Annotated in this window: 51 protein-coding genes, 1 pseudogene and 3 riboswitches (2 of these 55 only partly in view); of the genes and pseudogenes, 27 read left to right on the top strand and 25 right to left on the bottom strand. The window is 75.1% G+C overall.

Annotation, left to right across the window (positions count from 1 at the left end; all coding sequences use genetic code 11):
* The 6 genes from AC07BS_RS07580 to AC07BS_RS07555 all read right to left on the bottom strand — a co-directional run.
* On the bottom strand, positions 1 to 1,239 hold the 5' portion of the coding sequence (locus tag AC07BS_RS07580) for an MFS transporter (RefSeq protein WP_478644156.1). It extends 324 nt beyond the left edge of the window; the window shows 1,239 of its 1,563 coding nt (coding positions 1–1,239); it begins with the start codon at positions 1,237 to 1,239; the stop codon falls past the left edge of the window.
* Between the two features lie 103 nt (positions 1,240 to 1,342).
* Positions 1,343 to 3,523: an FUSC family protein gene (locus AC07BS_RS07575; RefSeq protein ID WP_478930836.1), complete on the bottom strand. Its 2,181-nt coding sequence runs from the start codon at positions 3,521 to 3,523 to the stop codon at positions 1,343 to 1,345.
* Between the two features lie 81 nt (positions 3,524 to 3,604).
* The gene (locus AC07BS_RS07570) at positions 3,605 to 4,099 is read right to left on the bottom strand and encodes a MarR family winged helix-turn-helix transcriptional regulator (protein ID WP_478644159.1); all 495 of its coding nucleotides are present in this window, start codon (positions 4,097 to 4,099) and stop codon (positions 3,605 to 3,607) included.
* A gap of 62 nt (positions 4,100 to 4,161) precedes the next feature.
* Entirely contained in the window at positions 4,162 to 6,726 is a 2,565-nt protein-coding gene (locus AC07BS_RS07565) for a phosphatidylglycerol lysyltransferase domain-containing protein (protein ID WP_478930834.1), read from the bottom strand.
* Complete coding sequence (locus tag AC07BS_RS07560) at positions 6,723 to 8,039, bottom strand: alpha/beta hydrolase (protein ID WP_478930832.1); 1,317 nt, start codon at positions 8,037 to 8,039, stop codon at positions 6,723 to 6,725. The genes AC07BS_RS07565 and AC07BS_RS07560 overlap by 4 nt, the downstream gene beginning before the upstream one ends.
* Before the next feature lie 67 nt (positions 8,040 to 8,106).
* Positions 8,107 to 8,688: a hypothetical protein gene (locus AC07BS_RS07555; RefSeq protein ID WP_478930830.1), complete on the bottom strand. Its 582-nt coding sequence runs from the start codon at positions 8,686 to 8,688 to the stop codon at positions 8,107 to 8,109.
* A gap of 265 nt (positions 8,689 to 8,953) precedes the next feature.
* Between AC07BS_RS07555 and AC07BS_RS07550 the strand changes: the two genes are divergently transcribed.
* Positions 8,954 to 9,370 carry a YchJ family protein gene (locus tag AC07BS_RS07550; RefSeq protein WP_478647334.1) on the top strand — a complete coding sequence of 139 codons (417 nt, stop codon included), beginning with the start codon at positions 8,954 to 8,956 and terminating at the stop codon, positions 9,368 to 9,370.
* A 45-nt stretch (positions 9,371 to 9,415) separates the two neighbouring features.
* On the opposite strand, the gene AC07BS_RS07545 is transcribed toward AC07BS_RS07550, so the two are convergent.
* Positions 9,416 to 10,612 (bottom strand): ABC transporter substrate-binding protein, encoded by a 1,197-nt coding sequence (locus AC07BS_RS07545; RefSeq protein WP_478647336.1) that lies wholly within the window; start codon positions 10,610 to 10,612, stop codon positions 9,416 to 9,418.
* A gap of 635 nt (positions 10,613 to 11,247) precedes the next feature.
* On the opposite strand from AC07BS_RS07545, the gene AC07BS_RS07540 reads away from it, so the two are divergent.
* The 9 genes from AC07BS_RS07540 (at position 11,248) to AC07BS_RS07500 (ending at position 21,678) form a co-directional block, all read left to right on the top strand.
* Positions 11,248 to 13,407 (top strand): hypothetical protein, encoded by a 2,160-nt coding sequence (locus tag AC07BS_RS07540; protein WP_478930827.1) that lies wholly within the window; start codon positions 11,248 to 11,250, stop codon positions 13,405 to 13,407.
* Positions 13,408 to 13,473: 66 nt separating this feature from the next.
* Positions 13,474 to 14,991, top strand: a complete 1,518-nt coding sequence (pelF, locus tag AC07BS_RS07535; protein WP_478930825.1) for a GT4 family glycosyltransferase PelF — start codon at positions 13,474 to 13,476, stop codon at positions 14,989 to 14,991.
* Complete coding sequence (locus AC07BS_RS07530) at positions 14,988 to 16,433, top strand: hypothetical protein (protein WP_478930823.1); 1,446 nt, start codon at positions 14,988 to 14,990, stop codon at positions 16,431 to 16,433. The genes pelF and AC07BS_RS07530 overlap by 4 nt, the downstream gene beginning before the upstream one ends.
* Positions 16,434 to 16,511: 78 nt before the next feature.
* Positions 16,512 to 17,513 (top strand): GDP-mannose 4,6-dehydratase, encoded by a 1,002-nt coding sequence (locus AC07BS_RS07525; protein WP_478647342.1) that lies wholly within the window; start codon positions 16,512 to 16,514, stop codon positions 17,511 to 17,513.
* Between the two features lie 42 nt (positions 17,514 to 17,555).
* Positions 17,556 to 18,269, top strand: coding sequence for a nucleotidyltransferase family protein (locus AC07BS_RS07520; RefSeq protein WP_478930821.1), 714 nt, complete (start codon positions 17,556 to 17,558; stop codon positions 18,267 to 18,269).
* Positions 18,270 to 18,278: 9 nt separating this feature from the next.
* Positions 18,279 to 19,196, top strand: coding sequence for an NAD-dependent epimerase/dehydratase family protein (locus tag AC07BS_RS07515; RefSeq protein ID WP_478930819.1), 918 nt, complete (start codon positions 18,279 to 18,281; stop codon positions 19,194 to 19,196).
* Entirely contained in the window at positions 19,193 to 19,900 is a 708-nt protein-coding gene (locus AC07BS_RS07510) for a spherulation-specific family 4 protein (protein ID WP_478647345.1), read from the top strand. The genes AC07BS_RS07515 and AC07BS_RS07510 overlap by 4 nt, the downstream gene beginning before the upstream one ends.
* A gap of 152 nt (positions 19,901 to 20,052) precedes the next feature.
* Entirely contained in the window at positions 20,053 to 20,802 is a 750-nt protein-coding gene (locus tag AC07BS_RS07505; RefSeq protein ID WP_478930987.1) for an endo alpha-1,4 polygalactosaminidase, read from the top strand.
* Between the two features lie 246 nt (positions 20,803 to 21,048).
* Positions 21,049 to 21,201: riboswitch (cyclic di-AMP (ydaO/yuaA leader) on the top strand.
* 3 nt (positions 21,202 to 21,204) lie between these two features.
* Complete coding sequence (locus AC07BS_RS07500; protein ID WP_478647346.1) at positions 21,205 to 21,678, top strand: C40 family peptidase; 474 nt, start codon at positions 21,205 to 21,207, stop codon at positions 21,676 to 21,678.
* 96 nt (positions 21,679 to 21,774) lie between these two features.
* Here AC07BS_RS07500 and AC07BS_RS07495 read toward each other — a convergent pair whose 3' ends face one another.
* The 3 genes from AC07BS_RS07495 to AC07BS_RS07485 all read right to left on the bottom strand — a co-directional run bounded on the left by AC07BS_RS07495 (position 21,775) and on the right by AC07BS_RS07485 (position 24,158).
* Positions 21,775 to 22,707: an NADP-dependent oxidoreductase gene (locus AC07BS_RS07495; RefSeq protein ID WP_478930816.1), complete on the bottom strand. Its 933-nt coding sequence runs from the start codon at positions 22,705 to 22,707 to the stop codon at positions 21,775 to 21,777.
* Between the two features lie 100 nt (positions 22,708 to 22,807).
* Positions 22,808 to 23,338, bottom strand: coding sequence for an SRPBCC family protein (locus tag AC07BS_RS07490; RefSeq protein WP_478647348.1), 531 nt, complete (start codon positions 23,336 to 23,338; stop codon positions 22,808 to 22,810).
* 28 nt (positions 23,339 to 23,366) lie between these two features.
* A complete protein-coding gene (locus AC07BS_RS07485) occupies positions 23,367 to 24,158 on the bottom strand; it encodes a 2OG-Fe dioxygenase family protein (protein ID WP_478647350.1) in 792 nt (263 codons plus the stop codon).
* Between the two features lie 115 nt (positions 24,159 to 24,273).
* On the opposite strand from AC07BS_RS07485, the gene AC07BS_RS07480 reads away from it, so the two are divergent.
* Complete coding sequence (locus AC07BS_RS07480) at positions 24,274 to 25,029, top strand: DUF2334 domain-containing protein (protein ID WP_478647351.1); 756 nt, start codon at positions 24,274 to 24,276, stop codon at positions 25,027 to 25,029.
* Positions 25,026 to 26,240: a glycosyltransferase gene (locus AC07BS_RS07475; protein ID WP_478930813.1), complete on the top strand. Its 1,215-nt coding sequence runs from the start codon at positions 25,026 to 25,028 to the stop codon at positions 26,238 to 26,240. Before AC07BS_RS07480 ends, AC07BS_RS07475 begins: the two co-directional genes overlap by 4 nt.
* Here AC07BS_RS07475 and AC07BS_RS07470 read toward each other — a convergent pair.
* Both AC07BS_RS07470 and AC07BS_RS07465 read right to left on the bottom strand, forming a co-directional pair.
* Positions 26,182 to 26,943: a CbtA family protein gene (locus AC07BS_RS07470; protein ID WP_478930811.1), complete on the bottom strand. Its 762-nt coding sequence runs from the start codon at positions 26,941 to 26,943 to the stop codon at positions 26,182 to 26,184. The two genes, AC07BS_RS07475 and AC07BS_RS07470, sit on opposite strands and share 59 nt — an antisense overlap.
* Positions 26,944 to 26,962: 19 nt before the next feature.
* Complete coding sequence (locus AC07BS_RS07465; RefSeq protein ID WP_478647355.1) at positions 26,963 to 27,187, bottom strand: CbtB domain-containing protein; 225 nt, start codon at positions 27,185 to 27,187, stop codon at positions 26,963 to 26,965.
* Between the two features lie 35 nt (positions 27,188 to 27,222).
* A riboswitch (cobalamin riboswitch) is annotated at positions 27,223 to 27,357 on the bottom strand.
* 119 nt (positions 27,358 to 27,476) lie between these two features.
* Between AC07BS_RS07465 and AC07BS_RS07460 the strand changes: the two genes are divergently transcribed.
* Positions 27,477 to 28,055, top strand: coding sequence for a histidine phosphatase family protein (locus tag AC07BS_RS07460; RefSeq protein WP_478930809.1), 579 nt, complete (start codon positions 27,477 to 27,479; stop codon positions 28,053 to 28,055).
* A 109-nt stretch (positions 28,056 to 28,164) separates the two neighbouring features.
* On the opposite strand, the gene metE is transcribed toward AC07BS_RS07460, so the two are convergent.
* Entirely contained in the window at positions 28,165 to 30,513 is a 2,349-nt protein-coding gene (gene metE, locus AC07BS_RS07455) for a 5-methyltetrahydropteroyltriglutamate--homocysteine S-methyltransferase (protein WP_478930807.1), read from the bottom strand.
* Between the two features lie 143 nt (positions 30,514 to 30,656).
* A riboswitch (cobalamin riboswitch) is annotated at positions 30,657 to 30,881 on the bottom strand.
* Positions 30,882 to 31,000: 119 nt separating this feature from the next.
* Between metE and AC07BS_RS07450 the strand changes: the two genes are divergently transcribed.
* The 3 genes from AC07BS_RS07450 to AC07BS_RS07440 all read left to right on the top strand — a co-directional run bounded on the left by AC07BS_RS07450 (position 31,001) and on the right by AC07BS_RS07440 (position 35,229).
* The gene (locus tag AC07BS_RS07450) at positions 31,001 to 32,119 is read left to right on the top strand and encodes an alpha/beta hydrolase (protein WP_478647360.1); all 1,119 of its coding nucleotides are present in this window, start codon (positions 31,001 to 31,003) and stop codon (positions 32,117 to 32,119) included.
* A 121-nt stretch (positions 32,120 to 32,240) separates the two neighbouring features.
* Positions 32,241 to 33,815, top strand: coding sequence for a serine/threonine-protein kinase (locus AC07BS_RS07445; protein WP_478930805.1), 1,575 nt, complete (start codon positions 32,241 to 32,243; stop codon positions 33,813 to 33,815).
* Between the two features lie 25 nt (positions 33,816 to 33,840).
* Positions 33,841 to 35,229: a DUF6777 domain-containing protein gene (locus AC07BS_RS07440; RefSeq protein WP_478930803.1), complete on the top strand. Its 1,389-nt coding sequence runs from the start codon at positions 33,841 to 33,843 to the stop codon at positions 35,227 to 35,229.
* A gap of 35 nt (positions 35,230 to 35,264) precedes the next feature.
* Here AC07BS_RS07440 and AC07BS_RS07435 read toward each other — a convergent pair whose 3' ends face one another.
* Complete coding sequence (locus AC07BS_RS07435) at positions 35,265 to 35,789, bottom strand: hypothetical protein (RefSeq protein WP_478930801.1); 525 nt, start codon at positions 35,787 to 35,789, stop codon at positions 35,265 to 35,267.
* 42 nt (positions 35,790 to 35,831) lie between these two features.
* Between AC07BS_RS07435 and AC07BS_RS07430 the strand changes: the two genes are divergently transcribed.
* The 4 genes from AC07BS_RS07430 to AC07BS_RS07415 all read left to right on the top strand — a co-directional run bounded on the left by AC07BS_RS07430 (position 35,832) and on the right by AC07BS_RS07415 (position 40,552).
* Positions 35,832 to 36,542: a response regulator transcription factor gene (locus AC07BS_RS07430; RefSeq protein ID WP_478647365.1), complete on the top strand. Its 711-nt coding sequence runs from the start codon at positions 35,832 to 35,834 to the stop codon at positions 36,540 to 36,542.
* The gene (locus AC07BS_RS07425) at positions 36,539 to 37,918 is read left to right on the top strand and encodes a sensor histidine kinase (RefSeq protein ID WP_478930799.1); all 1,380 of its coding nucleotides are present in this window, start codon (positions 36,539 to 36,541) and stop codon (positions 37,916 to 37,918) included. Before AC07BS_RS07430 ends, AC07BS_RS07425 begins: the two co-directional genes overlap by 4 nt.
* Before the next feature lie 131 nt (positions 37,919 to 38,049).
* The gene (locus AC07BS_RS07420; RefSeq protein ID WP_478930797.1) at positions 38,050 to 39,465 is read left to right on the top strand and encodes a cellulose binding domain-containing protein; all 1,416 of its coding nucleotides are present in this window, start codon (positions 38,050 to 38,052) and stop codon (positions 39,463 to 39,465) included.
* A 73-nt stretch (positions 39,466 to 39,538) separates the two neighbouring features.
* Entirely contained in the window at positions 39,539 to 40,552 is a 1,014-nt protein-coding gene (locus AC07BS_RS07415; protein ID WP_478930796.1) for a lytic polysaccharide monooxygenase auxiliary activity family 9 protein, read from the top strand.
* 13 nt (positions 40,553 to 40,565) lie between these two features.
* On the opposite strand, the gene AC07BS_RS07410 is transcribed toward AC07BS_RS07415, so the two are convergent.
* The 5 genes from AC07BS_RS07410 to AC07BS_RS07390 form a co-directional block, all read right to left on the bottom strand.
* Positions 40,566 to 41,687: a ferritin-like domain-containing protein gene (locus tag AC07BS_RS07410; protein WP_478930795.1), complete on the bottom strand. Its 1,122-nt coding sequence runs from the start codon at positions 41,685 to 41,687 to the stop codon at positions 40,566 to 40,568.
* Positions 41,684 to 43,585, bottom strand: a complete 1,902-nt coding sequence (locus tag AC07BS_RS07405) for a GMC family oxidoreductase (RefSeq protein WP_478930793.1) — start codon at positions 43,583 to 43,585, stop codon at positions 41,684 to 41,686. Before AC07BS_RS07405 ends, AC07BS_RS07410 begins: the two co-directional genes overlap by 4 nt.
* A complete protein-coding gene (locus tag AC07BS_RS07400; protein ID WP_478647374.1) occupies positions 43,582 to 44,103 on the bottom strand; it encodes a hypothetical protein in 522 nt (173 codons plus the stop codon). Before AC07BS_RS07400 ends, AC07BS_RS07405 begins: the two co-directional genes overlap by 4 nt.
* Before the next feature lie 144 nt (positions 44,104 to 44,247).
* Positions 44,248 to 45,192 carry a serine/threonine dehydratase gene (locus AC07BS_RS07395; RefSeq protein ID WP_478647376.1) on the bottom strand — a complete coding sequence of 315 codons (945 nt, stop codon included), beginning with the start codon at positions 45,190 to 45,192 and terminating at the stop codon, positions 44,248 to 44,250.
* Between the two features lie 97 nt (positions 45,193 to 45,289).
* The gene (locus AC07BS_RS07390; protein WP_478647377.1) at positions 45,290 to 45,943 is read right to left on the bottom strand and encodes a TetR/AcrR family transcriptional regulator; all 654 of its coding nucleotides are present in this window, start codon (positions 45,941 to 45,943) and stop codon (positions 45,290 to 45,292) included.
* A gap of 110 nt (positions 45,944 to 46,053) precedes the next feature.
* Between AC07BS_RS07390 and AC07BS_RS07385 the strand changes: the two genes are divergently transcribed.
* Positions 46,054 to 46,497, top strand: a complete 444-nt coding sequence (locus AC07BS_RS07385; RefSeq protein ID WP_478930791.1) for a nuclear transport factor 2 family protein — start codon at positions 46,054 to 46,056, stop codon at positions 46,495 to 46,497.
* Here the strand turns inward: AC07BS_RS07385 and AC07BS_RS07380 are convergent.
* Both AC07BS_RS07380 and AC07BS_RS07375 read right to left on the bottom strand, forming a co-directional pair.
* On the bottom strand, positions 46,442 to 47,005 hold the full coding sequence (locus AC07BS_RS07380; RefSeq protein WP_478647380.1) for a cupin domain-containing protein: 564 nt from the start codon (positions 47,003 to 47,005) through the stop codon (positions 46,442 to 46,444). The two genes, AC07BS_RS07385 and AC07BS_RS07380, sit on opposite strands and share 56 nt — an antisense overlap.
* A gap of 63 nt (positions 47,006 to 47,068) precedes the next feature.
* The gene (locus AC07BS_RS07375) at positions 47,069 to 48,286 is read right to left on the bottom strand and encodes a cytochrome P450 (RefSeq protein ID WP_478930788.1); all 1,218 of its coding nucleotides are present in this window, start codon (positions 48,284 to 48,286) and stop codon (positions 47,069 to 47,071) included.
* Between the two features lie 238 nt (positions 48,287 to 48,524).
* On the opposite strand from AC07BS_RS07375, the gene AC07BS_RS07370 reads away from it, so the two are divergent.
* Positions 48,525 to 49,523: a DUF6528 family protein gene (locus AC07BS_RS07370; protein WP_478930786.1), complete on the top strand. Its 999-nt coding sequence runs from the start codon at positions 48,525 to 48,527 to the stop codon at positions 49,521 to 49,523.
* 24 nt (positions 49,524 to 49,547) lie between these two features.
* On the opposite strand, the gene AC07BS_RS07365 is transcribed toward AC07BS_RS07370, so the two are convergent.
* Positions 49,548 to 50,975 (bottom strand): hypothetical protein, encoded by a 1,428-nt coding sequence (locus tag AC07BS_RS07365; protein WP_478930784.1) that lies wholly within the window; start codon positions 50,973 to 50,975, stop codon positions 49,548 to 49,550.
* A 189-nt stretch (positions 50,976 to 51,164) separates the two neighbouring features.
* On the opposite strand from AC07BS_RS07365, the gene AC07BS_RS07360 reads away from it, so the two are divergent.
* The 3 genes from AC07BS_RS07360 (at position 51,165) to AC07BS_RS07350 (ending at position 52,976) form a co-directional block, all read left to right on the top strand.
* Positions 51,165 to 52,355 carry a CapA family protein gene (locus AC07BS_RS07360; RefSeq protein WP_478930782.1) on the top strand — a complete coding sequence of 397 codons (1,191 nt, stop codon included), beginning with the start codon at positions 51,165 to 51,167 and terminating at the stop codon, positions 52,353 to 52,355.
* 76 nt (positions 52,356 to 52,431) lie between these two features.
* The gene (locus tag AC07BS_RS07355; RefSeq protein ID WP_478647389.1) at positions 52,432 to 52,776 is read left to right on the top strand and encodes a hypothetical protein; all 345 of its coding nucleotides are present in this window, start codon (positions 52,432 to 52,434) and stop codon (positions 52,774 to 52,776) included.
* Positions 52,773 to 52,976 (top strand): hypothetical protein, encoded by a 204-nt coding sequence (locus tag AC07BS_RS07350; protein ID WP_478647391.1) that lies wholly within the window; start codon positions 52,773 to 52,775, stop codon positions 52,974 to 52,976. Before AC07BS_RS07355 ends, AC07BS_RS07350 begins: the two co-directional genes overlap by 4 nt.
* A gap of 3 nt (positions 52,977 to 52,979) precedes the next feature.
* On the opposite strand, the gene AC07BS_RS07345 is transcribed toward AC07BS_RS07350, so the two are convergent.
* The gene (locus tag AC07BS_RS07345) at positions 52,980 to 53,189 is read right to left on the bottom strand and encodes a DUF397 domain-containing protein (RefSeq protein WP_478930780.1); all 210 of its coding nucleotides are present in this window, start codon (positions 53,187 to 53,189) and stop codon (positions 52,980 to 52,982) included.
* 34 nt (positions 53,190 to 53,223) lie between these two features.
* Positions 53,224 to 54,003 (bottom strand): annotated as a pseudogene (locus tag AC07BS_RS07340) (helix-turn-helix domain-containing protein); the annotation flags it as partial.
* Between the two features lie 217 nt (positions 54,004 to 54,220).
* On the opposite strand from AC07BS_RS07340, the gene AC07BS_RS07335 reads away from it, so the two are divergent.
* A complete protein-coding gene (locus AC07BS_RS07335; RefSeq protein ID WP_478647393.1) occupies positions 54,221 to 54,430 on the top strand; it encodes a hypothetical protein in 210 nt (69 codons plus the stop codon).
* Positions 54,427 to 54,633 (top strand): hypothetical protein, encoded by a 207-nt coding sequence (locus tag AC07BS_RS07330; RefSeq protein WP_478930777.1) that lies wholly within the window; start codon positions 54,427 to 54,429, stop codon positions 54,631 to 54,633. Before AC07BS_RS07335 ends, AC07BS_RS07330 begins: the two co-directional genes overlap by 4 nt.
* A gap of 484 nt (positions 54,634 to 55,117) precedes the next feature.
* On the opposite strand, the gene AC07BS_RS07325 is transcribed toward AC07BS_RS07330, so the two are convergent.
* A protein-coding gene (locus AC07BS_RS07325) for a hypothetical protein (protein ID WP_478930775.1) crosses the window boundary here: on the bottom strand, positions 55,118 to 55,277 show its 3' portion. 746 nt of this gene lie beyond the right edge of the window; 160 of the gene's 906 nt are visible here — the last part of the coding sequence; its start codon lies off the right edge, out of view — the gene reads right to left on this strand; the stop codon is at positions 55,118 to 55,120.

Here is a 55,277-nt window from a genome sequence, read left to right as displayed (position 1 = left end):
CACCGCGCCCGCCTGGCCCGCCCGCTCGGCGGGGACGGAGGAGACCAGCACCGAGGCCGAGGCGGTGATGGCGAGCCCGTCGCCGAGACCGAGGGCGGCGAGGACGGCGGCCACCACCGCGTAGCTCGTCGGCTCGGGGCTGAGGGCGAGCAGCAGGAAGCCGGCCGCCAGCGCGCCGAGGCCGACGGCGAGCACGGCGCGCACACCGGCGTGGTGCATCAGCCAGGGCGAGGACAGCGAACCGGCCAGCATCGCGAGGGCCGACGGCAGGGTGCGCAGCCCGGCCTCCGCGGGCGAGTAGCCGTGCACGTACTGGAGCCACAGGGAGATGAGGAACAGCGCGGCGCCGATGGCCAGCATCGCCAGCAGGGTGGCCAGCGCGGCGGCCAGGAAGGGGCCCTCACGGAAGAGGCGCACGTCCAGCAGGGGGTCGGCGAGCCGGAGCTGGCGGCGGGCGAACAGCGCGAGCAGGGCGACGCCGAGCAGCAGCGTCCCCACGTCCTCGGGTCCCGGGCTGCCCTTGGCGACGTGCTTGATGCCCCAGGCGAGCGCCACGACGCCGGCGATCGACAGCAGGGCTCCGGGCCGGTCGAGCCTCCCGTGCTGCGGGGTGCGGTACTCCGGCAGCAGCCGGACGCCCGCCGCGACGGTGATCACCACCACGGGCACGTTGACCCAGAACGCGGCCTGCCACGCGAAGTGTTCCACGAGGAACCCGCCGATCAGCGGGCCCACGCACGCGCCCGCGCCCGCCACGGCGGCCCAGACGCCGATGGCCAGGGCGCGTTCGTGGTCGTCGGTGAAGATGTTGCGGATCAGCGAGAGCGTCGAGGGCATGACCATCGCGCCGCCGATGCCGAGCAGCACCCGGCCGCCGATGAGCTGCCAGGAGCTGTGCGAGGTCGCGGCGACGACGGACGCCAGCCCGAAGAGCACGAAGCCGCTGAGGAAGAGCCTCCTGCGGCCCCAGCGGTCGCCGACGGCCCCGGTGGTGACGAGCAGGCCGCCCAGGACCAGCCCGTAGATGTCGATGATCCACAGCTGTTCGAGGGCGCCGGGGCGGAGGTCGTCGATGAGCGAGGGCAGCGCGACGTTGAGGATCGTCGCGTCCATGGCGACCAGCAGCAGGCTCGAGCACAGCACGGCGAGCATCGCCCAGCGCCCGTGCACGGGTGGGGGACGGCTCGGCGCGGTGACGCCCCTGACCCGCGCGGTGGGGCCTTCGGGATCTCGGACCATGGGAGGACACCTCACCCTGTACGGACCCCGAGCCCGGCCGGTCCGCCCAGTATCGGCCGGGCGGCGGGATCCCGCACCCGCGCCCCGCGCGGTCGGCGCCGCCTCAGGCGCGTCCGCCGACGCCCGGCCCCGGTGCTCCGGCCGGATCGGTCGCCCGCACCCGGGCGACGTCCTGGGCGGCGCCGCTGAGCCAGGCCTCCGCGTCGACGGTCAGCAGGACCCGCTCGGCGTCCAGGGCCTCCGCCCGCCGCGCGGCGGACAGCAGGGTGCCGGAGCCGGCCGGGTGGTACGGCTCCGCCGCGGCCCGGGCCGTGTCGGCGGCGCCCCGGCGCAGGGCCTCGGCGGCGCGCAGGCTCTCCGTCGTCACCTCCTCGGCCAGGGCGGTGAGTTCGGCGACCGCGTCCGGGGGCAGCGGCTCGCCGCCGGCCCGCATCCGGGTCCGGTGGCGGATCAGCATCAGCTCACCGCCGCGCAGCATGCGGTAGCCCGCCACCAGGGCGGTGCCCCAGGGCGGGTCGCCGGTGTGCTCGCCCATGCGTTCGGTCTGGTACTGGCAGTACGAGGCCTCGGCGAGCAGCATCGCGATGCGCGCGGACCGCAGCGGGTCGTCGGGGCCGGGCCGGCCGCACAGCAGGCCGGTGACCGCGCGGCAGGCGGCCGCGCCCTCGACGAGGAAGTCGGCGAGGACGCAGCGCAGTTCGCCGCGACCGCCGCGCGGCCAGGCGAGGAGGCTGGTCAGCGCGCCGATGGCGCCGCCGATGAGCACGTCCAGCAGGCGGACGGCGGACAGCCGCCAGTCCGGCGACGACAGCTGGGAGAACATCAGCACGAAGGCGAGGGTGAACGCCGCCTGGAGCCAGGCGGGCCCGAGCAGGGGGCCCACGGAGAAGCCGACGAGGAGGACGAGCGGCAGCACGGCCGCGTAGAAGGCGGGCACGTCGCCGACGGCGATCAGCAGGACGGCGGCGACCGCGGCCCCGCCGAGCGTTCCGGCGAAGGCGGGGCGCAGCGTGGTACGGGTGTCGGCGGCGGAGGTGCGCATGAGGCTGAGGGTGGCCAGCAGCACCCAGAAGCCGTGCTGGAGGCCCAGGGAGCCGGCGATCAGGCGCGCGGCCGCCAGGGCGACCGCCAGCCGCAGGGCGTTCTGGAAGTGGACGGAGCGGGGCGTCAGGTGCAGCCGCAGGCGGAGCCACCACAGGACGGGCGCGGGCACGCCGGCGTACCAGAAGGGGTCGCCGGGGCGGGTGGACGCGTCGGCCGGGTGGGCGCCGAGCGCGATGCGGGAGGCGGTGGTGGCCAGTTCGGCGCCCTCGGCGGCGGCCCGTACGACGGCGTCCTGCCGCAGCCGCGGGGCGGAGGAGCCGGGCAGGTCGCGGACCCGGACGGCGTCGAAGGACGCGAGCGCGCGGCGCAGCTCGCCGGCGGGCGGGGGCGGCCGGCCGCCGCACAGGCCCGCCGCGACCGGACGCAGGGCGGCCGCGGCGCACCGCAGCAGGCCGGCGGCCTCGGGGACGCCGGTGCGCGGCTCTCCGCCGGGGCCGGCGGGGAGCCGGTCCAGCTGGTCGCGGACGTGCCGGACGGCGGCGCGGGCGTGGTTGAGGGCGCGGTCCCGGGCGGAGGGCGAGGCGGGGCGTTCCTCGGGCGGGATGCGGGACGGGCGGGCGCCTTCCAGGGCGCGGTCGGCGGCGGGCCTGCCGTCGGGCCGCCCGTCGGCGGTCCCGGCACAGCACTCGGCTACGGCCGCGGCCGCGGCGGCCAGCCGCAGCCGGTAGGGGACGGTGGGCCGCTGCGGGGGCAGCAGCCGGTCGGTGAGGACGGTGAGCAGGAAGCCGATGGTGAGCCCCGCCAACCGGGAGGCCAGGGTCTGCGGGGCGTAGGGCGGGAAGCAGGGCAGGACGTAGTAGAGCTGGAAGGCGACGCCGAGGCCGGCGAGGCGGGGGCCGCCCACGGAGGCGTAGGAGACGGCGAAGCCGACGGCGAACATGCCGCAGGCGGCCGCCCAGTCGCGGGCCGCGAGCAGGCTCCCGGCGGTCACCAGCAGCAGGGCGGCGGGCAGGGCCGCGAGGAACGTACGGGCCCGGGCGCGGGCGTCGCCGGGCACGCGCGCGAACATCACGAGCGGCAGGCAGCCGAACAGCGCGTACAGCCCCATGACGGCGTCGTCCAGGCCGTAGGTGCAGACGTAGAAGCCCGTGCAGCCGGCGATGGTCACCCACAGGGCGCGCCGCACGGCCTCCCGGCCGTCCGGCCCGCGCAGGAGCCCGCCGAGGGCGGTGAAGGTCATCGCCTTCGACGGTACGGGCCCGGGCGGCGGCGCGCGATCGGCGGGGGCCGGGCGGGGCACCGGGCCGGGGCCGGCGGCGGGTCAGCGCAGACGCGGCAGGGCATCGCGCGCGGCGTGGCTGAGGGTCCTCAGGTCCTCCGCGAACCGCTCCCGGTGGTCCTCGGGCAGCGGTGCGAGGAAGTGGCGCCGGATGTTCTCCCGGTGCACGCGGGCGGCCCGTACGACCGTCTCCTCCCCCGCCGCGGTCAGCCGGACGAGGCGGCCCCTGCGGTCGCCGGGGTCGGCGTCCCGGACGACCAGGCCGGCCGCCTCCATGCGGTCCACCAGCCGGGTCACGCCGCCGGTGCTGAGCACGCGCTCCTGGGCGATGGCCCGCATGGGCATCCCGGAGCCGCCCGCGCGGCCCAGGATCAGCAGGACCTCGAACATCAGGTGGCTGACCCCGCACTCCTCCTCGATGGCCCGGCCCAGGATGTACTCCAGCCGGTTCGCGGCCCCCTGGAGCCGCCCGAACGCCAGCACCAGATGGTCGTTCGCCGCCTCCTCCGCCGTCGCGATCTCCGCTTCGTGTGCCACCGTGGCCGCCCCTCTCACGCGTCTGCCGGCATTCCGTGGCACCCGTGCGCCACTGGGGGAGCCTACGAGGAGAACCGCCGCACCAGTCGCACGCCCTGGGTGGCCGTCATGTGCGGCAGGTAGGCCTTGGTGACGGCCCGGGTGATGACCGGCAGCGCGGCCGGGTCGGGGTAGGCCATGTACATCGGGCGGTACCGCGGCTGGAACTTCGCCTTGAAGTTCAGCAGGGACCGGAAGCCGTAGACCGGTTCGAGCATCCGGCCGCCGAAGTCGAGCACGCGTTGCAGTGCCGCCGGGGGCTCCTCGGTGGCCTTGCGGGCCAGGGGGGCGCCGGAGAGGCTGAGGAAGTGGGCGCCCTCCTCCTGGAAGCCCAGCGCCGCCGAGGCGATGAGGAACTCCATGGTGCCGCGGAAGCCGCTCGCCCGGCGCCGCATGAAGTCCAGCGTCCAGCCGACGGGCGCGCCGCGCTCGTACACCGGCATCCAGCTGGTGATGCCGTGGACCGTGCGGTCGCCGTCCACGGCGATGAGGCAGCGCACGGCCGGGTCGTCGAGCTCGTCGAGGCCGCCCAGCGTGAAGTCCATCTCGGGCAGCCCCTTGTCGGCGACCCATTCCTCGGAGATCGAGCGCACCTGGTCGGTGAGGGCGACGGGGGCGTCGCGGTAGGTCCACCACTCGGCGGTGATGCCCTCCTTCCGGGCCTTGTTGAGGGCGGTGCGCACGTCCTGCCACTTCTTGCCGGTGAAGGCGAGGTCGGGCAGCGGGACGACGGTGTCCTCGGCGACCTGCACGGACCGCCAGCCCAGCCGCTCGGCGGCCTCCCGGGTCCCTTCCCCGACGCTGTAGAAGCAGGGTGTCCAGCCGCGTTCGTCGCAGAACCGCGCGAAGCCGGCGACGGCGTCCGCCCGCGCCTCGCGCGCGCCGAAGGGGTCGCCGGTGGTCAGCGCCACGGTGGAGATCACGCGGTAGGCGACGGCGGCCCTGCCGTCGTCGGCGAACCAGTAGTAGTTGCCGTCCCAGGTCGTCAGGAACGACAGGGTGGAGCCGCCCTCGGCCACGAGCAGGTCCCGGGCGCGCTCGGCCGCGTCGGCGTCGGTGTGCAGCCGGGGCCGCCGGAAGGTGACGAGCAGCGCGACCAGGGTGACGAGCCAGAAGAGCAGACCGCAGTAGTGGAAGAGGGCCCGCGCGGTGCCGCCGACGGGCACGGGCCAGTCGGCGAAGGCCCCGACGAGGCTCGGCGGCAGGAACTCCGACGCCAGCCCGGAGAACAGCACCGCCGGTCCCGCCCCGGGGTCGAACTGGTCGCGGACGGCCAGGCCGAGGCCGACGTACGCGGCGCAGGACAGCAGCAGGGCGCCGCCGGTCACGGCCGCGAGGCGGTGGGTGGTGGAGCGCGGCAGCCGCAGGTCGAAGCGGGCGCGGGTGACCACGAGCAGCACCAGCACCAGGAAGGGCAGCAGCATCTGTTCGGCGAAGGCCTGCGCGTAGGTGGACCGCTCGGTGGGCTCGGCCCAGCCGGCCGGGTGGCCGAGGAAGTCGTCGAGCCAGTAGGAGAACAGCGCCATCCAGGCGAGGTGGACCAGCACCGCCAGCCCCCAGGCCAGCCGCAGGCCGCGGCGCAGGCCCTCGGCGAGGACGAGCAGCAGCGCGGGGACGAGCACGGCCATGACGGCGGCCGGCGAGTCGTAGAAGGAGCGCAGGGCCTGGACGTAGTGGCAGTCCACCGCCGAGGTGGCGCAGGCCTCGGCGACCTCCTGGGCGGTGGGCTGGACGGCGACGTAGAGCTGGAAGGAGTTCAGCGGCCCGTAGGCGTCGCGGTAGAGGATCGCCACCATCGGGCCGATGGCGGACGCGGCCACGACGAGGGCGACCAGCACCCGGGCCTCGGTGTGGGAGGAGTGCCTCGGGCACGGCCGGGTGCGCTGGTACAGGGCGGCGCCCACGGCGAGGCCGACGACGGCGCCGCCGAACCGGAGCACGCCCTGGAGGTGGCCGACGTAGAGGGCCATCACGAGGGCGAAGGCGACGATGCCCAGGCGGGTGCGGCGGCGCCAGAGGGCGGTGAGCCGGTAGCTGAGGACGCCGCCGACCGCGAGGGCGCCCACGCTGGGCGACACGGTGAGGTCGCCGGCGAGCTCCTCCAGCCACCACTCCCCCGCCGTCGCGCCGAGCTTGACGATGCCGACGCCGAGCAGGGTGCCGAGGATCTGGCCGCCGACCAGCACGGCGGCGGTGCGGGCGACGCCCAGGCGGCGTTCGGCGGGGGTGACGAGGAGCAGCACGATCAGCGTGGAGCCGATGTAGCCGCCGATGCCGGGGCACCACAGCAGGGAGGTGACGGGGGTCCACCAGCGTCCCTCGGCGAGCGCCGGGACGCCGACGCCCACGGTCTGGAGGCGGTGCGGCCGGGGCCCGCCGCCGAGGCTGTGGGTGACGGCGCCGACGATCCACAGCACGGCCAGGAAGCCGAGGGTGAAGGGGGCGTGGCGGACGGGGGCCAGCAGCCGGTCGAGGGTGCTGCGCCAGGGGTGCGTGGAGTCGCCGGGGGTGGGCGCGGGCGGCGGCGCGGCGGCCTCGGCCGGCGGAGGTCCGCCCGGCGGGGGCCCGGCCCCGGGCGCGCCGGTCACCGGACGAGTCCCGTCTGGCGGGCGACCCAGGGCAGTTGCCGCTCCAGGCCCGGGCGCCACACCTGCCAGCTGTGCCCGCCGGGCAGCAGCACCCACTCGGCGCGCATCCCGGCCCGGACGGCGGCCTCGTAGACCTTGCGCTGCTGCGGCCGGTAGGTGCTGTCGTCGGTGCCGGCCACGAACGCCGCCGCGGTATCGGGGAAGCGCTGCCGGGCCATGACGTCGAGGGGGTTGACCTTCTCGAACGCGGCGGTGTCGCCGCCGAACGCCTTGTCGACGGTCCTCTTCCGGTTGCCGAGGGTCGGCTCCTCCTGGCCGGAGATGTCGTTGACGACGCCGTAGACCTGGGGCGCGTTGACGCCGAGCTGGATCGAGCAGGTGCCGCCGAAGGAGATGCCCGAGACGGTCCAGGCGGCGCGGTCACCGGCCACCTGCAGATGGGAGCGGATCCAGTCGGGGACGTCCTCGGCGAGGTAGGTCTGCACCTGCCCCAGCCGCGAGTTCACGCAGAGGGTGTTGGCGAACTGCGAGCCGAGCGGGTCCACGACGACGACCACGGGCGCGAGGCCCCGGTGCCCGGCGGCGAAGGCGTCCATCATCTCCACCAGACGGCCGGAGTTGATCCAGTCGTCGGGCGAGCCCGGCTGCCCGGCCATGAGCACGATCACCGGCAGCAGCGGGCGCGGGCTGGCGCGGTAGGCGGGCGGCAGATAGACGTACGCGCCGCGGGCGTGGAAGCCGGAGCGGGTGCCGGGGACGGGCGTCCGGGAGAGCGTGCCTCCGGCGGGCATGCCGGCGGGCGGCCGCCACACGTCCTCGATCGCCTTGCCCGGCGGCACGGCCAGGACCGGTTCGTGGCGGCCGGTGGCGTCGGCGAGGCGGGTGGTCTTCCGCAGCCAGGTGTTGAGGGCGGTACGGGCCGTCGGGTACTGGTCGAAGTGCCGGTTGATCTGCGAGGCGCCCAGCAGGACGACGAGGAACGCGGCGGCCAGGGCCCCGGCCCAGTACCGCGGCCGCAGCAGGGACAGCCGGAAGGCCGCCAGGCACAGGCCCAGCAGCGCGACGCCCGCCCAGAACACCACGGGCCAGGGCAACGGGTCGGGGAAGAGCTGGAGCCAGTCGTCCACGGCCACCCGCAGCAGCCAGGTGAGCAGCACCGCCAGCAGGACGGCGAGCGGCGCCCGGCGGGTCCACCAGGTCCGGCGCCGGGAGACGAGCAGCGCGGCCAGCGCGCAGAGACCGGCCGCCAGGACGGCGAGCGGGATCCACCCGCGCACCAGGGACCAGTCCAGCGGGCCTGCCGCGATGCGCATGCGTCGCACCCCTTCCTCCGCCGTGCGTCCGGACCGCCCGGACGGCGTGCCGGGCGGGGCCGTGCGGTTACGGCGTGTCCTCGACCGGCGTGTCCTCGACCGGCGTGTCCTCGACCGGCAGGGGCAGCTGCGGCGGGTCGGTGACCGGGAGCTGCGGCGGGTTCGGGACGGGGACGGGCAGCGGCGGCGGGTCGTTCGTCAGCTGCGGCACCGAGTCCAGCAGGGCCTGGAGGTCGGCGACGACCATGGCGACGAGCTCGCCGATCCGCGCGGAGTCCTGCGTCGTGATCGCGTCGAGCAGGTCGCCGACGTCCTTGAGCAGCTTGTCCAGTTGCGCGGTGACGTCGTCGACGGGGTCCTTCGCGCGGGTGCGCGCCCGGACGTCCGCCAGCAGGCGGTCCGACGCCGCGGTGAGCCGTCGCCGCAGGTCCTCCAGGAGCCGGGTGTCGGGCGTCCGGGACCTGGCCTCGCGGCTGATCCGGGAGGCGAGGGAGACGGTCTCGTCCAGACTCGCCAGGCGCTCCCCCTGCCCTGTGCCGGGCACGGGGTCCGGGACCTGTCCGGCGGCGAGGGCGGGGCCGGCCAGGCCCAGGGTGAGCGAGCCGGATATGAGGGCCGCGGCCACGGCGGTGAGCTTGTGCGTGCGCATGCGGTGGACTCCTTCACGGACGCCTGTGGCGGGATGCGACCACCGTCCGACGGCCCCCGGGGCGTCGCAACCGGCCGCCCGGAGGGGCAGGGCCCCGCGCGCGGACCGGCGCGACGGCGGTGACCTGGGCGTTTCCCGGCGGCAGGCGGAGCCGTCCGGGAGGCCGGGGCCGTGCGGCCGAAAGGGTCGCGGGGGCGGGACACGCCCCGGGCCCGGCCATGACCCGGTGTCCGGCACGTCGCCGGGCGGAGGGCAGAATCGGGGGATGTCCAAGAGAAGCCCCCGCCGGCGGCCGGCGATCACGCCCGGCTCGCCCTGCCCCTGCGGCCTCGACGCCCCGTACGGGGAGTGCTGCGGCGCCCTCCACGCGGGCCGGGCCCAGGCCCCCACCGCCGAACGCCTGATGCGCTCCCGCTACAGCGCCTTCGCCGCCGGCGACACCGCCTACCTCCTGCGCACCTGGCACTCCACCACCCGGCCGGCCCGTCTCGACCTCGACGCCGGCGTCCGCTGGACGGGCCTGGAGATCCTCGCCACCTCGGGCGGCACGGCCTTCCACACCGAGGGCACGGTGGAGTTCCGCGCCCACTGCGTCATCGACGGCGAGGCGGACGAACAGCACGAGCTCAGCCGCTTCGTCCGCGAGGACGGGGCCTGGGTGTACGTGGACGCGGTCCGCTAGAGATCTCCGGGGGTCCCTGGGGATCCATGGAGATCCAATGGAGATCTAAAGGCCGATCGTCAGCTCCGCGTCCACCGCGACGCGTGGCAGCGCCGTGTTGGTGACCAGCGCGAGCTCCGGTGCGCGGTCGCGGCGGCGGCGCCACTGACCGCCGATCAGGGGCAGCAGCGCGATGGTGGGGGCGGGTCCGGCGGTGAAGTCGACGAGGCCCGCGACCGTCTCCAGCCGGGTGCGGCCCAGGGCCGCCGCCACCGCGAACCGGTCCGCCGGGTCGGCGGCGGTGGCCAGGGCGTGGGCCGCCACCTCCAGCAAAGCGTGGGCCGGGCCGAGTGGCTGGGTCCAGGGCCGGCCCGTGGCGCGCCGGTAGTCGTGGGCCAGCCGCTCGGCGGTGGTGCCGTCCAGCGAGGAACGGAAGGGGTGCCGGGGCGTCCAGTAGACGAGCGTGGCGATCCGGATGTTCTTCAGGACCTCGCCGCCGGCGCCCTCGGGCGGCCAGGTCAGCCAGCGCGAGCAGGTGATGAGCCGGGGCCGCAGCCCGGCCTCGGCGGCCTGGCGGTGGAAGAGCGCCAGGTCCTCGGCCGTGGCCGCGCCAGTGACGATCTCGGCCCCCGCCTCGCGGAAGCGGCGGACGTGGGCGGCGAAGCAGGTCGCCGGCTCGCGATAGCCGCCCGGGTCGACGAGGGTGTGCCCGCGCGCGGCCGCGACGGGCGCGAAGCCGTGCCGGGGGTGCCGCAGCAGCCGGCCCTGCGGGCCGTCGTTCCACAGACAACCGACCGTCCGGCCGGAACCGACGCGTTCCCACATCTCGGCGAAGAGCGTCGCAATGTCGTCCAACCCCCAGGCGAAGTGATACGTCCACCGGAACGCCCGCGCGGGCGGTCCGGCCCCCCGGCCGTGGACGTAGGCGTGCCAGGGGAAGGCCGTGGAGACGCACGGGATGCCGAGGACCTCACAGGCCTCGGCCACCGCCGGCAGGGCCGCGCTGCCGTCCATCGCCACGACCATTCCGGCGCCCTCGTCGCGCACCAGCTCGGCGACGGCCCGCCGCGCCCCGTCGGGGTCGGACCGGCTGTCCCGCCTGGTCAGACGGATGGGACGGCGGTCCGTGCCGTCGGTGCCGCGCGCCAGGCGGGGCGCGAGCCGGTCCATCGCATAGGCCAGCGGCTCGCCGAGCCGGGCCAGCCGGCCCGTCCTCGGTACGACCGCGCCGATGCACAATCCGTCCGTCCGGCGTGCCGCCACCCGTACCCCTCCGTTACCCCTGCGTCCGACGATCGTTTCGGTATCAACCTCCCCTTCGCACAATCTGGTTGACACCCGACACCCCCGACCCGGAAGGGTGATTACGCACCCGTGAGCAGTGCCGTTGCCGGGAAGCGCATGATGCACCTGGCATATCGGACAGCCATGATCAGGCCGATCTCGGGACGGCGGGGCGACGCGGAGCGGGGCGCGATCGTCCGGACCGTACGACCCGCGGAACGTCGTATACAGAAGTTGACACAGGTCACGTGAGCGATGGCCGCACATCCGCACCGATCGCGCCGATCGGCGGGGCCCCTGGGGCGGTACGCGTTTCGGCCATGGTTTCACCGGCGGTGGCGGTCTCCTGTCCGGTGCGCCCGGCGCGGCCTCCGGGCATGCCGCACTATATGGCTGAGCGGTCGGGAGGCAGTGACTGTCGCCCGAGGCCGAGGCACCGACGTGCCCCGGAGTCCGCGTCATCCCGCGTGGCCGGGTGGGGAGTCCGGCCGCCGCAGGGCCGACCGCGGGGATCGATTCGATGTGCGCCGGCGTCCGTCGCGACGCCGTGCGCACGTGTCTTGGGGAACGACCGCGCGTCCCACGCGCGGCTTCGAGTCCTGGGGGGAGAAGGCATGGGGCGTACGACACGCCTGGTCGCGGCATGGGCCGCGGCCGTTCTGCTGGCGATGACGCTGCCGGCGGCGGGGGCCGCCGCGGCGGACGCCGTACCGCGCGTCGACCTGCGTGTGCTCGTCGTCGACGACGGCGGGCCGGCCGTCGCGGCGATCCGCGACGAACTCGACACCTCGGGGACCCCGTACACCCGCGTCGACCTGGGCGATCCCGGGCGCGCGAAGGTGGAAACGGGGTTCCTCTCCGACACCGTGGCCGGGGCGCCCCGGGCGAAGTTCCAGGGCGTCGTACTGCCCAACGACAACCCGTTCGGGACCGGTTCGGCCGAGGCGACCGCCCTCGCGGACTACGAGAAACGATTCGGCATACGGCAGGTGGACGCCTACACCCTCGCCCGGCCCGCCGTGGGCCTGAACACCGGCTGGGCGGGCTCCCTGGACGGGCAGACCGCCCAGGTGACCGCCGCCGGAGCGGCCGGCCCGTTCGGCTACCTGCGCCGGAGCGTCCCGTTCGAGGACAACGACAGCGCGGTCGGCGAGAGTTACGGCTACCTCGCCGCGCCGCTGGACCAGCAGGCCGACGGGGCGGTGTTCACCTCCTACGTGGACGCGCCCGTGCCCGGCGGCTCCGGACGCGGCTCGCTGGTCGGCCAGTACACCCACGACGGCCGCAGCGAACTGGTGATCACGTTCGTCTACAACCACTACCAGAGCCAGTTCCGGCTGCTCGCGCGCGGCATCGTCGAGTGGCTCACCCAGGGCGTCCACCTGGGGGCGGCCCGCAACTACTTCGCCCTGCACGTCGACGACGTCCTCGGCTCGGACGACCGCTGGGACTCCGTGCTCAACTGCACCCCCGGTGACATCGACTGCCCGCCGGGCAGCCCCGAGAACGACCCGATCCGGATGACCGCCGCCGACGCCCAGCACGCCGTCCAGTGGCAGAAGGACCACGGCCTGACCCTCGACCTGGCCTTCAACGGCGGCGGCAGCGAGGCCCACAAGGAGGCGCACGGCGGGGCCGACCCGCTCGCCCGGCAACTGATCGCCGACCAGGGCTCCTTCCGCTGGATCAACCACACCTACAACCACCCGTTCATGGGCTGCGTCCAGGACACCTCCACCGTGCCGTGGAAGTGCGCCACCGACGCCCTGGGCAGGATCCGCTGGTACAGCGGCGCGGAGATCGCCGCCCAGGTGAACGACAACCGTTCCTGGGCCGCCCGCCAGGGCCTGGCCCTGGACAAGGACGAGCTGGTCACCGGTGAGCACTCCGGGCTGCGGACCCTTCCGCAGCAGCGGGACGACAACCCGGAGCTGGCCCCCGCCCTCACCCTGACCCAGGTGGCCTGGCTGGCCAGCGACACCTCGCGCGAGCGCGAACAGCGCCGGATCGGCCCCTCGCTGACCGTGCCCCGCTACCCCATGAACGTCTTCTACAACGTGGGCCGGACGGCCGAGCAGGTCGACGAGTACAACTGGCTCTACACCCGTAGGTCCGACGGCGGCAGCGGCTTCTGCGAGAACTCCTCCACCACCACCTGCCTGAAGGAGCCGCTGTCCCGCACCACCGGCTTCGCCGACTACATCGTGCCGCTGGAGAGCCGGATCGCCATGGGCCACGTGCTCGCCAACGACCCGCGCCCGCACTTCATCCACCAGTCCAACCTCTCCGAGGAGCGCATCGGCTACCAGCCGGTGGAGCGGCTGCTGGCCGACTACCGGAACCTGTTCGCCGACAACACCCCGCTGGTCAACCTCCGCATGCGCGACATCGGCACCGAGCTGCGCAAGCGCGCCGCCTGGACCGACGCGGTCAGGTCCGGCGAGGTCAGCGCCTTCAGGGTGGGCGACGGCATCGCCGTCACCGCCCCCGCCGGCGTGGACGTCACCGCCACCCTCCCGTCGGGCACCGTCCAGGTGCGCGCCACCGGCAGGATCGCCTTCGGCACCGCCTACGCCGGGCTGCGCTCCGGCTGGGCGACCCCCGACGCCGGTCGGGACACCGTCGTACTGGCCCTGCCCGCCGACACCCCGGCCGCACCCCGCCCGCTCTCCGGCAAGGCGGCCCGGGTGCAGGACCCCGCGTCCGCGCTCCCGGTGCCCGAGGGCGTCGGTCACCGGATCCCCTACGGCCCCGGCGACACCGTCCGACGCTGAGCCGGCCCGTACCTCCGTGCTGACCCGCCCCGTCGCCGCACCCTCTTGTGGAGAGAACAGACTCACATGCACGGACCGTCCGCCTTACCGGCGTCCGCCACGCCCACGGTGACCCTGCTCACCGAGGGGACCTACCCGCACAGTCACGGCGGGGTGAGCGTCTGGTGCGACCAGCTCGTCCAGGGCATGCCCGACGTCGACTTCCGCGTCATAGCCGTCACCGGCACCGGCCGGGAACCACTCGCCTGGCAACTCCCCCGCCACGTCCGGCGGGTGGACACCGTCCCCCTGTGGGGCCCGCCGCCCGCCGGCCGGGCCCCCCGCGGCAGACCGCTGCGCCGCTTCCTCACCTGCTACGAGACCTTCCTGCTGGCCCTCCTCGACCCGGCCAGGGAGCAGCTCTTCGCCCGTTCCTTCTACCGGCTGGCCGAACACGCCACCGAGGGCACCCTCTTCGCCGCCCTGCGCGGCGAGGAGGCGGTGCGCCGGCTCGTCCGGGTCTGGAACCGCCCCGGGCTCGCCACCGCCGCCGCGCGTCCCACGCTCCACGACGCGCTGACCGCCACCGACCTCCTGGAGCACGCCCTGCGCCCGCTCGCCGCGCGGCCCCCCGCCGAGGGGATCACCCACGCGGTCAGCGGCGGCCTCGCCACGCTGCCCGGGCTGGTCGCCCACCACCGCCACGGCACGCCGTTCCTGCTCACCGAGCACGGCGTCTACCTGCGCGAGCGCTACCTCGGCTTCCGCGCCGAGCCCTACCGCTGGCCGGTCAAGGCCCTGATGCTGGGGCTGTTCCGGGCCCTGGCCCGGGAGAGCTACCGGTGCGCGGCGCTCGTCACCCCCGGCAACCGCTACAACCGCCGGTGGGAGGAGCACGGCGGCACGCCCGCCGACCGGATCCGCACCGTCTACAACGGCGTCGACCCCGCCGCGTTCCCGCCCGCCGGGCCCGAGCCCGAGGTGCCCACGCTGAGCTGGGCCGGGCGGGTCGACCCCATCAAGGGCCTGGACACGCTCATCCGCGCCTTCGCGCTGGTCCGCGCCGAGATCCCCGACGCCCGGCTGCGCCTCTTCGGCGGCACCCCGCGCGGCGGGGAGGGTTACCGCACCGCCTGCGAGGGCCTGGCGGCCGAACTCGGGGTGGGGGACGCCGTGGTCTTCGAGGGCCGCGTCGACGACATCCGCGACGCCTACGCGGCCGGGAACGTCGTGATGCTCTCCAGCATCAGCGAGGGCTTCCCCTTCACCCTGATCGAGGCCATGTCCTGCGGCCGGGCCACCGTCTCCACCGACGTGGGGGGCGTCCGCGAGGCGGTGGGCGAGTGCGGGCTGGTCGTACCGCCGCGCGATCCGGAGAGCATGGCCCGGGCCGCGCTGACCCTGCTGCGGGACCCGGCCCTGCGGGCCCGGACGGGCGAGGCCGCCCGGCTTCGGGTGGTCGAGCGGTTCACCCTCCGGCAGACCATCACCGCCTTCCGCGACATTTACCACGACCTGGCCCGCCCGCGGCAGCCGCGGCCCGCCGGCGTCCCGGCCGCCCGGCCCGCTCCCGTCATGGCCCTGGCCGCGGGGAGCGCGGGATGAGCGGACTGCTGCGCCTGCTGCCGGACGAACCCGAGCCGGCCCACGAACTGGCGGACGCGCCGGTGGCCGTGCGCCACCGGCCGCGCTGGGCCGCCGACCCGGTCGACGACCTCGCCCAGGAACTGGCCGCCGTCTGCGCGGCGGCCGTCCACCCCGACGAGATCGCCGCCGTGCTGGAGGCCGACGGGCTGACGGGCGAGCAGATCGCCGAGCGTTACGGGCGGGCCGACGCCTTCGAGCTCGCGGCCGAGCTGTTCGCCCGCGTCCCGCGCGGCCATCCCGAGCCGGAACCGGCCCCCGATCCCTGGAAGGTGCGGCCCGGCCGGTTCCTGCTCCGCTCGCTGGTGTTCACCCTGCCGGGCTTCGGCTACACCCTCGGCGCCCCGCTGATGGAGGGCGGCCGGGACCACTTCGGGCTGCCCGCCGGCACCGGGGCGCTCATCGCCTCCGCGCTGGTGGCCTGGGCCTGGAACCAGGCCCTCGCCCACCGCGCGTACCTGGCGCTGGCGTCGGGCGGCCGTGGCGCGGCCGCCCGCCGCCTCGCCGCGGGGGCCCCGCCGGGCGTCCTGCTCGCCACGGGCGCGGCGGTCGCCCTCCCGGCTCCGCCGGGGGCGCTCGCCTTCGCGGCCGGCCAGGTGCTGTACCTGGCGGCGGCCACCGCGCTGCTGGTGCTCGGCCGGGAGCGGTTCCTGCTGCTCGCGCTCCTGCCGACCGCCGCCGGCGGCGCGGCGGCGGTGCTCGCCCGGCCGCCGGCCCCGGTGGGCGCGGCGCTGCTGCTCGCCACGGCCGGGGGCGCGCTGCTCGCGGCGGGGTGGGAGATCGTACGGGCCCGCCGGGCGGACGGCGGGGCGGCGGGCGCGCCGCCGCTGGCGGCCTCCGTCCCGTACGGCCTGTTCGGCCTGGGCTGCGGGGTGCTCACGACGATCGCGGCGCTCGGCGACGTGCTCGTCCACCGCCCCGGCGGCACCGGCGGGTCCGCCGTCCTGGCCCTCACCCTCAGCATGGGCGTCGCCGAATGGCTGCTGTTCCGCTGCCGGGGGCTGGCCCTGGCCGCGCTCGGCGCCTCGACCGGCACCCGGGGGCTGCTGCTGCGGGTGGGCCGGGTGCTCGCCCTGTGCGTCGCCGGGTACCTCGCGGCCCTGACCGTCCTCACCCTGGCCGTCGAGGCCCTGTGGCCGGGCGGGCCGCCGCTGTCGGCACCGCGTCTGACGGCCCTGCTGGCGCTGGGGGCGGTGCTGTGGACCGGGCTGCTCCTCCAGGCCTACGGCATCGCCTGGCTGCCGGCGCTGCTCTGTCTGGGTGCCGCCGGTGCGGAGACCGCCGCCCTCGTGCTGCGGATCTCCGTCCCGGCCACCGATCAGCTGGTGGTGTGCGCGGGAGCCGCCGCCGGGCTGCTGGCCGCGGCCACCGTGCTGCTCGGGCGGATCACCGCCCACCGCTGAACCGCCGCATGTCCCCGCTTTTCACCCGTCCCCGCACCCCGCTCATTCACTCCAGAGAAACGCAAGAGGAGACCGCTCATGTCCGCTCCCTCGCTCGTCGCCGTCACCGGAGCCGAAGGGTTCATCGGGTCCCACCTGGTCGAGGCGCTCGTCGCCGACGGCCACCGGGTGCGCGCGATGGTGCAGTACAACTCCTTCTCGTCGTTCGGCTGGCTGGAGGACCTGCCCGCCGACGTGCTCGACCACGTCGAGGTCGTCCTCGGCGACGTCCGCGACCCGGGCTCGGTCACCGGCCTGGTGACCGGCGCCGAGACCGTCTACCACCTGGCCGCGCTGATCGCGATCCCGTACTCCTACCGGGCCCCGCACAGCTACGTCGAGACCAACGTCACCGGCACCCTCAACGTCCTGGAGGCCGTGCGCCACCTGAGCGTCCCGCGCCTGGTGCACACCTCCACCAGCGAGACGTACGGCACGGCGCGGACGGTGCCGATCACCGAGGACCACCCCATCAACACCCAGTCCCCGTACGCCGCGTCCAAGGCGGGCGGGGACCGGCTGGCCGACAGCTACCACGCCAGTTTCGGCCTCCCCGTGGTCACCCTGCGCCCCTTCAACACCTTCGGTCCGCGCCAGTCGATGCGTGCGGTGATCCCCACCGTCATCGGCCAGGTGGCGGCCGGGCAGCGCGAGATCACCCTGGGCGACCTGCGGCCCACCCGTGACTTCAGCTACGTCAAGGACACCGTGGCGGCCTTCCGGGCGGCCGGCACCGCGCCCGCCGACGCCGTCGTCGGCCGCACCTTCAACTCCGGTACCGGCGAGGAGATCTCGGTGGGCGACCTCGTCACGCTCATCGGCAAGATCATGGACGCCGAGCTGCGCGTCACCGAGGACGCCCAGCGCGTGCGGCCCGCCAACTCCGAGGTGATGCGGCTGGTCGCGGACGCCTCACGGCTGCGGGCCGCCACCGGCTGGGCCCCGGCGCACAGCCTGGAGGAGGGACTGCGCGAGACCGTCGCGTTCTTCCGCGACCCGGCGAACCTGGCCCGGTACAAGACCGGCATCTACAACGTCTGACGTCCACCCCGACCCACGCGGCACACGAGAGGAACGGCACCCATGCACGCAGTCATCCTGGCCGGAGGCAAGGGCGTCCGGCTGCGCCCCTACACCACCGCGCTGCCCAAGCCCCTGGTGCCCATCGGCGACCAGCACGCCATCCTCGAGATCGTCATGCGCCAGCTGGCCGGCGCCGGGTTCACCAGCTGCACCCTGGCCATCGGCCACCTCGGCCACATCATCCGCGCCTATGTCGGCGACGGCTCGCAGTGGGGCCTGACCGTCGACTACACCACCGAGGAGAGCCCCCTGGGCACCATGGGGCCGCTGCTCACCATGGCCGACCGGCTGCCCGAGCACTTCCTCGTCATGAACGGCGACATCCTCACCGACCTCGACTTCGGCGCCGTCCTCGGCGAGCACATCGCCTCCGGCGCGCCGCTGACCATCGCCACCTACGCCCGTACCGTGAACATCGACTTCGGGGTGCTGACCACCGACTCCGGCCGGGTCGTGGGCTTCGCGGAGAAGCCGAGCATGGACTACCGCGTCTCCATGGGGGTCTACGGTGTCTCCCGGAGCGCCCTGACGCGCTACACCCCCGGGCTCCCCCTCGGCTTCGACGAGCTGGTGCTCGACCTGCTCCAGGCCCGGACCCCGCCGAACGCCTACGAGTTCGACGGCTACTGGCTCGACATCGGGCGCCCCGACGACTACGACCGGGCCAACGCCGAGTTCTCCGTCCGCCGTGACCTGCTGATGAAGGGTGCGTGAGGCGCCCCCATGCGCGTTCTCGTACTGGGTGCCACCGGCTTCCTGGGCCGGCACGCCGCCGACCGCCTGCGTGCCCTTCGGGGCGCGCGGGTGCTCCGCGGCGGCCGGGGACCGGACGCCGATGTGCCCGTCGACCTGGCCCCGGCCGACCCGGAGGCCCTCACGGCGGCGCTGCGCGCGGCCGCCCCCGACGCCGTCGTCAACTGCGTGGGCGCGGTCGGCGGCGCCGCCCCGGCGCTGACCGCCCTCAACGCCCACGGCCCGGCCGTGCTCTGCGAGGCCCTGCGCCGCGCGGCGCCGGACGCCCGGCTGGTGCACCTGGGCTCCGCCGGCGAGTACGGGCCGCCGGACGACCGCCGCCCGGTCGGCGAGGCGCACCCGGCCCGCCCACCGGGCCTGTACGGCGCCACCAAGCTGGCCGGCACCCTGGCGGTGACCGGCTCCGGCCTGGACGCCGTGGTGCTACGGGTGTTCAACCCCGTGGGGCCCGGCGCCCCGGCCGCCTCGCTGCCCGGCCGGCTGGCCGCCGAGCTGCGCGCGGCGGGCCCCGGCGACCGGGTGCGCACCGGCGACCTGTCCGCCCACCGGGACTTCGTCGACGCGCGGGACGTGGCCGAGGCCGTCGCCCTCGCCGTCACCACGCCCCGGCCGCTGCCCGGCGTCCTCAACATCGGCAGCGGCACGGCCCGCCCGGTCCGCGACGTCGCCGAGTGCCTGCTGCGGGCCGCCGGGTACCGGGGGCCGGTGGCGGACCGCGTGGCCGAGGACGGCGACGCCTCGCCGCGCTCGGCTGCCGTGCCCTGGATCCGGGCGGACATCACCGCCGCCGGGCGCGCCCTGGACTGGACCCCCCGCCGCACGCTGGAGGACTCCCTGGCCGACCTGTGGGCCGCCGCCGGCGGGCCCGCCGCGGGGTCCCCGCGATGAGCGGCGCCACGGGCGGTACGCCGCCGGACGACGGGCAGCGGCTGCTCGTACCGCTGTACGTCCATCCGGCGGTGGGGCCGGAGGAGTGGGCGGCGCTGCTCCGGGTGGCGCCGCGGCTGTACGGCGTGGTGCTCAACGCGGCCGACGGGCCGGGCACCCGGCCCGATCCCGCCTTCCGGGCCGCGGCGGACCGGCTGCGGGAGGCGGGGGTGCGGCTGCTCGGCTACGTCGACACCGGATACGGCCGCCGCCCGGCGCGCGCGGTGGTGGCCGACGTCCGCCGGCACCGCCGGTGGTACGGCGTGGACGGGGTCTTCCTCGACCAAGTACCGGAGGGTGCCGGTCCGTTGCCGCGCTACCGCCGTCTGGTGACGGCGGCCCGGGTGCTGGGCGCGCGGACGGTGGTGCTCAATCCGGGGACGCATCCCGACCCCGGCTACGCGGCGCTGGCCGACCTGCTGGTGACCTTCGAGGGCCCCTTCGAGGCGTACCGGCGGGCCCGGGTGCCCGACTGGACCGCCGACCACCCGCCCGGCCGCTTCTGCCACCTGGTCCACGGGGTGCCGGGGGACGGCGCCGGGCTCGTGGCCCGTACGGCCGGGGCGCGCGGCGCCGGGGTGCACTGCGCGGTGCCGGGGACGGGGGCCAACCCCTGGCGGTGCGTGCCCCTGGAGCCGGCCGGGCCGGCGGGAGGCGTGCGGTGAGCGGGCGTCCGGTGCGGCGGCGCCCCGGGTGGGGGCGGCGGGCCGGCGCGGGGGCGGCCGTCGTGCTGCTGATGCTGGCCGGCTGTTCGTCCGGGTCCGGCGGTGACGAGGACGACGGGGGCGGCGAGGACCGGGAGGCGCCCACCGACCGGATGTCGGCGCCGCCCTCGCCCGGCGGCACACCGTCCCGGCCGGCGGCGGGGCGCTGGCAGCCCCGGCCGGGCACCCGCTGGCAGTGGCAGCTCGGCGGACGGGTGGACACCTCGGTGGACGTACCCGTCTACGACATCGACGGGTTCGAGAACTCGGCCGCCACGGTCGCGGAGTTGCACGCCCGGGGCCGCAAGGTGATCTGCTACCTCAACGCCGGGGCGTGGGAGGACTTCCGCCCCGACAAGGGCAGGTTCCCGCGGGCGGTGCTGGGGCGGAACAACAAGGGCTGGGACGGCGAGAAGTGGCTGGACATCCGCCGGCTCGACGTCCTGCGGCCCATCATGGCGGCGCGCGTCGACATGTGCCGGCAGAAGGGGTTCGACGCGGTCGAGCCGGACCTGACGGAGGGGTTCCGCAACTCCACCGGTTTTCCGCTGACGGCCGCGCACCAGCTGGCGTTCAACCGGATGCTGGCGGAGCTGGCGCACGAACGGGGCATGGCCGTGGGGCTGAAGAACGACCTGGAGCAGATCCCCGAGCTCGTCCGCGATTTCGACTTCGCGGTGAACGAGCAGTGCGCGCAGTACGACGAGTGTGAGAAGCTGACGCCCTTCGTCAAACGGAACAAAGCGGTCTTCCATGTCGAATACGAACTTCCGCCGGCCGACTTCTGCGCCACGAGCAAGCGGCTCGGCCTGAGTTCGATGAAGAAGAACCTCGACCTCGACGCCTGGCGCCGGCCCTGCTGACGGCATCCGCGGAGGCTTTCGTTCCAATGCTTCGACCGCCCCTTCCGGCAAGGGTTTACCGCCAGTTCGGCGGGGGCGGAAAAGCCGTGGTTCCGGCTTTGCGCCCGAAGTGAAGAAGTTCACAGATGGCCGTTTCGGCACCGGAATCCGGCGACTCATGGTGCAGGATCTCTCACCGAACACAAGATCCCGTCACCCAGGCGGGCCACCCGGGCGGACGCCGAGTCCTGCCGCCGCACCGGGTGCGGATTCGATTTGATGGATCGGCAGGAGCGGGAGACCCAAGCGGTACGAACCACGAGGTCGGTGGTTCTAGGGGTGAAGCCACATCCGTGGCCGGGCAACTTCGCGGCCCGAACCCGACAGGTCATCTTTCGCAGGCGGATGTCGAAGGGCTCAGTCATGTCTGCGCTGCCTCGAATACCCGCGCTCGCCAAGCGGGCCGGTACCGCGTCCGTCCTGACCGCCGCCACCCTGGCGGCATCGGTGCTGGTCCCCGGACTGGCCACGGACGCGTCCGCCGCCACCGCCGGCGAGCAGGCTCTGAAGGTCGCGGCCTCGAAGAAGGGCTCCCCCTACCAGTGGGGCGCCTCCGGTCCCAACCGGTTCGACTGCTCGGGCCTGACGCAGTACTCGTTCAAGAAGGTCGGCAAGTCGCTCCCGCGCGTCGCCTCCGACCAGTACAACAAGACCCGTCACATCTCCGGCGGCTCCCGCCAGGTGGGCGACCTCGTGTTCTTCCACTCCGGCAGCAACGTCTACCACGTGGGGATCTACGCGGGTAGCAACAAGATCTGGCACGCTCCCAAGCCCGGCACCACCGTCCGACTGGAGAAGATCTGGACCAGCAGCGTCTGGTACGGACGCGTCAAGTAGTCAAGTAGTCGAGCGGTCCCGCCGTCCGTCCCGTGCCCGGCACGCGCCCCGCGTGCCGGGCACGGCCGGTTCCCGGCCCGGAACGGGCGGTACCGCTCAGGCCACCGCCAGCACGATCTTGCCCGTCAGATGGCCGTGCTCGCTGGCCCGGTGCGCCTCGGCGGCCTCCGGCAGCCGGTAGACCCGGTGGATGGGGAGCTGGAGGATGCCCGCCTCGTGCAGCGCGAGGGCGGCGGCGAGGGCGGGCACGGGGTTGCTCGCGGGGGCGCCGGAGCTGAAGTGGGCGCCGTGCCGGCGGGCGCCCTCGGCGTCGGCGATGCTCACCACCCGCTCCGGGGAGCCGATGAGCTCCACCGACACTCCCACCGCGTCGCCCTTCCCCACCGCGTCCAGCGCCGCGTCCACCCCTTCGGGCACCGCCTCGCGCACCCGGTCGGCCAGCCCCTCCCCGTAGGCCACCGGGATCGCGCCCAGGCCCCGCAGGTACTCGTGGTTGAACGCGCTGGCCGTGCCGACCACCCGGACGTCCCGGGCCCGGGCGAACTGCACCATCAGGGTCCCCACGCCCCCGGCCGCCCCGTGCACGAGCAGGGTCTCGCCCTCCGCCGGGGCCAGCAGGTTCAGCGCCCGCCAGGCCGTCTCGGCGGCCACGGGCAGCGCGGCCGCCTCCTCCCACGGCAGGGAGAGCGGCTTGACCGTCAGCTCGTCGGCCGAGGCCAGGGCCTGTTCGGCGTAGGCGCCGGTGACCGTGCGACCGAGGACCGCGTCCCCGGCCGCCACCCCCACCACGTCCTCCCCCACGGCCTCCACCACGCCCGCGGCCTCCAGCCCGGGCACGTGCGGGAAGGCGACGGGGAACACCCCGGCCATCGCACCGCTGCGGATCTTGTGGTCGATGGGGTTGACGCCGGCGCACCGCACGCCGATCCGCACCTGCCCGGGCCCGGGCAGCGGCAGGTCGATGTCGGTGAGCCGGAGCACATCGGCGGAGCCGTAGGAGCTGAAGGCGACGGCCTTGGTCTTGGTCATGGAATCACCTTCACCGAAAATCGGGCTTTTCCCTACCAGACTGGCCGTTCCGGCCGGATACCGCGCCCGAACTCCGTACGGGCGGCGCGCCGGGCGTACGTCAGGAGCGGCCCTCGGCGAGCGCCTTGATCCCCTCCAGGGTGGACCGTATGCCCGCCCGGAGCCCGTCGAGCCGTCCGGCGAGGATGGCCTCCTCCTTGTCCGGCATGCGGTCGAACGCGAGGTGGAGGCCGGAGCGGCCCGGACCGAGCAGGGCGGAGTGCCGCAGCAGGGTGCCGTCCCCCTCGGGCTGGAGTTCGAACGTCCAGGTGGCCATGGGGCGCGCCGGGTCGGCGGGGCCGCCCCCGTACCGCCCGTCGGCGTCCGTCACCGCCCAGGAGAAGACCCGCTCCCGCTCCAGCGCGACGACGTGGGAGACGGTCCGCCACTCCCCCAGCACCGGGTTCTCGTTGTAACCGACGAAGGTCGCGCCGAGCACGGCCTCCGTCGCGCCGTCGAGCCACTCCGCGCGCCGCAGCTCGGGGCTGAAGCGGGCCGGCAGCCCGATGTCGGTGACCAGCTTCCAGAGCTCGGCCGGTGCCGTCTCTACGTGGATCTTCTCGTGAACCTCGGGACCGTCCGCGAAACGCATGTGTCCTCCTCCGTACGGGATGTCGTGATCAAGTCTGCACGGCGTCCCGTCCGTTGGAGCGGCCGCCCCCGTCCTGGGCGGTACCGCCCGGGAAGAAGTCGACCAGCAGCATGTCCCGCACGGCCCGGCGGGCGCCCGGCGCGGGCCGCACCGGCGAGACCCCGTGGAGGACACGGCGGTCGTCGAGGAGGATCGTCTCCAGCGGCACGGCGAGCGAGGCCCGGTGCACGGGCCGCCGCTCCGGGTCGTACAGGCACGACTCGGCGCCCGCCACCCCCTCGCGCCGGATGAGTACCTGTGCCACATAGCTGTGCCCGTCCCGGTGGACGCCCTCGGGCGTCGGATGGCCGTCGGCGCCGGCGGTGGCGGTCACCCGGATCTGGTGGACGCCGCACGCGTCGATGTCCGCGCGCGGCCCGGGCAGATGCTCCCGGAGCGCGCCGACCAGGGCGCGCAGCACGGGCCCGCGGGCCACGGCCTCGTCGAGCGGCGCGAACTCCCGTCGTACGCCGCCGTGGAGCGGGTTGACGTCGCGGTCCTGGACGAACGGCGCGTGCGGCAGCGGCTCCAGGGCGTCGCCGGCGAGCCGGAACCGGCCGTAGCGGCGGAAGCGGTAGGGCGTGGCACGGTCCAGATGGGCGTCGGCGGGCAGGTCGTCCCAGGACGCGGTGAACGCCGTCACCGCGTCGCGGGGTATGAACGCCAGCGCGGCGGCGAGCAGCCCGGGACCGTGGTGGGAGAAGGGCGGCGGGGCCGGGGACGCGGTGGTTCCGACTGCGGTTCCGACTGGGCCTGCGGCCGCGACGAGCCTGCGGGACATGGTGGTTCCCCCGTATTCCATGTGCTGGTGGCTCCACCGTACCCGGCGGTTCCCGGCTCCGGTCCGTTCATGCCGCGTACACCGGACGTCCGTCGGCGGGCGGGACGCTGGGCCGGTGAGCGCTGTCCTCGTGGTGTCGGTGCACGACGTGGCCCCCTGGAGTTCCGGGGCGTGCCGGCGCTGGCTCGCCGACCTCGACGCGCGCGGGGTGCCCGCGACGCTGCTGCTGGTCCCGGGCGCCTGGCGCGGTCCGGCACTGGCCGGGGACACCGCCCTGGTGCGGTGGGCGCACGCGGCCCGGGAGCGGGGGCACGAGCTCGCGCTGCACGGCTGGGAGCACCGGGCGGTGCCCGGCGGGTCGCCGGGACGGCGGCTGGCGGACGCGGTGCTGGCCCGGGGCTGCGCCGAGTTCGGCGCGCTGGACGAACGGGCGGCGCGCGCCCGGCTGGAGCGCGGCCTCGCGGCGCTGGCGTCGGTGGGCATCGTGCCGTGCGGCTTCACCCCGCCCGGGTGGCTCGCCTCGCCGGGCACGCTGGCGGCGCTGCGCGGCCTCGGGCTGGACTACACGACGAGCCACCTGGAGGTGCGCGACCTGCGGACCGGGGCACGGCACCGGATGCCCGCGCTGTCGCACCGGCCGGGCGGCCTCGGTGAACGGGCGGGCGCCGCGCTGATGCGCGGGGCCGCGCGGCACTGGTCCGCGCGCGGCCGGCCGTTCCGCGTCGCGCTGCACCCGGCGGACCTGGCGCGCCCCGGGCTGCGCGAGGCCGCGCTGGCCGCCGTCGACGCGGCGCTCGCCGCCGGGGCCCGCCCCCGCACCTACGCCCGTCTGGTCCGGGCCCGGCGGGAGGCCGCCGGGGGCACGGGGTGAGGATCGTCCAGCTCGCCAACTTCTACGGCCCGGTCTCGGGCGGTCTGCGCACCACGCTGGACGCGCTGGGCCGGGGCTACGCGGCGGCGGGCCACGACCGGGTGCTGATCGTCCCCGGCCGCCGGTACGGATGGACGCGGGACGGCGGCGAGGGGCTGCGGGTGACGGTGCCGGGGGTGCGGGTGGGCGGCGGCTACCGGCTGGTGCTCGCGCCCGACGCCCTGCGCGCGCTGCGGCGGCTGCTGGCACGGCTGGCGCCCGACGCGCTGGAGGTCTCGGACAAGCTGACGCTGGTGCGGACGGCGGCCTGGGCACGGGCCCGGGGCGTACGGACCGTGCTGCTCTCCCACGAGCGGCTCGACGCGATCCTGGCGCCCCGGGTGCCGGGCGGGCTGCCGCTGGAGCGGGCGGCCGACGCCTGGAACCGGCGGCTGGCCCCGGCGTTCGACGCCGTGGTCGCCGCGTCCGCCTTCGCCTGCGCGGAGTTCGCCCGGCTCGACGCGCCATTGGCGCTGCACCAAGTGCCGCTCGGGGTGGACCTGGAGGTCTTCACCGGGGTCCGCGCCCCGGACGGGCCGCGGGACGGCGGCGTACGCCTGGTGTACGCGGGGCGGTTGTCGGCGGAGAAGGCGCCGCGGCTGCCGCTGGAGACGCTGCGGATGCTGCGCGCGCGGGGTACGGCCGCCCGGCTGGACGTGCTGGGCGACGGACCGGAGCGCGGGCGGCTGGCGCGGCGGGCGGCGGCGGCCGGGCTGCCGGTGCGCTTCCACGGTCATGTGGCCGGCCGGCGGGCCGTGGCGGCGCTCGTCGGGCGGGCGGACGTGGCGCTGGTGCCGTGCCCGGTGGAGTCGTTCGGGCTGGCGGCGCTGGAGGCGCTGGCCTGCGGGACGCCGGTGGTGGCGGTGGACCGGGGCGCGGCACGGGAGTTGGTGGTGCCGGGCGCCGGGGCCGTGGCACCCGCCGGGTGCCCGGAGGGGATGGCGGACGCGGTCCTCCGGCTGCTGCGCCGGCCGGAGTCCGTACGACGGGCGGCGGCGCGGGCCCGGGCGGAGGAGTTCCCGTGGGCGCGGACGGTGGAACGGATGCTGGCCGTGCACGCGAACGCCGGGCGGGCCGTGACCGGCCCGCCCGGCGTCCAGGACGGAGACTCCGTCAGTTCGCGGCCGCCGCGGCCTCCGGACGCGGCTCCCGGGCCGCGGACCTCGGCGTGAGCAGCCGCTCCGCGAACTCGCCGAAGATCAGGCCGAAGCCGGTCCACAGGACGAGTTCGACGGCGAGGGAGGACAGCCGGAACTGCCAGAGCAGCGTGGCCGGGAAGCCCTCGGGGACGTTCTCGCCGGACGGCAGGAACGCGTAGGCCAGCCCGACCGCCACCACCAGGGCCGCGCCGGCCGCGACGGTGGCGTACCAGTTGCCCAGGCGCGGCGCGAGGCGCCGGCCGAGGATGACCGCGGCCCCGGTGAGCAGCACACTGAGCGCGATCATCAGGAAGAACAGCGCGGTGCGCTGGTCGAGGGTGTCGGGGTCGCCGACGGCCGGCGGGTTGGCCGGGTACTTCAGGAACGGCACCAGGAAGACCGCCACGAAGGCGCCCAGGGCGACGAGCGCGGCGGTGGCGCGGGGGCCGAAGCGGCCCACGCGGCCCAGGGCGACGCAGAACACCAGCGCGGCGATGCCGCCCAGTGCCACGCCGTAGACCAGGATGCCGGTGGCGAGGCCGGCGGTGGACTGCAGCGCGCGGCTGACCAGTTCCACGCCGTCGCCGTGGTCGTGGCTGTGCGCCTCCTCGAACGCGATGGCCGCGTCGACGTGGCGTTCGCCCAGGAGATAGGCGGTGAGGAGGGCGAGCGCGCCGGTGGCCAGGCCGGCGAGCATGCCCCGGACGAGCAGGGCTCTGACGGATACGCGGTTCATCGGATCGTGCCCCGTCGGATCAGTGGCAGGGGAAGCCGAGCAGATGACGGCCGTCGTGCACCCACTCGTGGACGTCCTCGCCGGCGATCAGGGACGTGGCGCCCTGCTCGGCGCCGACGAAGTACAGCAGGACGAGCATGAGGATGCCCACGAAGGCGGCCCAGGGGGCGATCTCCTTCAGGGATATGGGGGCGATCTCAGGCAGGGCGGGGCTGCTGGAGACGGGGGCGGCGGACTGGGCCATGACAGAACCTCCTGGGGAACACGCGTCCCGATCGTTGGTGCTCGACGACGGTGGCGGGTCTGACTCGCCTGCCGTCGCCCGGGATCGCCCGGGGTCCGCCAGGTCCACAGTGGCGCGACCGTGCCGGATTCGCACCGGCTTCCGAACACACCATCGTCATGTACACGCGACCGTACCGCCTGCAAGGTCATGGCGCCATGGGCGTATGGATGCACGCCCCCCGCGCACGCCCCCGGCAACGCCCGTGGTCTGCTGAGCGCGTGGGCCCGAGCGCCCGGAGGAGAGGACCATGACCGCACGTGTGATGTTGATCTCGCCCGCCATCGGCCCAGGACTGCGGGCCGCGCGCTTCGGCGACGACGCCCCGCTCGACGCCGCGGGACTGAGCCGGGCCCGGGCCGCGGCGTCCGGGCTGCCGCGCGCGGACCTCGCCGTCACCGCGCCCGACGCGCGCTGCCGGGACACGGCCGGGGCACTGGGGCTGGCCGGCGCCACGCCGGTGGACGCGCTGCGCGACCTGGACCCGGGCCGCTGGCGCGGCCGTTCGCTGGAGGAGGTGGCGGCGGCCGAGCCGGAGGCGGTGGCCGCGTGGCTCGCGGACCCCGGCGCCGCGCCGCACGGCGGGGAGCCGGTGACCGCCCTCGTCGAGCGGACCGGCGCGTGGCTGGCGGACCGGGCGGCGGAGGACGTCCGGGTGCTGGCCGTGGTGGAACCGGCCGTCGTGCGCGCCGCGTTGACGCACGCGCTGGGGCTCCCGCCCCAGGTCTTCTGGCGCCTGGACGTCGCCCCGCTGACCCTCACCGAGCTCAGCGGCCGGGCCGGCCGCTGGAACCTGCGCTGCGGCCGCCCCCTGGACGCCACCGGCTGACCCGCGCGCGGCGGGCCCTGCGAAGGGAAGGCCGCCGCGCCCGGCCCGGTCCCCGCCCCTCAGCGGGAGCCCGGCGGGCGCGGCGGCGGCTCGCTGCCGGCCGCCGGGGCTACCGCCCGGCGGCCGACTCGGCGCGCACCCGGCGGGCGCCCTCGACCAGGCTCTCCAGAGAGGCGCGCACCTCGGCCCAGCCACGGGTCTTCAGCCCGCAGTCGGGGTTGACCCACAGCCGCTCCGGCGGGATCGCCGACAGACCCTTGCGCAGCAGCGCGGCCACCTCGCCGGCGTCCGGGACGCGCGGGGAGTGGATGTCGTAGACGCCGGGCCCGACCTCGTGCCCGTAGCCGGTGGCGGCGAGTTCGTCCGCGACCCGCATGTGCGAGCGGGCGGCCTCCAGGCTGATGACGTCGGCGTCCAGCTCCTCGATGGCGGCGATGATCTCGCCGAACTCGGCGTAGCACATATGGGTATGGATCTGGGTGTCCGCGCGGACGCCGGACGTGGCCAGCCGGAACGCCTCGGTGGCCCACCCCAGGTAGGCGTCCCGGTCGGCGGCGCGCAGCGGCAGCGTCTCGCGCAGCGCGGGCTCGTCGACCTGGATGACGGCGGTCCCGGCGGCCTCCAGGTCGGCGACCTCGTCGCGCAGGGCGAGGGCGACCTGCCGGGCGGTGTCGGCGAGCGGCTGGTCGTCGCGGACGAAGGACCAGGCGAGCATGGTGACGGGGCCGGTGAGCATGCCCTTGACCGGCCGGTCGGTGAGCTCCTGGGCGTAGGAGGTCCAGGCGACGGTCATGGGCTCGGGCCGGGAGATGTCGCCGGCGAGGACCGGGGGCCGGACGTACCGGGTGCCGTAGGACTGCACCCAGCCGTGCCGGGTGGCCAGATAGCCGGTGAGCCGTTCGGCGAAGTACTGGACCATGTCGTTGCGTTCGGGCTCGCCGTGCACGAGGACGTCGAGCCCGGTCTTCTCCTGGAAGGCCACGACCTCGCGGATCTCGGCCGCGATCCGCTCGTCGTACGCGGCGGCGTCGATCCGGCCGGCGCGCAGGTCGGCGCGGGCGGTGCGCAGCTCGGTCGTCTGCGGGAAGGAACCGATGGTGGTGGTGGGCAGCAGCGGCAGGTTCAGCCGGGCGCGCTGGGCCGCGGAGCGTTCGGCGTAGGGCTGGGGCCGGCGGGTGTCGCCCGGGGTGACGGCGGCCGCGCGGGAGCGGACGGCCGGGTCGCGGGTGAGCGCGGAGGCGGCGCGGGAGGCGCGGGCCGAGCGGTTGGCGGCGAGCCGCGGAGCGATGGTGTCGCTGCCCTCGGTCAGGCCGCGGGCGAGGGTGACCACCTCGTCGGTCTTCTGCCGGGCGAAGGCGAGCCAGCGGGCGACCTGCGGGTCGATGTCGCGTTCGGCCGCCGCGTCCAGGGGGACGTGCAGCAGGGAGCAGGAGGGGGCGACGTCGACCCGGTCGGCGAGGCCGAGCAGGGTGGCGAGGGTGGCCAGCGACCGCTCCAGGTCGTTGATCCAGACGTTGCGGCCGTCGACGACGCCGGCGATCAGGCGCTTGCCCGGCAGGCCGCCGGCGGCCGCGAGGTCGGCGAGGTTGGCGGCCGCGGGTCCGGTGAGGTCCAGGGCCAGGCCCTCGACGGGCGCCTTGGCCAGCACCGGCAGGGCCTCGCCGAGCCGGTCGAAGTAGGAGGCGACGAGCAGCTTGGGGCGGTCGGTGAGGGCGCCCAGGTCGCGGTAGGCGCGGGCGGCGGCGGCGAGGACGGCCGGGGGCTGGTCCTGGACCAGCGCGGGCTCGTCGAGCTGGACCCACTCGGCGCCGGCGGCGCGCAGGTCGGCGAGCACGTCCGCGTAGACGGGCAGCAGCCGGTCCAGGAGGGTGAGCGGCTCGAAGCCGGGCGCGGTGCCGGGGGCGGGCTTGGCCAGCAGGAGGTAGGTGACCGGGCCGACGAGCACGGGCCGCGCCGCGTGGCCCGCCGCCAGGGCCTCGCGGAGTTCGCCGACGGGCTTGGCCGGGTCGGCGGTGAAGACCGTACCGGGGCCCAGTTCGGGCACGAGGTAGTGGTAGTTGGTGTCGAACCACTTGGTCATCTCCAGGGGCGGCACCTCCTGGGTGCCCCGGGCCATGGCGAAGTAGCCGTCGAGGGCGTCCCGTTCGACCAGGGCGCGGTGGCGCTCGGGGACGGCGCCCACCATGACGGTGGTGTCCAGGACGTGGTCGTAGAGCGAGAAGTCGCCGGTGGGCACCTCGTGGACGCCGGCGTCGGCGAGCGCGCGCCAGGCCTCGCGGCGCAGGCCGGCGGCGGTGCGGTGCAGGGCCTCGGCGGTGACGCGGCCCGCCCAGTAGCCCTCGACGGCCTTCTTGAGCTCCCGGCCGGGGCCCTGCCGGGGATAGCCGTGGACGGTGGCCAGGGAGCGCGGGGCGGGGTGCGGGGGCCGCGCGGGGTCATGGGGACGGTCGATTGCCACGGAACTCTCCTTCGCGAGTCGCGGAACGATCCCGGTGACCGGCGGGGGCGCGAAGGAACGGCGAGGCGGGGCACGGCCGCGCGGTGCGCCTGCCTGCCCGTACCCGTCGGCCCGCCCACGAGGCCATCGAGACCGCCGCGTGCGGTCGCACGCGGGCAGCGGCAGGTATTCGGACTCGCGGGCGCGCCGCGTCCGTCGGGGACGGACGGGCACCTACTGGCCGTCGCTTCCCGGGCCGGCGGGCCCAGTGCTGATGACGGCGGTCGTTCCCACTCACCGCTGCGGGGCAGTCCCGGAATCGCACCGGGTTCCCTCTTGCGACGCTCCCGCCTGGCGGACGGGGCGAACCGACTGCGTACCCCAGCCTAGACCTCCAGGATCTTCAGCGGGACCGCCGAACGAGAATTCATGCCCCCGTCGGAAACCTTGATCGGTTGCAATCCCTCTCACATCAGGAGAATCCCCCTCGAGGAGAGGAACGACAACCGTGGAGCTCACCTCCCCCACCTTCCTGATCGTCCTGGTGGTCGTGGCCGTCGCGGTGGCCGGTCTGGTGCTGTGGCTGTGGCCACGGGCGGCACGGAAGGGCCCCCTGGCGTTCGCCGCCCGGCTCGGCATGCTGGTCGTCTGCCAGGTCACCGTCCTGGCCGTCCTGCTCGTCGCCGCGAACAGCGAGTTCGGCTTCTACTCCACCTGGAAGGAGCTCTTCGGCCAGAACTCCCGGAAGCAGGCGCTGCGGCCCGGCTCGGGCAGCACGAAACGGCCGCCGGCCCTGACCGTCAAGGGCCAGGAACCCGTCGGCCTGGGTCCCAGGGCGAAGGCCGGGCAGGTCGACCGCATCGAGATCCTCGGCCCGGTGACCGGGCTGGCCATGGAGGGCTACGCCTACCTCCCGCCCGAGTACTTCCGGAAGGAGCACGAGAAGGACACCTTCCCCGTGATCGTGTCGATCACCGGGCAGCCCGGCCAGTCCCGCAACCTGATCACCAAGGCCAAGGTCCCGCAGGCCGCCTCCACCGCCATGACGCGCAAGGAGATGAGACCGACCATCGTGCTCATGCTGCGCCCCTCGGTGGTGGCCGACCGCGACACCAACTGCACGGACGTGCCCGGCGGTCCGCAGGCGCTGACCTTCTTCACCGAGGACGTCCCCGTCGCCGTCAACGACGTCTACCGCGTCGACAACACCCGTGGCTCCTGGGGCGCGGTGGGCAACTCCACCGGCGGCTACTGCGCGTTGAAGATGGCCATGACCAACCCGTCCCGCTACGGCGCCGCCGCCGGCCTCTCCACCGACCTCTACGCCCGCCAGGACGGCGACACCGGCGACCTCTACGCCGGCAGCAAGCAGATCAGGAACGAGTCCGACCTGACCTGGCGCCTGGAGCACATGCCCCCGCCGCCCGTCTCCCTGCTGCTGGCCGCCAGCGAGAAGGGCGAGGAGAAGTACGCCGCGCAGATGGCCAGGTTCGCGGGCAAGGGCAAGGCCCCGACGAAGATCGAGAAGCTGGTCCGCGAGGAGGGCGGCCACAACTTCGTGACGTGGCGCGACGAGTACCCCGTGGTGCTGCGCTGGCTCGACAAGGAGCTCGCCGCCCGCCGCTGAGAGCCCTACCCGGCTTTTACCTCCGGCCGGGAACGGGATGGCCCACCCCCACGTCCCAGCCAGTGTGGCCCGAACGCGCACGGCCCGGTGTGCCGTACGTACGGGAAGGGGGGCGTACGGCATGGACGCGGAACGAGGGGACGGGCCGCTGGCCGGACGGTACCGGCTCGTCGAACGGCTCGGCCGCGGCGGCATGGGCGTGGTCTGGCTCGCCTACGACCAGGTGCTCGACCGCGAGGTCGCGGTCAAGGAGGTGCTGGCCCCGGAGCACCTGGGCGAGGACTCCGTCAGGATCCTCTACCAGCGGCTGAAGCAGGAGGCCCGGGCGGCGGCCAGGATCCGCCACGACAACGTCATCACCGTGCACGACGTGGTGGAGGAGCGGGGCCGCCCCTGGATCGTGATGGAGTACGTGCGCGGGCGCTCCCTCGCCGACGTACTGGCGGAGGAGGGCCCGCTCCGGCCCCAGGAGGCCGCCCGCATCGGGGGGCTCGTCCTCCAGGCGCTCCGGGCCGCCCACGCGGTCGGGGTGCTGCACCGCGACGTCAAGCCCGCGAACGTCCTGCTGGAGGCCGGCGGCCGGGTGGTGCTCACCGACTTCGGCATCGCCCTGGTCGAGGGCGCGCACACCCTGACCCGCACCGGCGACCTGGTGGGCTCGGCCGAGTACCTGGCCCCCGAGCGGGCCACGGGCCGCCGTCCCGGCATCCCCTCCGACCTGTGGTCCCTGGGCGCCATGCTGTACGTCTCGGTCGAGGCGGTGTCGCCCTTCCGGCGCGGCGACGCGCTCAGCACGCTGCGGGCCGTGGTCGACGAACCCCCTCCCCCGCCGCGGAACGCCGGGCCGCTGGCCCCGCTGCTGGAGGGGCTGCTGCGCAAGGACCCGCGCACCCGGATGGGCTCGGCCGAGGCCGAACAGCTGCTGACGGCCGTGGCGGAGGGACGCCTCACCGAGGTCCCGGTCGCGGGGTACGTGCCGACGGCGCTCAGTACGGTGCCGGCGTCGCTGCCCAGGCCGGTGACGCGACCGTCGGGGCCGTCGGGGGCGCCGTCGGGGGCGCCGTCGGGGCCTTCGTCGTCACCGGCCGCACCATCTTCGCCGGGACCGTCGGGCTCGTCGGGACCGTCGGTGCCGGGGTGGGCGTCGGGCTCGGGGGCGGGTTCGGGGCCGGGGTCAGGTTCGGGTTCGGGGCCGGGGCCGGGATCAGGGTCGGGGTCCCTGCCCGGCGCGGCCGCCGGTACGCCTCCGCCGGGGTACGGGCCCGCCGTGCTGCTGCCCGATCCCGGGCGCCCGGCACCCCCCGGCACCTCCGGGACGGACGGCGGCGGTACGGGCCCGGGGGCGCGGCCCGGCCCGGTGCCCGGGACCGTACCCCTGCCCCCGGACGGGGAGGGGCGGGCGTGGCTGATCGTGGGCGCCGTGCTGGCGCTGGTGCTCGTCCTGGGCGGGACCGTCGCGCTGATCGCCCTGCGCGGCGGGGGCGGCGGGGGCGGCTCGGGGAAGACGCCCGGCGGGGACACCACGCCCACGGCGGGCCCCACCGCCGGGCCCTCCGGGGCCGCGAGCGCCGGGGCGAGCGCGGACCCGGCCGGCACCCCCGCCCGCACACCCGAGGAGACGCCGGCCGCAACGCCGGCGGACCGCACGCCCGCGCCCACCATGACCTGCCCGGGCAACTGGGTCAGCTCGTGCTAGCCGAGACCGCTGTGGGGGAATCGCTGTGAAACGGATACGTGTCGTCGCGTTGCTGGTCGCGTCCGGGCTGCTCGGCAGCGTGGGCCTGGTGGGGTGCGGGAAGGACGACGGGCCGAAGGCGCAGAAGGACATCGCGCTGGAGCCGGCCGGGGTGATCGCGTCGAACGCGTTCCTGCGCGCGCCCGGCACCGACCTCACGAACGTCAAACCCGTCGCCCAGGCCGGGGACACGACGCGGGGCGACGCCCGGGGCGCGTTCGGCGGGACCCGGGCGGCCTCCCGGTGCGACAAGACCCAGCTGCTGACGGACCTCGCGCGCGACCAGGTCAAGGCGCGGGCCTGGGCGGAGGCCCGGGGCATCGTCTACGAGCGGCTCAGGGAGCACGTCGAGAGCCTGACGTCGGTGGTGCTGCTGCGCGACACCCTGGTGCGCAACCACAACTACCAGGGCGACGGGAAGACGGTGGCCTACCTCTCCGTCCTCCAGGCGGGCATCGCCGTGCTGGTCGACGAGTACGGCCAGCCGGCGGTCAAGTGCAACTGCGGGAACCCGCTCCAGGATCCGGGCAACGTCGACCGCAAGGCCTCCAGCTACAAGGGCGCCCGCTGGGAGGGCTTCGTCACCGCGCAGGTCACCGTCGTCGTGGCCCGGGACAAGGACGACGGACCGATGCGGAAGATCACGCTGGCCGACCCCGCCAAGCCGGGGACGGGCTTCGAGCGCCCGGCCGGCACGGACGGCGCGAAGGACTCCTCGCCGGTCACCGTCCCGACGCCGACGCCCGCGCCGCCGTCCACCGGCACGCCCACGGACGCGTCGACGTCCTCCGCCTCCCCGTCGTCCCCCTCCTCCTCGTCCCCGTCGTCGCCGTCGTCCCCGGGCTCCTCCGGCTCCTCCTCGGGCTCCTCCGGGTCGTCGTCCCCGTCCGGGACGAGCCCGCGGCCGCCCGCGGTCACGCCGGGCACGCGCAAGCCCTCGTCCCCGGGCGGCCCGTCGACCGGCGGGGGTGCCACGAGCCGTCCGCCGGCCGGTTCGTCGTCGGCGCAGCAGCGGACGTCCGCCCCGGCGGAGAAGACGCCCCGCACGCCGACGGGCGGCGGCTCGGCGGCCCAGGACTCCCCGAACGTCCGGCCGCCGGCGACGCCGCCGGTGGAGCGGACGGCGGCCCCGCCCCGTACGACGGCGGCGGCCCCGGTGGAGCGCAGCGCGGCACCGCCGGCGACGACGCCGCGGGAGAAGCCGGTGGAGAAGCCGGTCGAAAAACCCGTGGAGAAGCCGGTCGAGAAGCCCGTGGAGAAGCCGGCGGAGAAGCCCGCCGAGCACAGCGCCCGGCCGCCGGCGAGCGCGCCGCACGAGAAGCCGGCGGTGCCCTCCGGCGGGGCGCCGGGCACGTCCGGCGGCGGGTCCTCATGAGGTGACCGGCACGCCCACCCGCCGGGTCCGGACGCTCAGTTCTCCACGATCCGGACCTCCGGCGGGTGGCCGTTCCAGGTGACGAACACCGAGGTCGTCCGGGTGCCCTCGGTGAAGTCGACCCGGATCCAGGCGGTCTGCGTCCACACCCGCATCCGGCGGCCCTCGTCCGGCGTGGCCGAGACCAGGGTCGCCGAGCTCTCGCCGAGGTCGAACACCACCCGGCCGCCCTTGACCGGATAGCTCTTCACCCGTCCGCCGGGCGACGGGCCCGGCGGGGAGGGCTCGGGCGCGGCGGGGCGCGGGGACGCCGTGGCCGGCGGGGTGGTGACCGGACCGGCCGGCCCGGGGGACGGCGTCCGGACGCCGGACGTCGAGGAGGCCGCCTCACCGGCCGGGGGCGGCGGCGCGGCGGCACGGGAGAGGGGCAGGGCGCGCGGCGGCTCGTACGCCGTGCCCGTGAGGACCGTGCGGACCCCGTACCAGGACACCGCCATCGCCGCGCCCGTCGCCAGGACCCAGGCCAGAGTGTGCACGGTCCACCGCCTCATCCGCCTCATGCATGTCATCCTGCCTCACCCGTATGGCGTACGGTGCGGGCCATGGCAAGACTGCTCGTCATCGAGGACGACCCGATCGTGCGTTCCGCGCTGATCCGTCAACTGACCGAGGCGTCCCACGTCGTCCGCAGCGTCGGCACCGCCCTGGAGGCGCTGCGCGAAGTGGCCCACGTCGGCTTCGACGCGGTCGTCCTGGACCTCGGACTCCCCGATCTCGACGGCGCGCAGGCGCTGCGGATGCTGCGCGGCATCACGGACGTGCCGGTCATCGTGGCCACGGCCCGGGACGACGAGGCGGAGATCGTCCGGCTGCTCAACGACGGGGCCGACGACTACCTCGTCAAGCCCTTCTCGGCGGCGCATCTGACGGCACGTGTCACGGCCGTGCTGCGGCGCGCGGGACAGCGCGGCGGGCCGGGCGACGCGGTGCCCGCGCGGGTGCTGCGCGTCGGCGGGCTGTCCGTCGACCCGCTGCGCCGCCAGGCCGAACTCGACGGCGCTCCACTCGACCTGACCCGGCGTGAGTTCGACCTGCTGGCCTATCTCGCCGAACGGCCGGGCATCGTCGTGCCGCGCAGGGAGCTGCTCGCCGAGGTGTGGCAGCAGTCCTACGGCGACGACCAGACCGTCGACGTCCATCTGTCCTGGCTCCGCCGCAAGCTGGGCGAGAAGGCCGCGCACCCCCGCTATCTCCACACCCTGCGCGGCGTCGGGGTCAAGCTGGAGCCCCCGGCCGCCCCGGGGCCGGCGTGAGGTGGGCGCTGGTCAAGGTCTCGCTGGCCGTCACCGTGATGGTGGTGCTGGCGTTCGCCGTGCCGCTCGGTCTGGTCGTCAAGGAGCTGGCCAGGGACCGGGCGTTCGCCGACGCCGAGCGGCAGGCGGCGCAGATCCGCCCCGCCCTGGCCATCACCACCGACCGCGCCCAGCTGGAGCGGGCGGTCGCCAGCGCCCAGGCCGGTGAGGCCGGACGGCTCGCGGTCCATGTGCCGGAGGGCGCGGGGCGGGAGGCGTTCGCGGTGGGCCGGGGCCGGGCGGCGCCGCGCGCGGTGGAGACGGCCCGCCGCGGCCGTTCCGTCATCGCCGCCGTGCCCGGCGGCTACACGCTCCTCCAGCCGACCGCGCTGAGCGCCGACGACTTCGCGGTCGTCGAGGTGTACGTGCCGCACGGCGCGGTCGACAACGGCGTGACCACCTCCTGGCTGATCCTGGCCGGGGTGGGCCTGGCGCTGGTCGCCGGGTCGGTCGCCACCGCAGACCGGCTCGGGTTGCGCCTGGTGCGGCCCGCCGAACGGCTCGCCCGGGCCGCGGGCCGGCTCGGCGACGGCGACCTCGGCGTGCGGGTGCGCGAGGAGGGACCGGCCGAGCTGCGGGCGGCCGCCGTCGCCTTCAACTCCATGGCCGACGACATCGTGCGGCTCCTCGCCACCGAACGCGAGCTCGCCGCCGACCTCTCGCACCGCCTGCGCACCCCGCTGACCGTCCTCCGCCTCAACGCGGCCTCGCTCGGCGACGGCCCCGCCGCCGACCAGACCCGCGCCGCCGTCGCCCAGCTGGAGCGCGAGGTCGACCAGCTGATCCGGGCCGCGCGCGAGGACGGCGGCCGGCAGGCGGCGCGGCCCGCGCCCGGCTGCGACGCGTGCGAGGTGATCCGCGACCGGATGGACTTCTGGTCCGCGCTCGCCGAGGACGAGGGCCGCACGGTGCGGCTCGCGGGTGTCGACACGACGGCACGGGTGCCCGTCGCCCGCCCCGAACTCGCCGCCGCGCTGGACGCGATGCTCGGCAACGTCTTCCGGCACACCCCCGAGGGCACCGCCTTCGCGGTCGACGTCCACCGCAGCGAGGACGCCGTGATCGTGCTGGTCTCCGACGCGGGCCCCGGCATCGCCGACCCCGACGCGGCGCTGCGCCGCGGCCACGGCGCGGGCGGCGCCGGCTCGACCGGCCTCGGCCTGGACATCGTGCGGCGCGTCGCGGAATCGACGGGCGGCGACGTACGGATCGGCCGCTCGGTGCTCGGCGGCACGGAGGTCCGGGTCTGGCTGTCGCTGGCCGGCGACCGGCCGCGCGAGCGCCGCGTACGCCGCCGGGTGCGACGACGGCGACCGCGCCCCCAGCCCTCTCCTTAACCCCCGCCGATGCATTCCTTAAGGGAGCCATAAGAAGACCGCCCCCGGAGCCCGTTGGGCGATTCGCCCCGTTCGCTCTCGCTAGCGTGCCTGCTCGTACCCACCCCCGAAGCAGAACAGGCAGGCACGCGATGGGTTCCTCCGCACACCGCCGACGGCTGAGCCGCACGGCCAAGCTGACCGGCGCCGGCGTCGCCGCGGCTCTCGGGACGGGCGCCGCGCTGGCCCTCACCGGCACGGCACAGGCCACGTCGGTCGGGGCGGCGTACTCCACGACCGGCTCCTGGTCCGGCGGCTACGGCGCCCAGTACGTCGTCACCAACAGCACCGGCAAGGAACTGCCGGGCTGGAAGCTGACGTTCGACCTCCCCTCGGGCGCCCGGATCACCTCCCTGTGGAACGGCCGCCACACGGTCAGCGGCCGGAGCGTCACCGTGGAGCCGGAGAGCTGGAACAAGACCCTCGCCCCCGGCGCCTCGGTGACCGTCGGCTTCGTCGCGACCGGCGCCGACGGGTCGGTCACCCCGGTCAACTGCCGGATCAACGGGGCCACGTGCTCTGCGGACACCACGCCGGAGCCCAAGCCCTCGGTCACCACCACCGGACCGGCGGAGCCCCGGCCGACCCCCACCCCGCCGGTCCCCGGCGGCGCGGCCGCGGGCTTCGCCCCCTACGTCGACACCTCCCTGTACCCGTCCTACGACCTGCTGGGCGCGGCCGGGAAGACCGGCGTGAAGCACTACACCCTCGCCTTCATCACCTCCGGCGGGGGCTGTGTGCCCAAGTGGGGCGGCGCGACCGCCCTCGGCGACGACGCCGTCGCCGCGCAGATCGGGAAACTGCGGGCGGCGGGCGGCGACGTGCGGGTCTCGTTCGGCGGCGCCGCCGGGTCCGAACTGGGCCTGGCCTGCTCCTCGGCCGAGGAGCTCGCCGCCGCGTACGGCAAGGTCGTGGACACGTACAAGCTGACCAAGGTCGACTTCGACATCGAGGGCGCGGCGCTGCCCAATACGGCAGCCAACACCCGGCGCGCCCGGGCCGTCGCCGCGCTCCAGAAGAAGCACCCCGGCCTCGACGTCTCGTTCACCCTGCCGGTGATGCCCACCGGGCTCACCCAGGACGGCGTCGACCTGGTGGCGAACGCCCGGAAGAACGGCGTCGCGGTGTCCTCCGTCAACATCATGGCGATGGACTACGGCTCGTCGTTCAACGGGAACATGGGCCGGTACGCGATGGACGCGGCCACCGCCACCCAGGCGCAGCTCAAGGGCACGCTCGGACTGGGCGACGCGGCCGCCTGGAAGGCCGTGGCCGTCACCCCGATGATCGGCGTGAACGACGTCGCCGCCGAGGTCTTCACCGTCGACGACGCGACGAAGCTGGCGGCCTTCGCCCGTTCCAAGGGCCTCGGCCGGCTCTCCATGTGGTCCGCGGCGCGCGACAAGCCGTGCCCGGGCGGGCCGCAGAACTCCGCCTCCGCCACGTGCAGTTCGATCCGGCAGGACGAGCACGCGTTCGCCAAGGCGCTCGGCGCCTACCGGCGCTGAGTCCCCCTACGCCCCCACGCCCCCCACGCCCCTCTCTCCTCCCCCACACCACTCCCTCCTAAGGAGACCCCCCATGTCCGTCCCCCGTACCGCCGTACGCGCCGGCGCGCTCGGCGTCGCGCCGCTCACGCTCGCCCTCACCGTCCTGTCGTCCGCCCCGGCCGCAGCGCACGGCTCCATGACGGACCCGGTCAGCCGGGTGTCCGCCTGCTTCGCCGAGGGCCCGGAGCATCCGCGGTCCGCGGCCTGCAAGGCACTGGTCGCGGCCGGCGGCACCCAGCCGCTCTACGACTGGAACGAGGTCAACATCGGCGACGCCGCCGGGCGGCACCGCCGGATCATCCCGGACGGCAGGCTGTGCAGCGCCGGCCGCGACAAGTACAAGGGGCTGGACCTGCCGCGCGCCGACTGGCCCGGGTCGCGGCTCGCCGCCGGACCCCACACCTTCCGCTACCGCGCCACCGCCCCACACCGCGGCACGTTCGAGCTGTACGTCACCAAGGACGGCTACGACCCGAGGAAGCCGCTGAAGTGGTCGGACCTGGAGGCCAAGCCCTTCGCCAAGGTCACGAACCCGACGCTCAAGGACGGCTCCTACCAATTCTCGGGCACCGTGCCCAAGAAGTCCGGCCGGCACCTGATCTACAGCATCTGGCAGCGCTCGGACAGCCCGGAGGCGTTCTACACCTGTTCCGACGTGGACTTCGGCGGCGGCCGGAAGGGCGTGGCGGCCGCGCCCGTGGCCGCGGCGCCCAGCGACCGGCAGATCGACCAGGAGGCCGCACGGTCCACGGTCGCGCACGGCGGTCACGGCGGCGACGGGCACGCCCCGCACTCCTCGGCGCACGACGACGGCAAGCACGCGGACGGCGGCGGGCACACCGACGGCGCCCGGCCGCAGGGCGGGGCGGTCGACGCCGCCGGGATACGGACCGCCGGCGCCCCCGCGGCGCAGGACGGGCACCTCGCCGAGACGGGCGGCGACGACAGCACCGTCGCGCTGGCCGCCGGCGGGGCCGGGGTGCTGGCGGCCGGCGCCGGCGTCCTGCTCGTGGCGCGCCGCCGCGCCGCCCGCGGCCGCTCCTGAGACGGCAGCCCCTCTACCCCGGCAGCGCGGCGCGGGCCCGCTCGAAGTGGGCCTCCGTCACCTCGTAGGTGGCGCTGGCGTGCAGCCCCCGCGCCCGCCGGGCGGGGTCCGGGTGGGGGTTGCGGTGGATCCGTTCGGCCAGCCCGCGCAGCCGAAGCATCACCGGCGCCGCGTTGCCCACGGTGTGCGGCGCCCCGGTGAAGGCGGTCTCCAGGGTCCACAGCAGCTGCGCGTAGACGTCGTTGAACTCCTCGGCGGCCCGGCGCACCGCGCTGCCGCGCGGGTAGTGGGCCAGCCGGGCCCCGGGGTCGATGGGGTAGGCGTCCCGCCAGCTCACGGCGACGGCGGGGCCGGTGGGGCCGCTCGCGGGGGTGTCGTGCGGGGTGTACGAGCGCTGCTGCAGGAGCTCGTTGAAGCGGAAGTAGTGGGCGGGCTCCCGGGCCTCGCCGAAGATCCGGTCGTCCGAGTCGAAGACGGACATGCTCACGCCCTCCCCCTGCTCGGTGATCACCTGGAGGGCCTTGAGGGCCGAGTCGAGCCCGGTGACGGGGAAGATCTCGCCGCCGGAGTTGTAGAAGTGCTCGGGCCCGACCTGGTGGGCGGGGTCGCCGGAGAAGAGCCGCCGCTCGCCGAGCCGGTCCGCCAGCCGCAGCACGCCCGCGCGGACGGTGGCGTAGAACTGGCCGATGGACGTCCACCCCTCGTCGCCCGCCGCCGAGGGGTGTCCCGGCGGGCCGCTCATGAACTCGGGCTGCTCGATGCGCAGGAAGGTCTCCAGCGCCTCCCTGCCGAAGTGGCGCAGCGCGACCGTGATGTGGTCGCGGCTGTAGGGCAGCTTCGCCGGGTAGCCGGTGACGAACCGCGAGTGGGCCACCTGGACACGGCCGCCGACGGCGTTGAGGAGATTGGCGACGAGCGCCATGTGGAGCATCTCCTCCAGCACCACGGCCCGCACGGCGTAGAACGCGGGCCGGTTGGTGCCGGGGCGCAGGGTGTACATGGCCGTCAGGTACGGCGGGATGGTCAGGTGTTCCAGCGCCAGCGCGGCCTGGAGGAAGCGGTGGAGGTCGGCACGGTCGGCGGGGACGCGGAAGGGCGGTTCCCGGACGGTGGAGGGCTCGGGCGCGGCGGTCACGGCTGTCCTTCCGGTCGCCGTCCGACGTGCGCCGGGCGGTGCAGCTCCCGCAGGTCCCGGTGGATGCGGTCGGCGCTGCGCAGCGCGAGGGCTGCCATGGTGAGCGAGGGGTTGGAGGTGCCCATCGTGGGCATGCTCCCGCAGCCGACGGCGTAGAGGTTGGGGTGCTCCCAGCAGCGCTGCCACGCGTCGACGACGGACGTGCGGGGCGAGTCGCCCATGATGTGGGTGCCGCCGCCGTGCCCGGCGCCGTTGAAGACCAGGTCGTGGCCGTCGTGGCGGAACCAGCCAGGGGCGAGCGGGCCGGGCGCGTAGGCGGTGCGGTCCTCGGCGCCGAGCAGCCGGAAGATCTGGTCGCTGACGGCCTTCGCGGCGGCCATGCCGCGCTTGACCCGCTCGGAGAGGTCGTAGGTGATCACGGGCCGGGGATTGCCGAGCCGGTCGCGGTGGGCCGGGTCGATCGTGACCCGGTTGCGGCTCTCGGGCTCCTGCTCAAGCAGGAACTGCAGGCTGAACTGGCGGCCGACACCCCGTCCCAGGGCCTCGCGCAGCCGGGTCCCGAAGACGCCCCGGCCGCGGGGCGCCTCGGAGCCGCCCGCCATGCCCAGCAGCCGGGCCACGTCGCTGTCCGGCGACCCGGTGGGCCAGCTCCACCCCCAGTTGCTGATCTCGATCCGGAAGGGCGCGCGGACGCGTCGGCCGGCGCCGGTGCGGAAGTTCTCCAGGCCGGAGGTGGAGGCCGGGCCGCGGAAGGGGCCCGTCGGCCCGTCCAGCAGCCCCCAGGAGAGGAGCACGGGGTGGTCCATGAGGTTGCGGCCCACCTGCCCGCTGCCGCCCGCGAGCCGGGAGACGAGCAGCAGCTTGGCGTTCTCGACGGCGTGGGCGGCCAGGACGACGACGTCGGCCTCGGCGGTACGGGTGGTGTACGCGGGGGCGGCGGGGTCGTCGTAGCGCTGGTACTCGACACCGCGCACCCGGCCGCCCGAGGGGGCGGTCAGGACCCGGCTGACGACGGCCCGGTCGACGAGCTCCACGCCGGGGGCCCAGCGGGCCTGGGTCTTGAGGGGGTTGTACTTGGCCTGGACCGGACAGATGGGGACGCAGGAGGCGTTGCCGACGCAGCGTTCGCCGTAGTTGGGCAGTCCCACGGCGCCGGCGGGGCGGTGGAGCCGGCCGCCGTCGTGGCGCGGGTCGGGGGTGCTGTTGCGGGCGTGGGGGGTGCCGGTGACGCGCAGGACGGTGCCCGGGCCGCCGGGCCGTTCGTGGACCACCGCGCCGTCGAGGCGGTGGGCGAGCACCGTGTCCAGATAGCTGCGGGGGATCTCGCGCATCGGGTAGGCGTAGCCGGGCGGGAACGGCAGGCCGGCGGCCTCGCGCTGCTCGTCCGCGTCGCCCGCCACGCCCAGGGCGCGTTCGGCCGCGCGGTAGTGGGGCTCCAGGTCGTCGTAGCCGAGGGGCCAGTCGCGTCCGTAGCCGTAACGGCGGTGGACCGCGAAGTCCTCGGGGTGCATGCGCGGGACGAGGCCCAGCCAGTGCATGGCGGTGCCGCCGGTGGCGCGGAGGTAGTCGCTGGCGTAGGGCAGGGGGCCGTTCTGTACGAAGTAGCCGTGCGCGCGGTAGCCGCCGGCGGGCAGGCCCTCGAGGTCGAGGACGCTCGGGGAGGGGGCCGCGGCGTTGGCGCGGTAGGGGGAGTTGGGGACCTTGGCGGAGGCGGCGTAGAAGGTGTCGAGGGCGTCGAGGTGGCCGGGCCAGGTGTCGAGGGCGCGGGTGCCGGCCTCCAGGACCAGGACGTGCCAGCCCTGGTCGCCGAGGTGTCCGGCCAGCAGCGAGCCGGCCATGCCGGCGCCGACGACGATGACGTCGTAGCGGCGCGCGGCGGGGCGGTCCGGGCCGCTCACGCCGCCCCCTCGGCGCGAGGCGCGGCCGCGGGCCGGGCGGGGGCGCCGGGCGGTGCCGCGGCCCAGGTGCCGTGGCCGGGCGGCTTGGCGCCCGGCGGGTGGCCGTCGAAGGTCCGCCAGACCAGGCCCTCGGTGTAGGCCTCGGGCGAGACCACGAAGGCGGTGTTGGCCCGCTCCCGGCGCAGCGCGGCGTGGACCGTGCGGGACAGCTGCGGCCAGACACCCAGGTACCACATGTGGGTGATGGCGCGGGCGATCTCGCGGGAGGTCTCGTCGGTGATGCCGTCGGGGTCGCCGCCGGCGGCCGCGAGGTCGGCGAGGAAGCGGCCCACCGCTGGCCGGCCCACCTGGGCGAGGGTGGTGTCGTGGTAGAGCCGGACCAGGCCGGTGCCGCGCAGGTCGAACTCGTCGAAGCCGGTGAGCCGTTCGGAGACGGCGACGAACCCGGCGTGTTCGGGCGGGGCCGCGCCGGGACCGGTCCCGTCCCCGGGCGATGGCGCTGCGTGCGGGCCGAGCATGTCCGTACCCCCCGTGTATGCGACTGTCCCCTTTCTAGCGGAGAGTCCTCTTTGAGTGAAGGGCCCGTGAAAGCCCTTCACCTTCAGGGGGTGGGCCGGTTTCGCTCCGGCTCAGCCACCGCCGGGAGATCGGCCGGACACGGCCTAGCGCTGGACGAGGTCGCTCGGGTCGGTGTTGGCGCCGCAGACGACCACGGCCACCCGCTCCCCGGGGGCCGGGACGTACGCGCCGCGCTCCCCCGCCCCGACGGCGGCGAGGGCGGTCGCGGCGGCGTGCTCCACCGCGAGCCGGCGGTCGTCCCACAGCTCCTGGCGGGCGCGGACGATCTCGGCGTCGGACACGAGCACGGAGCGCACCGAGTCGTGGCGGGCCGCGGCGAGCGCGGCGCGGGAGACCCGGCGGGCGCCGAGCGCGTCGGCGGCCACGGAGTCGACGGCCACGTCGACGACGGCTCCCGCCTCGAGCGCGGCGTGCAGGGCGCGGCAGTTCTCCGGTTCGACGGCGACGGTACGGATGCCGTGGTGGCGGGCGGCGGTGGCGACGCCGGCGAGGAGCCCGCCGCCGCCGACCGCGACGACGACCGTGTCCAGGCCGGGGACCGCGGCGCGGAGCTCGTCGAGGAGGGTGCCGGCGCCGGCGGCGATCAGCGGGTGGTCGTAGGCGTGGCTGGCCAGGGCGCCGGTGGTCGCGGCGAACTCCTCGCAGGCGGCCAGCGCCTGGGCGTACTCGGTGCCGGTCAGGCGGACGTCGGCGCCGTAGCCGCGGAGCTTGGCGACCTTGACGTGGGGGGCGTTCTCGGGGAGGAAGACGGTGGCCCGGACGCCCTCCAGGCGGGCGGCCCAGGCGCAGGCGAGCCCGGCGTTGCCGCCGGAGGCGATGGTCACGCCCGCCTCGGGCAGGGTGCCGGCCTCGCGGTGGGCGGTGAGGAAGTTGTGGGCGCCGCGCGCCTTGAAGGAACCGGTGTGCTGCATGTGCTCCAGCGCGAACCAGCGGTCGGGGCCGGCCGGGACGACGGTGAGGGGCCGGACGTGGCCGGCGACGCGGCCCGCCGCCCGTTCGACGTCGGCGTAGGTGAGGTGCTGCTGCACGGGGGCTCCTTACGAGCCTTCGGACCGTCGGACCCTCGGGCCTTCGGATCTTCGGATCTTCGGGCCTTCGGATCTTCGGGCCTCACGGACAAGATCGCTACGGGATGGGCCTTCCCCGTCCGCCCGGCCCGCATGCGGCGCCGGTGCCGCCCGGTGCGGCGGCGTCGAGCAGGACACGGGCCGCGTCCCGGGCCTGCCGGGCGGGGGCGGCGTCGCCGGCGAGGGCCGCCGTGGTGATGGCGCCCTCGGCGAGCAGCAGGAGCTGGTCGGTCAGGTGCGCGGGCGCGCCGGCCTCGGCGACCAGGTCCGCCAGGTAGCGCCGGAAGGCGTCCTTGTGGGCGCGGGCCGCGGCGGCCACGCCGGGCGAGGAGGCGCCCAGCTCGCCGAAGGAGTTGATGAACGCGCAGCCGCGGAAGCCCGGTTCGGCGAACCAGGTGCCGAGCCAGTCGAAGACCGCCAGCAGCCGCTCCCGGCCGGCGGGCCGGGCGCCGGCGTGCTCGGCCAGGGCCGCGCGCCAGCGCTCGTCGCGGCGCCGGAGGTAGGCCTCGACCAGCGCCTCCTTGGAGGGGAAGAGCCGGTAGAGGCGCTTGAGGGAGACGCCGGAGGCCGTGCGGAGGGCGTCCATGCCCACGGCTTGCAGCCCCTGGGCGTAGAAGAGCTCCTCGGCGGCGTCGAGGACGCGGGCCTCGGCCTCGTCGGGGGCCGGTACGGGGGCCCGGTCGGCGGTCGGGACCGGTGCTGTCGGCGTCATGGGGGGGGGCGCCCTCTCCTTGCGCGAGAACCATCGTTCTCCTACGCTACCGCACATCGCGGAGAACGCTCGTTCTCCGCTCCGTACGACCCTACGACCAGGGGAGAGCCATGTCCGAGAGCAGGCCGCCGTTCCCGCCCTTCACCGCCGAGTCCGCCCTGCGCAAGGTGCGGGCGGCCGAGGACGCCTGGAACACCCGCGACCCCGAGCGGGTCGCGCTCGCCTACACCGAGGACAGCGAGTGGCGCAATCGCGACGTCTTCCTGACCGGCCGCGCGCGGATCGTGGAGTTCCTGCGCGACAAGTGGGCACGGGAGCTCGACTACCGCCTCCGCAAGGACCTGTGGGCGTATACGGAGGACAGGATCGCCGTGCGCTTCGAGTACGAGTGGCACGACGCGACGGGCCAGTGGTACCGCAGCTACGGCAACGAGAACTGGGAGTTCGCGCCGAACGGGCTGATGCGCCGCCGCTACGCCAGCGTCAACGACCTGGCCATCACGCCCGGGGAGCGCCGCCTCGGTCCGCCGGCGGAGTCATCCGCAACGGCGTGAGCTGCTCGATGTCGTACCGCCGGCGCAGCGCGGCGACCGCCTCGATATCGACCCCGGGACCGGAGTTGAGGATCTCGAAGAGCTCCTCGAAGTAGCGCTCGTGGTCCGGCGGCGGTGACGCCTGGAAGAACATGCGCACCGGGTCGGAGGTCGGATTGGCGAACGCGTGCGGGCAGCCCGGGGGCACCAGGATGATCGTGCCCGGGGTCGCCCGCACGCACCGCTGCCCCGAGGCCGACTCCCACTCCCGCCAGCTGTCGCGGGTGCGCACCAGCGGTTCGAAGGCGAGGACGTCGAGCTCCCCCTCCAGGACGAAGAACAGCTCCTCGCTGCGGGTGTGGAGATGGGCGCCGACGTCGAACCCCGGCGGGACGAGGACCTCGAAGCTGGACGCCGCCCGGGAGTGCTCGCCGGTGACCTTGAACGTCACCTGCTGGGCCGCGGTCACCAGGGTCCGCCCCTCCCCGGGGGGCACGACCAGTCCGTCGGGAGCACTGATGAGCGTCATGATCCGGTCCTTTCGGATGCGTCCGCCGGGACCGGCGGCGGGCCGGTCCGGGCCGGGCGGCGGTCACCAGGTGACGGGGAGGTTCTCCGGGCCCCGGATGAGCGCGCTGCGCTGCCACCGGATGTCGTCCAACGGCTCGGCCAGGCGCAGCCGCGGGAAGCGGGCGAGCAGCGTGGAGAGGATGATCTCCGACTCCAGCCGGGCCAGCATCGAGCCCAGGCAGAAGTGCGGACCGTGCCCGAAGGACAGGTGGGGGTTGTGCCGGCGGTCGAAGTCCAGCTCGTCGGGGCGGTCGAAGACGGCGGGGTCGCGGTTGGCCGTGAGGTAGGAGGAGTGCACGACCTCGCCCGCGCGGATCAGCACGCCGCCGACCTCCACGTCCTCGGTGGCCACCCGGGCCAGGCCGACGGCGTTGCGGTGCGGGATGTAGCGCAGCAGCTCCTCGATCGCCTGCGGCAGCAGCTCGGGCTCGGCGCGCAGCCGGGCCATGTGCTCGGGGTGGGTGAGCAGGGCGTAGACCATGTTGCCGCTGTTGTTGCGTACCGCGTGGGCGGCGCTGGCCTGCACCAGCAGGGCGATGGCCACGGCCTCCGGGATGCTCAGCTCGCCCTCGACGGTGGCCTCCGCCAGATACCCCGCCAGGTCCTCGCGGGGCTCGGCGCGGCGCTCGGTGATGAAGTCGGTGAAGTACGCCGCCATGGCGTTCTTCGCCTTCTCGCTCTCCTCGCGGCCGTACGCGGCGGACAGCTGGATCGTCGTCCACTGGGCCATCCGCGGCCGGTCCTCCTCGGGGACGCCCATCAGGTCGCTGATGACGGCCAGCGGCAGCGGCCCGTGCAGATGGCTCATCAGGTCCGCGGGCGGGCCCTCCTGCTCCATCTCGTCGAGCAGCGCGTCGGGGGCGCGCTGCGCCGCCGGCCGCAGCCGCTCCAGGCTGCGCGTGGTGAAGGCCTTCGCGACGGCCTTGCGCAGCCGGGTGTGCTCGGGCGGGTCGGCGAAGCCCACCGCCTCGTCGAGCGGGATGAAGTGCGGGGCGAGCCGGGTGATCGGACGGCCGAGGACGGCCTGCCGGCTGAACCGGGGGTCGGACGTGACGAACTTGACGTCCTCGTAGCGGGTCACGAACCAGGCGTGGCCCTCGCCGTTGGGCAGCTTGACCCGGGAGACCGGCTCGTCGCGGAGCTGCTGGGCCATGAAGGGGTCGAAGTCCAGCCCCCGCAGGTCCTCGACGTTCCAGAAACGTACGGGGAACTCGTCTGCCACGGATTCGGTCGTCGTCATCGGCTGTCCACCCACCCGGTCGGGAGCACGGCTGTCGCTCTCTTCACCCTCCCCGCGAACACGCCCGCACATCGGGGCGAACCGGGAAAACCACCCGTCCGGCGCAGCGCGCCGACGGCCGGACCGGCCGTACACCCGGTGGGCTGACGCCCGGGCGTGGCACCGCCGCACCTCGGGGCGCCCGGCCGATGCTGCTCCGTATGCGCATGGGGAGCACCAAGGAGCCGGGGGCGGCCCGGTGAGGCGGCTGTGGGCCGTGGTCCTGCTGGCGGTGTCGCTGACGGCCGCCGCCGCGTCCGGGACGGCGGGGGCCGGCGACCGGGCCGGGACGACCGGGGCGGTCGTGGCGGCGTCCGTGCCGATCGTCGCCGCCGACCAGGCGACACGGTCGGTGTACGTCCTCGACGCGGCCCGGGACCGGTGGGACGCCGAGAACGACGACCGGGGCGTGCTGTGGTCGTGGAGCGCCGACGACCGGCGAAGCCTCGAGGACCTGGATCCCGGCACCACCTGGACCAACCCCAGCGAGGCCAAGCTCCGCACCCTGGACGGCCGGCGCTACCTGCTCACCGCGGCCTCCGGCGGACTGGCCGCCGTCGTGGGCTACCCGGACCGCGACGTGTACTGGGCCGCGGACACCGGGACCGGCAACGCGCACAGCGTCGACCTGCTGCCCGACGGGAACGTCGCGGTGGCCGCGAGCACCGGCGGCTACGTCCGGGTGTACGCGGCCTCCTCCGGCTCCCGGGCCACCCGGCACGCCCAGACGGCGCTGGCCGGGGCGCACGGCGTGCACTGGGACCCGCGCACCCGGCTGCTGTGGGCCCTGGGCAGCCGCCAGCTGGTCGCCCTGCGGGTGGGCGGCACAGCGGCCGACCCCGACCTGTCGGTCGACCGCCGGGTGGACCTGCCCACGCGCGGCGGCCACGACGTGGCACCCGTACTGGGCTCGCCGGGACGGCTGTGGGTGACGACCCGGTCGGCGGTGTACCAGTACTCCACCGACCGGGAGGCCTTCGTGACGTACCCGCTCCAGTCACGGATCAGCGGCCCGGACGTCAAGAGCATCGGCGACGACCCGGCCACCGGCCGGGTCCTCGTGGCCCGCCCGGAACCGGGCCACCCCTGCGAGTGGTGCACGACGACCCTGACGCTGTACCGCCCGGACGGCACGCGCACGCTGGTGCGCGGCGGGATGTACAAGGCCCGCTGGTGGACGGCGGAACGGGGCGGGTGACGGGGCCGGTCCACCGGACCCGCCCTAGCGCGGCACCGCGGGCGGCGTCTCCTGGAGGCGGGCGCGGACGGCCGCCGCGGCCTCGCCGCCGTCCGGGACGCGTTCCCACAGGGTGAGGAGGGCGGGGGCCAGGTCCCGCGCCCGGTCCCCGCTGTGCTGCCAGCAGTAGTGGGCGCGCCGGAGGGCCGCGAGGGCCTCGGCGTCGTCGGCGCCACCGCGCTCCAGGCGGTGGGCGGCGGCCGACATCCACAGCTCGGCGGCGCGCGCGTGGTCGCCGGCGAGCCGGGCGAGGTCGGCGCGCACCTCGACCCAGAGGGCGGCCTCGGGACTGTGCGGGCCGTACCGGCGCAGGGCCTGCTGTTCCCAGGCGGCGGCCATGGCGGCCGCCTCGTTGTGCCGGCCCGCCTGGGCGGCGGCGAGGATCCGGGGCAACGGGTCGGCGTCGGCCCCGTCCCCCGGCGCCTGCGCGGGCACGCCGGAGGGCTCCTGCCGCCGCGCGGACAGGCCGTGGCCGGGCGCGGGCGCGGGCCGCGCGGCCGGCCCGTGATCGGCGCCGGCGGGCGCGGCGTGCCCGGGAGCGCCCCACGTGGACGCGTCGGGTCCGGGCACGGCCCGGGCCGGCACGGCGACGTCGTCCCGCGGCGCGGCCCGTCCGGACCAGGAGGCGTCGGGGCCGGCCGGGGCGGACGTGTCCGGGGCGGGCACGGCCCGGGCCGCTACGGAACCGGCCCCGGCGAACGCGTCACCCCCGGCCGGGGCCGGACGCGGGACCGCCCGGTTGGCGAGGACCGGGCCGGTCGCGCCGTACTGGAGGGGCAGGGCCCCCTCCGGCAGCGGAGCCTGGGACAGGGCCAGCTGATGGAGCGCGGCCGGGTCGAGGGACGCCCCGGCGGCGGGGTGGCCGGTCGTCAGCGCGTCCAGGAAGGCGCGGGTGTACGGCCCGGCCTCCTGGGCCGGCTTGTCCGGGCTGGGGGTGATCACACCGGTCAGGGCCAGGCCCCCCGCCAGCCGGCCGTCGTGGGCGGCGGCGGTCACGTGCGGCCAGGCGTGGGCGTCGGCCTCGGCGTCGACGAGGAGCAGGGTCGGCCCGGCGTGCTCGCGCAGGGCGCGGACGAGCCACTCCCAGGGCAGGCCGGTGTAGCGGACGGTGGCGGCGGTGCTCTCGCGGAGCGCCAGATGGAGTTCGGTGCTGCGGCGGGCCGGGACCATCAGATGGCCGGTGACCCACAGCAGCAGCGGACCGGGCACGGCCGCGGCGTCCTGGAGGTAGGCGAGCACGCTCTGCGGCCCGGCCATGGCGGGCAGCTGCACCACGTCGGCCGAGGTGGCGGCGAGGAAGCCGCGGGGGCCGGCTCCGGCGATGGCGTGCGCGGTGGGATTGGGCAGGGCACCCCGCCGCCGGTCCGGGGTGCCGTCCAGCAACAGGACACAACCATGGGTCGCGTGGTCCAACGCGCTCTTCCTTCCGGCCGATACGAGTGCCCTTGACGTGACGCAACTCTAGGCGCCGTCCCCCGGACGGCGGACAGCTTTCCCCACCACGTCCGGCCCCCCTCTCCGCGAAATCCGACAGAGCCGCACATATAAGTCGTACAAGGCGAGTTCCGAGAAGCGACGAAAGCGACGAGGCGGGAGTCCGGCGTGCGGAGACACAGGGGAACGGCCGTGGTGGCGGCGGCGCTGGGCGCCCTGGCCCTGGCCGGGGCGGGCTGCGCCCCGGCCGGCGAGGAGCCCCGGCAGCGCCGCGCGGCCCCGGCGCCGACGCCCGGCGGGACCCCGTCCGCCGGGTTCACGCTGGTGGCCACGGGGGACGTCCTCCCCCACGACGAGGTCATCCGCCAGGCGCGGGAGGACGGGCTCAGGTCCGGTACGGGGTACGACTTCCGGCCGATGCTCGAGGGCGTACGGCACGTCGTCGCGGCCGCCGATGTGGCGATCTGCCACATGGAGACGGTCTACGGGGAGGAGAAGGGGCCGTTCAGCGGCTATCCGGCCTTCGTCTCCCCGCCGCACGTCGCCCGGGCCCTGCGGGAGACGGGCTACGACTCGTGCTCGACGGCCTCCAACCACACGCTGGACGCGGGTGCCGAGGGCGTGCGGCGCACGCTGGACGCGATGGACGCGGCCGGTCTGCGGCACGCGGGCTCGGCGCGCTCGGCCGCCGAGGCGGCGCGGACGACCCTGCTGCGGGCGGGCCCGGCCACGGTCGCCCACCTCTCGTACACCTACGGCACCAACGGCATCCCCGTTCCCGAGGACCGGCCCTGGACGGTCGGCCTCATCGACGCCGACCGCATCGTGGCCGACGCCCGGGCCGCCCGGCGGGCCGGGGCCGACGTGGTCGCGGTGAGCCTCCACTGGGGCACGGAGTGGCGGCAGGAGCCGGACGAGCAACAGGTGACGCTGGCGAGGAGGCTGACGGCCGCCACCACCCGGGGCCGGCCCGACGTCGACCTCGTCCTCGGCACGCACAACCACGTGCCGCAGGCGTACGAGAAGGTCAACGGCACCTGGGTGGTCTACGGGATGGGCGATCAGCTCGCGGGCGTGATGTACAACCCGGAGGGGGAGCCGGACATCCGGGGCAACGAGAGTTCCATCGCCCGCTTCACGTTCGCCCCGCCGGCCCGGCCGGGGCAGCGCTGGCGGGTGACCCGGGCGGAGTTCCTGCCCCAGCTCACCGACCTGCGGCGGCCGTTCCGGGTGCTGGACCTGGGCCGGGCCGTGGTGGACGAACCGGGCCGGGCGGAGCTGGCGAAGGCCCGGGAGCACATCCGCCGCGCGGTGCTGTCCCGGGGCGCGGGAGCGGACGGCCTGGTCATGACGGGCTGAACAGCGGACCGCGACCATGCGCGCGTGGGACGCTGTTCCGACGCCAGACCCTCGGGGAGACAAGGACGGGTCCGTGATGAACAACGGCAAGCGAGGCCAGCAGGTTTACGAATCGTGGGACCAATCGCCGAACCCCGTCACGGGATTCCCCACCGATTGGCACTTCGTCAGGCGCGACAGCGCGGTCGTGGTCCACCGGCCGGACCCCTCCATCGACCCGGACGACGAGCCGTGCCCCAACTGCCGTGGCGCACGGCTGCTCCGGTTCACGGGAAGCGCCCTCCAGACCGTGACGTTCGACTGGTGCCACGACTGCGGCGGCAGCGGCACCAAGCCCGTCAGGGGCGCCCACAACCCGTGGGCCAGGGCCCTCGGCCTGGTCATCCCGTCCGCGCCGCCACGGGAATGGGGACAGTCGTGAACTCGAGTCAGGTCAATGCGCTGTACAGGGGCATCCAGCGGTACAAGGGCTCCCGTTGCGGCGAGTGCGGGGGGCGGACGACATGGCCGAGCGTGATGCGGGGGATCGGAAGGGGCCTGCTGCTCAACATCAACTGCGACGACTGCGGCAAGGTGCTGACGACGCCCCTCCCCCTTCACCCGCGCCACCTGGCGGGGTGAAGGCTACGTCCCGGCCTTGACCCCGGCCACGAACGAGGCCCAGGACGGCGCGCGGAAGGACACTACGGGCCCCTCAGCGTTCTTGCTGTCCCGGACGGGGACGAGGCCGGACGAGACGCACCCGGGGGCCCACTCGACGCACTGGCCGCCGGTCCCTCCGCTGTAGCTGGACTTCTCCCATATGGCGTGGGAGAGATCGTGGGGCGTGCTCATGGATGAACTCCTTCGAGATGCTACGAATCAGTGTCATGGAACGATCAGGCGACAGGGCGTCGGCGCGGAGGCGCTCGTAGACGTCCCGCGCCTCTGCGACGGCCCTCACGGAGTCGTCCACCCGTGCGTGGTGGCGGATCTCCTCGTACACCGCGACTGGGCCGTCCTGCGGGGTCAGTAGCGTGATCGGCAGATGGGACGCGGGAGTGCTCGCGTCGAACGGCAGTACCTGCACCGTGACGGTGGGAGCCTGTGCCTCCATCAGAAGATGCTCAAGCTGCTCCCCCATCGTCGCCTTGTTGCCGACGATCATACGAAGGCTCGCCTCACTGAGGATCACCCACAGACGGGGAGGGTCCTCCCGCTCTATCACGCTGTGGCGGGCAAGCCGTGACTCCACCTTCACCTTGATCCCCGCGTCGCTCTCCGTGGGATGCGCCGCCCGGAAAACAGCTTCGGCGTATGCGGGCGTCTGCAACATGCCCATGATGAAGGTGGTGGAGTAATCCTCGATGACCCGCGCCTCACGTTCGAGCTTTACATACGGCGCGAACCACTCGGGGTGTCCGCTGTCGCTGATGCGGCGGTGCAGCCGCAGGAAGTACCCGGACGTGCCGAAGTATCGGTCGCACTCCTGGGCGAACCGTTCGCTGCCCAAGGTGTGCCCGTTCTCGATCTTGGATACGTACGGGACTTTGTACCCGGTCGCCCTCGCAAGGACCCCCTGCGACGCACCCGCGTGCTCCCGCGCGAACAGAACCTCGCTGCCGTAGAAGGCCGGGCCGTCCTGCGCCCCCTCGGGCCCGTCGCTCATGTCTGAATCCTCCCGTTTCCATTGCCGGTTGGAAACATCAAAGCACTGGTAACGGACCTCCCCGCACACAACTCTGTTTCTCGATAGGGAAGTTCCCGATCCCATGGAGCGGGACACACAGAGGATCGAACAACATGACGACCATGTCGTACAGCCGCGCTACGAGCGGCGTCCAGCGCCCGGGCCCCCGCCCGGCAGCCGGCTCCGGGAGGCGGTGATGGCTGCGATGGCCCTGAACCCCACCGCCGCGAAAGTCGCGTTCACCCTGCCGCACTCCAGCGGACGCCGAGTGGTCACCGAGTGCGTTTGCGCCGCCCGGGAGGTCTACCGAGCGGACGCCCTTGAAGCCCGGGGCAGGCACGCGGAAGCCGAGCGGCTCTACGAGAGCGCGGCCCGGCGGGCGAAGGCCTGCGAGGTGAGGCGGTGACGATGGAGTTCCGCAGCCCGGACCGCATCAGGGCCGAGGAAGCGGCCGGGCGCGTCGTCGACGCCTTCGGACGGCTCGGTATCGCACTCGACGACGTGCACGTCGTCGGCGACGAGGGCGAACGGATCTGCTACGGCGGATACCGGGTGGATGAGGCCTTGGCGCATGCCGAGTTCCTCGAACGCCAAGTACCGACCCTTTGAACCGACTTGGAGGGGGTGAAACCAGTGGCACACTGCGATGGTGAGCGCTGACGCATACCGCCCGTATCAACCGGAGAACGATCCGGTCCAGTGCATCAAATGCCGAGGCATCGCCGTGATCCTGACCAAGGCCAAACACCCTGGTAGCGGTATGGATCAGTGGCGGCTGACCTGCCTGGATTGCCGGATCGCGTGGCCCCAGGACCAACATGGGGGCTCGGCGGACGAGTACAGGTGACAGGAGGGAATCGTGAGGATCCTTCAGGCCATACGACAGCTCGCGACCCCGCGACACTCCGCCAGCTGCTCGAACTGCGGCGGATGCAGCATCATGACATCCGGCGGCAAGCCGTACACCTGCCTGGACTGTGGCGAGAGCTGGACGGTGAGCTGAGGCGGAGGCTGGGCACGCCCAGCCCCTCCTCGCAGGCTCACCCGAACCAACCGGCCCCCGGACCCGGCTCCGCGGCCGCCACCGCCCGCCTCAGCGCGCCTTCGCCATCCAGGTCAGGGCGAGCCACGGCGTGGTGGCGGCCGCGCCGGCCAGGGCCCAGCCCGTGGCCGTGTCGGGGAACCCGAGGAGCAACGGGAGGACGAGCCCGGCACCGCAGGCCAGGAGGAGCGCGGCGGGCAGGTGCATCATC

The organism is Streptomyces sp. NPDC044063, from assembly GCF_056434285.1.
The sequence above is the reverse complement of the archived record's forward strand: the minus strand, read 5'-3'. Positions and strand labels throughout refer to the sequence as shown.

Bases quoted from the DNA above. Each gene is read 5' to 3' on its own strand.
- AC07BS_RS07385 (WP_478930791.1), top strand. From the start codon at position 46,054: ATGTCCGAGAGCAGGCCGCCGTTCCCGCCCTTCACCGCCGAGTCCGCC.
- AC07BS_RS07430 (WP_478647365.1), top strand. From the start codon at position 35,832: ATGGCAAGACTGCTCGTCATCGAGGACGACCCGATCGTGCGTTCCGCG.
- AC07BS_RS07495 (WP_478930816.1), bottom strand. From the start codon at position 22,707: ATGACCAAGACCAAGGCCGTCGCCTTCAGCTCCTACGGCTCCGCCGAT.
- AC07BS_RS07525 (WP_478647342.1), top strand. From the start codon at position 16,512: ATGTCCGCTCCCTCGCTCGTCGCCGTCACCGGAGCCGAAGGGTTCATC.
- AC07BS_RS07420 (WP_478930797.1), top strand. From the start codon at position 38,050: ATGGGTTCCTCCGCACACCGCCGACGGCTGAGCCGCACGGCCAAGCTG.
- AC07BS_RS07465 (WP_478647355.1), bottom strand. From the start codon at position 27,187: ATGGCCCAGTCCGCCGCCCCCGTCTCCAGCAGCCCCGCCCTGCCTGAG.
- AC07BS_RS07485 (WP_478647350.1), bottom strand. From the start codon at position 24,158: ATGTCCCGCAGGCTCGTCGCGGCCGCAGGCCCAGTCGGAACCGCAGTC.
- AC07BS_RS07445 (WP_478930805.1), top strand. From the start codon at position 32,241: ATGGACGCGGAACGAGGGGACGGGCCGCTGGCCGGACGGTACCGGCTC.
- AC07BS_RS07355 (WP_478647389.1), top strand. From the start codon at position 52,432: ATGAACAACGGCAAGCGAGGCCAGCAGGTTTACGAATCGTGGGACCAA.
- AC07BS_RS07555 (WP_478930830.1), bottom strand. From the start codon at position 8,688: ATGCGCACGCACAAGCTCACCGCCGTGGCCGCGGCCCTCATATCCGGC.
- AC07BS_RS07490 (WP_478647348.1), bottom strand. From the start codon at position 23,338: ATGCGTTTCGCGGACGGTCCCGAGGTTCACGAGAAGATCCACGTAGAG.
- AC07BS_RS07510 (WP_478647345.1), top strand. From the start codon at position 19,193: ATGAGCGGCGCCACGGGCGGTACGCCGCCGGACGACGGGCAGCGGCTG.
- AC07BS_RS07515 (WP_478930819.1), top strand. From the start codon at position 18,279: ATGCGCGTTCTCGTACTGGGTGCCACCGGCTTCCTGGGCCGGCACGCC.
- AC07BS_RS07460 (WP_478930809.1), top strand. From the start codon at position 27,477: ATGACCGCACGTGTGATGTTGATCTCGCCCGCCATCGGCCCAGGACTG.
- AC07BS_RS07345 (WP_478930780.1), bottom strand. From the start codon at position 53,189: ATGAGCACGCCCCACGATCTCTCCCACGCCATATGGGAGAAGTCCAGC.
- pelF (WP_478930825.1), top strand. From the start codon at position 13,474: ATGCACGGACCGTCCGCCTTACCGGCGTCCGCCACGCCCACGGTGACC.
- AC07BS_RS07530 (WP_478930823.1), top strand. From the start codon at position 14,988: ATGAGCGGACTGCTGCGCCTGCTGCCGGACGAACCCGAGCCGGCCCAC.
- AC07BS_RS07335 (WP_478647393.1), top strand. From the start codon at position 54,221: ATGGCTGCGATGGCCCTGAACCCCACCGCCGCGAAAGTCGCGTTCACC.
- AC07BS_RS07560 (WP_478930832.1), bottom strand. From the start codon at position 8,039: ATGCGCATCGCGGCAGGCCCGCTGGACTGGTCCCTGGTGCGCGGGTGG.
- AC07BS_RS07500 (WP_478647346.1), top strand. From the start codon at position 21,205: ATGTCTGCGCTGCCTCGAATACCCGCGCTCGCCAAGCGGGCCGGTACC.
- AC07BS_RS07470 (WP_478930811.1), bottom strand. From the start codon at position 26,943: ATGAACCGCGTATCCGTCAGAGCCCTGCTCGTCCGGGGCATGCTCGCC.
- AC07BS_RS07375 (WP_478930788.1), bottom strand. From the start codon at position 48,286: ATGACGACGACCGAATCCGTGGCAGACGAGTTCCCCGTACGTTTCTGG.
- AC07BS_RS07380 (WP_478647380.1), bottom strand. From the start codon at position 47,005: ATGACGCTCATCAGTGCTCCCGACGGACTGGTCGTGCCCCCCGGGGAG.
- AC07BS_RS07505 (WP_478930987.1), top strand. From the start codon at position 20,053: ATGTCGGCGCCGCCCTCGCCCGGCGGCACACCGTCCCGGCCGGCGGCG.
- AC07BS_RS07540 (WP_478930827.1), top strand. From the start codon at position 11,248: ATGGGGCGTACGACACGCCTGGTCGCGGCATGGGCCGCGGCCGTTCTG.
- AC07BS_RS07520 (WP_478930821.1), top strand. From the start codon at position 17,556: ATGCACGCAGTCATCCTGGCCGGAGGCAAGGGCGTCCGGCTGCGCCCC.
- AC07BS_RS07415 (WP_478930796.1), top strand. From the start codon at position 39,539: ATGTCCGTCCCCCGTACCGCCGTACGCGCCGGCGCGCTCGGCGTCGCG.
- AC07BS_RS07390 (WP_478647377.1), bottom strand. From the start codon at position 45,943: ATGACGCCGACAGCACCGGTCCCGACCGCCGACCGGGCCCCCGTACCG.
- AC07BS_RS07400 (WP_478647374.1), bottom strand. From the start codon at position 44,103: ATGCTCGGCCCGCACGCAGCGCCATCGCCCGGGGACGGGACCGGTCCC.
- AC07BS_RS07550 (WP_478647334.1), top strand. From the start codon at position 8,954: ATGTCCAAGAGAAGCCCCCGCCGGCGGCCGGCGATCACGCCCGGCTCG.
- AC07BS_RS07435 (WP_478930801.1), bottom strand. From the start codon at position 35,789: ATGAGGCGGATGAGGCGGTGGACCGTGCACACTCTGGCCTGGGTCCTG.
- AC07BS_RS07575 (WP_478930836.1), bottom strand. From the start codon at position 3,523: ATGACCTTCACCGCCCTCGGCGGGCTCCTGCGCGGGCCGGACGGCCGG.